At 69.5% G+C, this 57671-nt stretch carries 48 protein-coding genes and 6 pseudogenes; 24 read left to right on the plus strand and 30 right to left on the minus strand.

Annotated elements, in window-relative coordinates; all coding sequences use genetic code 11:
* The first annotated feature begins 639 nt into the window (after positions 1-639).
* From OG858_RS00005 to OG858_RS00020, 4 genes are all read left to right on the plus strand, one after another.
* The gene (locus tag OG858_RS00005; RefSeq protein WP_328543717.1) at positions 640-1113 is read left to right on the plus strand and encodes a hypothetical protein; all 474 of its coding nucleotides are present in this window, start codon (positions 640-642) and stop codon (positions 1111-1113) included.
* A 44-nt stretch (positions 1114-1157) separates the two neighbouring features.
* On the plus strand, positions 1158-4079 hold the full coding sequence (locus OG858_RS00010) for a DEAD/DEAH box helicase (protein WP_328543718.1): 2922 nt from the start codon (positions 1158-1160) through the stop codon (positions 4077-4079).
* A gap of 27 nt (positions 4080-4106) precedes the next feature.
* The gene (locus OG858_RS00015) at positions 4107-4304 is read left to right on the plus strand and encodes a hypothetical protein (protein ID WP_328543719.1); all 198 of its coding nucleotides are present in this window, start codon (positions 4107-4109) and stop codon (positions 4302-4304) included.
* A 180-nt stretch (positions 4305-4484) separates the two neighbouring features.
* The gene (locus OG858_RS00020) at positions 4485-5456 is read left to right on the plus strand and encodes a DUF4238 domain-containing protein (protein WP_328543720.1); all 972 of its coding nucleotides are present in this window, start codon (positions 4485-4487) and stop codon (positions 5454-5456) included.
* Between the two features lie 221 nt (positions 5457-5677).
* On the opposite strand, the gene OG858_RS00025 is transcribed toward OG858_RS00020, so the two are convergent.
* From OG858_RS00025 to OG858_RS00060, 8 genes are all read right to left on the minus strand, one after another.
* Positions 5678-6070: an AAA family ATPase gene (locus tag OG858_RS00025; protein WP_328543721.1), complete on the minus strand. Its 393-nt coding sequence runs from the start codon at positions 6068-6070 to the stop codon at positions 5678-5680.
* Positions 6071-6389: 319 nt separating this feature from the next.
* Positions 6390-7322 (minus strand): hypothetical protein, encoded by a 933-nt coding sequence (locus tag OG858_RS00030; RefSeq protein ID WP_328543722.1) that lies wholly within the window; start codon positions 7320-7322, stop codon positions 6390-6392.
* Positions 7323-7361: 39 nt separating this feature from the next.
* Entirely contained in the window at positions 7362-8246 is an 885-nt protein-coding gene (locus OG858_RS00035; protein WP_328543723.1) for a PIN domain-containing protein, read from the minus strand.
* Between the two features lie 247 nt (positions 8247-8493).
* A complete protein-coding gene (locus OG858_RS00040) occupies positions 8494-8919 on the minus strand; it encodes a hypothetical protein (RefSeq protein WP_086701007.1) in 426 nt (141 codons plus the stop codon).
* On the minus strand, positions 8916-11141 hold the full coding sequence (locus OG858_RS00045) for a hypothetical protein (RefSeq protein WP_328543724.1): 2226 nt from the start codon (positions 11139-11141) through the stop codon (positions 8916-8918). Before OG858_RS00045 ends, OG858_RS00040 begins: the two co-directional genes overlap by 4 nt.
* Positions 11142-11587: 446 nt before the next feature.
* Complete coding sequence (tpg, locus tag OG858_RS00050) at positions 11588-12145, minus strand: telomere-protecting terminal protein Tpg (RefSeq protein ID WP_328543725.1); 558 nt, start codon at positions 12143-12145, stop codon at positions 11588-11590.
* Positions 12146-12151: 6 nt separating this feature from the next.
* The gene (gene tap, locus OG858_RS00055; protein ID WP_328543726.1) at positions 12152-14374 is read right to left on the minus strand and encodes a telomere-associated protein Tap; all 2223 of its coding nucleotides are present in this window, start codon (positions 14372-14374) and stop codon (positions 12152-12154) included.
* A gap of 142 nt (positions 14375-14516) precedes the next feature.
* Positions 14517-14873: a hypothetical protein gene (locus OG858_RS00060; protein ID WP_328543727.1), complete on the minus strand. Its 357-nt coding sequence runs from the start codon at positions 14871-14873 to the stop codon at positions 14517-14519.
* A 273-nt stretch (positions 14874-15146) separates the two neighbouring features.
* Here OG858_RS00060 and tpg (OG858_RS00065) point away from each other — a divergent pair, with 273 nt between their 5' ends.
* Positions 15147-15701: a telomere-protecting terminal protein Tpg gene (gene tpg / locus OG858_RS00065; protein ID WP_328543728.1), complete on the plus strand. Its 555-nt coding sequence runs from the start codon at positions 15147-15149 to the stop codon at positions 15699-15701.
* 20 nt (positions 15702-15721) lie between these two features.
* Here the strand turns inward: tpg (OG858_RS00065) and OG858_RS00070 are convergent, their stop codons facing one another.
* From OG858_RS00070 to OG858_RS00100, 7 genes are all read right to left on the minus strand, one after another.
* Positions 15722-16822: a hypothetical protein gene (locus OG858_RS00070; protein ID WP_328543729.1), complete on the minus strand. Its 1101-nt coding sequence runs from the start codon at positions 16820-16822 to the stop codon at positions 15722-15724.
* Positions 16823-16839: 17 nt separating this feature from the next.
* On the minus strand, positions 16840-17583 hold the full coding sequence (locus OG858_RS00075; protein ID WP_328543730.1) for an ATP-binding protein: 744 nt from the start codon (positions 17581-17583) through the stop codon (positions 16840-16842).
* Entirely contained in the window at positions 17580-19190 is a 1611-nt protein-coding gene (locus tag OG858_RS00080) for a Mu transposase C-terminal domain-containing protein (RefSeq protein WP_408059463.1), read from the minus strand. Before OG858_RS00080 ends, OG858_RS00075 begins: the two co-directional genes overlap by 4 nt.
* A gap of 98 nt (positions 19191-19288) precedes the next feature.
* A complete protein-coding gene (locus tag OG858_RS00085) occupies positions 19289-20518 on the minus strand; it encodes an ATP-binding protein (protein ID WP_328543732.1) in 1230 nt (409 codons plus the stop codon).
* A 625-nt stretch (positions 20519-21143) separates the two neighbouring features.
* On the minus strand, positions 21144-22682 hold the full coding sequence (locus OG858_RS00090) for a gamma-glutamyltransferase (RefSeq protein ID WP_328543733.1): 1539 nt from the start codon (positions 22680-22682) through the stop codon (positions 21144-21146).
* Entirely contained in the window at positions 22679-23119 is a 441-nt protein-coding gene (locus tag OG858_RS00095; protein ID WP_328543734.1) for a hypothetical protein, read from the minus strand. The genes OG858_RS00090 and OG858_RS00095 overlap by 4 nt, the downstream gene beginning before the upstream one ends.
* A gap of 373 nt (positions 23120-23492) precedes the next feature.
* Positions 23493-24314, minus strand: coding sequence for an SDR family NAD(P)-dependent oxidoreductase (locus tag OG858_RS00100; RefSeq protein ID WP_086750862.1), 822 nt, complete (start codon positions 24312-24314; stop codon positions 23493-23495).
* 116 nt (positions 24315-24430) lie between these two features.
* Here OG858_RS00100 and OG858_RS00105 point away from each other — a divergent pair, with 116 nt between their 5' ends.
* The gene (locus OG858_RS00105; RefSeq protein ID WP_328543735.1) at positions 24431-25030 is read left to right on the plus strand and encodes a TetR/AcrR family transcriptional regulator; all 600 of its coding nucleotides are present in this window, start codon (positions 24431-24433) and stop codon (positions 25028-25030) included.
* Positions 25031-25166: 136 nt separating this feature from the next.
* Here the strand turns inward: OG858_RS00105 and OG858_RS48485 are convergent, their stop codons facing one another.
* On the minus strand, positions 25167-25736 hold the full coding sequence (locus OG858_RS48485; RefSeq protein ID WP_328543736.1) for a Tn3 family transposase: 570 nt from the start codon (positions 25734-25736) through the stop codon (positions 25167-25169).
* Positions 25737-25807: 71 nt separating this feature from the next.
* On the opposite strand from OG858_RS48485, the gene OG858_RS00115 reads away from it, so the two are divergent.
* From OG858_RS00115 to OG858_RS00130, 4 genes and pseudogenes are all read left to right on the plus strand, one after another.
* Positions 25808-26416, plus strand: a complete 609-nt coding sequence (locus tag OG858_RS00115) for a calcium-binding protein (protein ID WP_086750858.1) — start codon at positions 25808-25810, stop codon at positions 26414-26416.
* Positions 26417-26689: 273 nt separating this feature from the next.
* The gene (locus tag OG858_RS00120; RefSeq protein WP_328543737.1) at positions 26690-27409 is read left to right on the plus strand and encodes an IS6 family transposase; all 720 of its coding nucleotides are present in this window, start codon (positions 26690-26692) and stop codon (positions 27407-27409) included.
* Between the two features lie 323 nt (positions 27410-27732).
* A pseudogene (locus OG858_RS00125) lies at positions 27733-27894 on the plus strand (transposase); the annotation flags it as partial.
* Between the two features lie 616 nt (positions 27895-28510).
* The gene (locus OG858_RS00130; protein WP_086750865.1) at positions 28511-31438 is read left to right on the plus strand and encodes a glycosyl hydrolase 115 family protein; all 2928 of its coding nucleotides are present in this window, start codon (positions 28511-28513) and stop codon (positions 31436-31438) included.
* A 500-nt stretch (positions 31439-31938) separates the two neighbouring features.
* Here OG858_RS00130 and OG858_RS00135 read toward each other — a convergent pair whose 3' ends face one another.
* Positions 31939-32262, minus strand: coding sequence for an IS3 family transposase (locus OG858_RS00135; RefSeq protein ID WP_306300409.1), 324 nt, complete (start codon positions 32260-32262; stop codon positions 31939-31941).
* 481 nt (positions 32263-32743) lie between these two features.
* Positions 32744-32935 (minus strand): annotated as a pseudogene (locus tag OG858_RS00140) (phosphotyrosine protein phosphatase); the annotation flags it as partial.
* 1082 nt (positions 32936-34017) lie between these two features.
* Between OG858_RS00140 and OG858_RS48000 the strand changes: the two are divergent.
* Both OG858_RS48000 and OG858_RS48005 read left to right on the plus strand, forming a co-directional pair.
* Positions 34018-34944, plus strand: a complete 927-nt coding sequence (locus OG858_RS48000; RefSeq protein ID WP_408059365.1) for a transposase — start codon at positions 34018-34020, stop codon at positions 34942-34944.
* A gap of 29 nt (positions 34945-34973) precedes the next feature.
* A complete protein-coding gene (locus tag OG858_RS48005) occupies positions 34974-35048 on the plus strand; it encodes a hypothetical protein (RefSeq protein ID WP_406201535.1) in 75 nt (24 codons plus the stop codon).
* Positions 35049-35237: 189 nt separating this feature from the next.
* Here OG858_RS48005 and OG858_RS00155 read toward each other — a convergent pair whose 3' ends face one another.
* The 3 genes from OG858_RS00155 to OG858_RS00165 are packed head-to-tail and all read right to left on the minus strand — an operon-like array spanning position 35238 to position 37954.
* Positions 35238-36362 (minus strand): Gfo/Idh/MocA family protein, encoded by a 1125-nt coding sequence (locus tag OG858_RS00155; protein WP_328543738.1) that lies wholly within the window; start codon positions 36360-36362, stop codon positions 35238-35240.
* Positions 36332-37042, minus strand: coding sequence for a ThuA domain-containing protein (locus OG858_RS00160; protein WP_319269109.1), 711 nt, complete (start codon positions 37040-37042; stop codon positions 36332-36334). Before OG858_RS00160 ends, OG858_RS00155 begins: the two co-directional genes overlap by 31 nt.
* Positions 37043-37093: 51 nt before the next feature.
* The gene (locus OG858_RS00165; protein ID WP_328543739.1) at positions 37094-37954 is read right to left on the minus strand and encodes a class I SAM-dependent methyltransferase; all 861 of its coding nucleotides are present in this window, start codon (positions 37952-37954) and stop codon (positions 37094-37096) included.
* Between the two features lie 78 nt (positions 37955-38032).
* On the opposite strand from OG858_RS00165, the gene OG858_RS00170 reads away from it, so the two are divergent.
* The 4 genes and pseudogenes from OG858_RS00170 (at position 38033) to OG858_RS00185 (ending at position 40168) form a co-directional block, all read left to right on the plus strand.
* Positions 38033-38461, plus strand: a complete 429-nt coding sequence (locus OG858_RS00170; protein WP_107482310.1) for a helix-turn-helix domain-containing protein — start codon at positions 38033-38035, stop codon at positions 38459-38461.
* Between the two features lie 271 nt (positions 38462-38732).
* A complete protein-coding gene (locus tag OG858_RS00175; RefSeq protein WP_328543740.1) occupies positions 38733-39089 on the plus strand; it encodes a hypothetical protein in 357 nt (118 codons plus the stop codon).
* Between the two features lie 16 nt (positions 39090-39105).
* A pseudogene (locus OG858_RS00180) lies at positions 39106-39410 on the plus strand (4a-hydroxytetrahydrobiopterin dehydratase).
* Positions 39411-39640: 230 nt separating this feature from the next.
* Complete coding sequence (locus OG858_RS00185) at positions 39641-40168, plus strand: SMI1/KNR4 family protein (RefSeq protein WP_086748131.1); 528 nt, start codon at positions 39641-39643, stop codon at positions 40166-40168.
* Positions 40169-40306: 138 nt separating this feature from the next.
* Here the strand turns inward: OG858_RS00185 and OG858_RS00190 are convergent, their stop codons facing one another.
* Positions 40307-40699, minus strand: a complete 393-nt coding sequence (locus OG858_RS00190; RefSeq protein ID WP_327723081.1) for a nuclear transport factor 2 family protein — start codon at positions 40697-40699, stop codon at positions 40307-40309.
* A 122-nt stretch (positions 40700-40821) separates the two neighbouring features.
* Between OG858_RS00190 and OG858_RS00195 the strand changes: the two genes are divergently transcribed.
* Entirely contained in the window at positions 40822-41193 is a 372-nt protein-coding gene (locus OG858_RS00195) for a hypothetical protein (protein WP_327723082.1), read from the plus strand.
* A gap of 207 nt (positions 41194-41400) precedes the next feature.
* On the opposite strand, the gene OG858_RS00200 is transcribed toward OG858_RS00195, so the two are convergent.
* Complete coding sequence (locus OG858_RS00200; RefSeq protein ID WP_086748134.1) at positions 41401-41817, minus strand: DUF4259 domain-containing protein; 417 nt, start codon at positions 41815-41817, stop codon at positions 41401-41403.
* 433 nt (positions 41818-42250) lie between these two features.
* Here OG858_RS00200 and OG858_RS00205 point away from each other — a divergent pair.
* Positions 42251-42652 (plus strand): annotated as a pseudogene (locus OG858_RS00205) (transposase); the annotation flags it as partial.
* Here the strand turns inward: OG858_RS00205 and OG858_RS00210 are convergent.
* Entirely contained in the window at positions 42649-43080 is a 432-nt protein-coding gene (locus tag OG858_RS00210) for a hypothetical protein (protein WP_086748135.1), read from the minus strand. The pseudogene OG858_RS00205 and the gene OG858_RS00210 sit on opposite strands and share 4 nt — an antisense overlap.
* A 636-nt stretch (positions 43081-43716) precedes the next feature.
* On the opposite strand from OG858_RS00210, the gene OG858_RS00215 reads away from it, so the two are divergent.
* Genes OG858_RS00215 through OG858_RS00225 form a run of 3 tightly spaced genes read left to right on the plus strand, consistent with a single transcriptional unit; the run spans position 43717 to position 46376 of the window.
* The gene (locus OG858_RS00215) at positions 43717-44505 is read left to right on the plus strand and encodes a hypothetical protein (protein WP_327742865.1); all 789 of its coding nucleotides are present in this window, start codon (positions 43717-43719) and stop codon (positions 44503-44505) included.
* A gap of 27 nt (positions 44506-44532) precedes the next feature.
* Positions 44533-45687, plus strand: coding sequence for a sensor histidine kinase (locus OG858_RS00220; RefSeq protein ID WP_327742866.1), 1155 nt, complete (start codon positions 44533-44535; stop codon positions 45685-45687).
* Complete coding sequence (locus tag OG858_RS00225; protein WP_408059366.1) at positions 45684-46376, plus strand: response regulator; 693 nt, start codon at positions 45684-45686, stop codon at positions 46374-46376. The genes OG858_RS00220 and OG858_RS00225 overlap by 4 nt, the downstream gene beginning before the upstream one ends.
* An 80-nt stretch (positions 46377-46456) precedes the next feature.
* Here OG858_RS00225 and OG858_RS00230 read toward each other — a convergent pair.
* Together OG858_RS00230 and OG858_RS00235 are read right to left on the minus strand one after the other, a co-directional pair.
* Positions 46457-47077, minus strand: a pseudogene (locus tag OG858_RS00230) (helix-turn-helix domain-containing protein); the annotation flags it as partial.
* A gap of 80 nt (positions 47078-47157) precedes the next feature.
* Positions 47158-47430 (minus strand): hypothetical protein, encoded by a 273-nt coding sequence (locus tag OG858_RS00235; RefSeq protein WP_086748139.1) that lies wholly within the window; start codon positions 47428-47430, stop codon positions 47158-47160.
* A 233-nt stretch (positions 47431-47663) separates the two neighbouring features.
* Between OG858_RS00235 and OG858_RS00240 the strand changes: the two genes are divergently transcribed.
* A complete protein-coding gene (locus OG858_RS00240; RefSeq protein WP_319067600.1) occupies positions 47664-48854 on the plus strand; it encodes an FAD-dependent monooxygenase in 1191 nt (396 codons plus the stop codon).
* A gap of 376 nt (positions 48855-49230) precedes the next feature.
* On the opposite strand, the gene OG858_RS00245 is transcribed toward OG858_RS00240, so the two are convergent.
* Complete coding sequence (locus tag OG858_RS00245; protein WP_327742868.1) at positions 49231-49731, minus strand: hypothetical protein; 501 nt, start codon at positions 49729-49731, stop codon at positions 49231-49233.
* Between the two features lie 733 nt (positions 49732-50464).
* Between OG858_RS00245 and OG858_RS00250 the strand changes: the two genes are divergently transcribed.
* Complete coding sequence (locus tag OG858_RS00250) at positions 50465-51580, plus strand: TolB-like translocation protein (protein WP_327742869.1); 1116 nt, start codon at positions 50465-50467, stop codon at positions 51578-51580.
* 112 nt (positions 51581-51692) lie between these two features.
* Here OG858_RS00250 and OG858_RS00255 read toward each other — a convergent pair.
* The 3 genes and pseudogenes from OG858_RS00255 to OG858_RS00270 form a co-directional block, all read right to left on the minus strand.
* Positions 51693-51836 (minus strand): annotated as a pseudogene (locus tag OG858_RS00255) (transposase); the annotation flags it as partial.
* A 623-nt stretch (positions 51837-52459) separates the two neighbouring features.
* Positions 52460-54604 carry a HEAT repeat domain-containing protein gene (locus tag OG858_RS00260; RefSeq protein WP_328543741.1) on the minus strand — a complete coding sequence of 715 codons (2145 nt, stop codon included), beginning with the start codon at positions 54602-54604 and terminating at the stop codon, positions 52460-52462.
* 501 nt (positions 54605-55105) lie between these two features.
* Complete coding sequence (locus OG858_RS00270; RefSeq protein WP_319316862.1) at positions 55106-55306, minus strand: hypothetical protein; 201 nt, start codon at positions 55304-55306, stop codon at positions 55106-55108.
* 850 nt (positions 55307-56156) lie between these two features.
* Between OG858_RS00270 and OG858_RS00275 the strand changes: the two genes are divergently transcribed.
* The gene (locus OG858_RS00275; protein ID WP_319316858.1) at positions 56157-56930 is read left to right on the plus strand and encodes a maleylpyruvate isomerase family mycothiol-dependent enzyme; all 774 of its coding nucleotides are present in this window, start codon (positions 56157-56159) and stop codon (positions 56928-56930) included.
* Positions 56931-57671 lie beyond the last annotated feature (741 nt).

The raw sequence follows: 57671 nt of genomic DNA on the forward strand, positions 1-57671 counted from the left end.
TACCACATCGCTGCGCGATGTGCAAGCGAACACCCGTGCTGCGCACGGTGTTGCGCTTCGCTCCGCGGAAGCGCTGGCGATGGGCTGCGCCCATCGCAGCAACTCAATTGCTGCGCAATCGAGTTGGGTCACATCGCTGCGCGATGTGCAAGGAGGGCGGTCGCTGCGCTCCCGCTGCCCACGCGATGCGTGGGCGGATCCCTTCGCTGTGCTCCGGGATCGGGTGGGGCCGGCCGCTGCGCGGTCGGCACGGCGTGCGGTGCGCGCCCCTGGCTGAGGGCATGTCAGGTGCGGCTAGTCGGGTGTGTGGTTGGGGAGTTGGGGAGTCCTGCGGACTCCCGGGGCGGGTCCGCTACGCTCCCCCGCCTGACGGTTCTTCCGGCTGCGCCTCCAGAACCCTGGGGCCCGCTGACGCGGGCCAGGCTGGCTACGAGGGGTGGGGGTCGCTCGTTCGCGTGGGTTCCAGTGTGGTGGCTGCATCAGGTTGATGCAGCATGTACCGTTGGCGGAAACACAGGACACCCGCCAACCATCACACGGGCGGAATCCGATACTCGGCAAAAAGGAAAGGGAAACCGTATGTGGTGCGCTCAGGATGCGGCACGGGAACAAGTTAGGCGCCAGGCAAACGGTCTCGACATGGCCGCCGTTGCGGAGAAGGTCACGGAGGCTGCTGCCCGCGAGCGCGAGACAGCGGAGCAGTTGAGGCGGGGCGATTCCTTCTCCGAGTTCGAGATGGATCCGGAGCGACTGGCTTCCGTGTGGGCTGCCAAGCATGTGGAGTGGCGGCGCGTCAGGGACTTGATGGCTCAGGCCGGTTGGGGAGCGTACAAGGCGGAGCGGGACACTCCAGGCTCCAAATGGGCTCAGGAGCGCGAGGAGCAGCGCGACGGCGCTCTCGCTGCCCAGGCCGCCTTCGAGGCGCGGCGGCGGGAGGAGGCGGATGACCTGCGGGCGGAGCTGTGGCTGTCTGCCGCACCCGGCCGGCTGATCCGCGCGGCGGCCGATCGGGCCGGGCTCATGCCTGCCCAGGTCCTGGCGCAGCTCGCCGAGCGAGTCGTGGTCACCGAGGACGGTACGGTTTCAGTCCCGCCCTTCACGCCGTCCCGGTGATTTCCCGAAACGGTCAGAAAACGAGTCAGGGGGAGGATTGCTAAATGCCGGGTATTCAGCTTCGGGAACACCAGGTTGACCAGAGGTCTGCTTTCCGTAGGTGGGTGGGATTCCCTTCAAGGTCATCTGTGCCCCCGCAGGGCGCCCGGGGCACGATCGTGTCAGCGACCGGCTCGGGCAAGACGATCACGGCCGCAGCGTGCGCGCTGGAGTCGTTCGCGGACGGCCGGATCCTCGTCACCGTGCCCACCCTGGACCTGCTCGCGCAGACCGCCCAGGCGTGGAGTCTGGTCGGTCACCGGGCCCCGATGGTCGCGGTGTGCTCGCTGGAGAACGACCCGGTGCTGAAGGAGCTGGGCGTGCGGACCACCACCAACCCGATCCAGCTGGCCCTGTGGGCCGGGTCCGGGCCGGTGGTCGTGTTCGCCACGTACGCCTCGCTCGTGGACCGCGAGGACATCGACGCACCCGAGGGCCAGCGCAAGGTTCGCGGGCCGCTGGAGGCCGCTCTGACAGGCGGAGACCGCCTGTACGGCCAGCGCATGACCGGCTTCGACCTCGCCATCGTGGATGAGGCCCACGGCACCGCCGGTGATCTCGGGCGGCCTTGGGCTGCCATCCACGACAACGCCCGCATCCCCGCCGCCTTCCGGCTCTACCTGACCGCCACGCCGCGCATCCTCGCCGCCGCCCGCCCACAGAAGGGCGCGGACGGCCAGGAGGCGGAGATCGCGACCATGGCCGACGACCCGGACGGCACCTACGGCACGTGGCTCGCAGAGCTCGGACTCTCGGAGGCGATCGATCGCGAGATTCTCGCCGGGTTCGAGATCGACGTCCTGGAGATCCGCGACCCCTCCCCCGTCGTCGGGGAGTCCGAGGAAGCCCGGCGCGGCCGGCGCCTGGCGCTCCTGCAAACCGCGCTCCTGGAGCACGCGGCGAAGTGGAACCTCAAGACCGTCATGACGTTCCACCAGAAGGTGGAGGAGGCCGCCGCGTTCGCGGAGAAGCTGCCCGAGACGGCGGCCGAGCTGTACATGAACGACACCTCTGACGACGACCTGGCCGCCGCCGACCGGCTGCCGAAGTCCTCGATCGACGCGGAGTTCTACGAACTCGAGGCCAGCCGCCACGTACCCCCGGACCGCGTCTGGTCGGCGTGGCTGTGCGGCGACCACCTCGTAGCCGAACGCCGCGAGGTGCTGCGGCAGTTCGCCAACGGCATCGACGCCACCGGGCGCCGGGTCCACCGCGCCTTCCTCGCCAGCGTTCGCGTGCTCGGAGAAGGCGTCGACATCACCGGCGAACGGGGAGTCGAGGCCATCTGCTTCGCCGACACCCGCGGCTCGCAGGTGGAGATCGTGCAGAACATCGGCCGCGCGCTGAGGTTGAACCGCGACGGCAGCACGAAGATTGCCAGGATCATCGTGCCGATCTTCCTGGAGCCGAACGAGGACCCCACCGACATGGTCGCCAGCGCCAGTTTTCGCCCCCTTGTAGCCGTTTTGCAAGGGCTCCGCAGTCATGATGAACGACTTGTCGAGCAGCTCGCCTCCCGCGCCCTCAGCCGGGGCAAGCACGCCCGCAAGATCCACGTGCAGCGCGATGAGGAGGGCCGGATCGTCGGCGCGGACGGCGAGGGCGACGGCGAGGACCAGGAGCACGACGACACCCAGGCCGCCGCCGAATCCGCCCTGCTCCACTTCTCCACTCCCCGCGACGCGGCCACGATCGCCACTTTCCTGCGCACCCGCGTCTACCGGCCGGACTCGCTGGTGTGGCTCGAGGGATACCAAGCCCTCATCCGCTGGCGGAAGGAGAACCACATCACCGGCCTCTACGCCGTCCCCTACGACACCGAGACGACGGTGGGCGTCACGAAGGACTTTCCCCTGGGCAGGTGGGTGCACCACCAGCGAAAGGCACTACGGGCCGGGGAACTGGAACCGCGGCGCAAGGAGCTCCTGGACGCTCCCGAGGCCGGGATGGTGTGGGAGCCGGGCGAGGAAGCCTGGGAGACCAAGCTCGCCGCGCTGCGGTCGTACCGGCGGTCCACCGGGCACCTTGCTCCGCGTCAGGACCAGATGTGGGGCGAGGGCGAAGCGATGGTGCCGGTCGGGCAGCATGTCGCCAATCTCAGGCGGAAGGGCGGTCTCGGGAAGGACGCTGAGCGGGCGGCGGAGCGCGCCAAGCAGCTGGCGGCGGTCGACCCGGACTGGAACTGCCCCTGGCCGCTCGACTGGCAACGCCACTACCGCATCCTCGCCGACCTCGTCGACGCCGACGGCCACCTGCCCGACATCGCACCCGGCGTACTCATGGACGGCGACGACCTCGGACGGTGGCTCCAGCGGCAGACCCAGCCGGGCACCTGGGCGCAGCTGTCCACCGAGCAGCAGGAGCGGCTGTCCCAGCTGGGCGTACAGCCACTTGAAGCGCCGTCTCCCGCCCCGGCGGCCACGCGTACGGCGAAGGGTCCGAGCAAGGCGGAACAGGCGTTCCAGCGAGGGCTGGCGGCCCTCGCGCAGTGGGTCGAACGGGAAGGCGCGGACAAGCCCACGCCGCGCGGGCACAGCGAGCAGATCATGGTCGACGGCGAGACGGAACCGGTGATCGTGAAACTGGGCGTATGGAACTCGAACACCCGTGCCAGGTGGGACAAGCTCACCTCCGAACAGCAGGCCGCCCTCGCCGCCTTGGGCGTGCCCTGGGCGAAGGCAGCGGTGCCGGCCCCGTCCAGCCCGGCATCGGTCGACGACGGTCCCGTCCAGCCCACGCCGTCGGACGCGCAGGCGCAGAAGGAGCACGACCAGGGCGACACCGTGACGGAGGAAGAGCGCCAGGCGGCGCGGGGCAGGGCGCGGATGTCGCGCAAGAACAAGCTGATGCGCAAGCACACCAAAGCCGAACTGCTGCGCATGGCCTACGCGGGCGGTCTGGTGAACCACAACTCCCCCGAGAAGTGACGCAAGGACGAAATCGCCTCCGCTGTCGTGGACATCGAGTTCCGCACTGCCGACCAGACTGCCCCGGCCCGGCCCGCCGCAGTCAGCTCGCGGCCCGTTCCGGCGAAGCCGCTGCTGGAGCGGGACCACCATGACGAGTGCGACAAGATGCTGTACGCGGGCGGCACCTGCACCTGCGACCTCATCGAGCAGTACGGACCGCCCTCCGAACGGGACGACTACTGAGAAGGCTCTGCCTGCTCCCGCCCCACCACGCCAGACCCCGGACCCTCTCTTCGAGAGGCCTGGGGTCTCGTGCTGTCGGCTGGCAGATAGCCGCCGCACCTACGCGTCCCAGCCCGTGAGCGATCGGCGGACAGCGGAAAACCCAAGCGCGGTCCTTCCCGGTTCGCGACCATAGATCCCGTGAACGTCAAAATCACCGGGCCCGGAAGCAGAGATCCGGAACGGATCGCCGAACTCACTCCCCAGGCGAACGAGAACGTGACGGGCCAGCACGTCGTTTCGAAGGTGCTGTTGCGTGAATGGGCCGCCGCCGTGAAGCACACCACCGTTGAGCACGTGCAACCCTACGATCTGCAACACCCGGAGCGCCGACTCAACACCCGGCCGCCTCGGGGCATCGGAAAGGTCGAGAACTTCGTGCCGTGGGCTTCCACGTCGCTGGAGACCAAGTGGAACCTGGTCGAGCAAGAGCTACGCGACGCCCTCGCCTCGGTCAAAGCGGGGACCGCACTTGGAGAGCCGCGTACCGCCGGGATTCTGCGTGACCTGATCGCATTGCACTACATCCGGTCCCACCACTACCGCGAGGCCTTCAACCGCGTTTTCACCGACTTCTTGCCGCGGCAACGGGAGTGGCTCCTCACCGAGCGTGCTGGCCAACTGGAAGCTGCCTACTTGCAGCACACAGGGCGGCCCGCGGCCGGACCGGAGGACTTGGCTGCCATCGCCGACGAGATATTCAGCCCGATGCTTGACCAGTTCCACGACGGATCACTGCTTCGCGTGCGCATTGAGGCCTCCTTCGACCAAGCCCGCCAGCTCATGGCTCAGTATGCCCTGGCGATCCTGGAGCCCGAAGAGGGTGAATTCCTGATCGGCGACAACCCTGCTCTGACCGTACGCAAGGAAGGCGACAGCCTCTCCCACGGCATGGCCCTTCTCGACTCGCACATCACCGTCCTCCCTATCGGCCCCCACCACATGCTGGCTCTGAGGCCGACTCCCCTTTACGGCCGCCTCGCCAAGTCCGCGGTCGACAAGATGAACGTGCTGCAGATCAAAGCCGCCCGCGAATACGTGTACACCCGCCCGAACAGCTCCCTCGCCGCGCTAGTCCGAGAAGAAGCCACCTCAAGATCACCGAGGCTATAGATCAGGCACCTGTTACTCGAGCGGCTGCCGGTCGATGTCTGCGTACGCAGTGGCCTCCTGTGCGCCCTGTCGGCACGGTCGGTTGAGCCTCTGTGCGGCCGTAGTCGGCTGGTCACGTGCTGGGCGGGGAGATGACGGGCTGCCACCCTCGCCCGGTTGAACTGATCACTGCACGGCCGTGGCGCCGTACGCAGAAGTCCAGGGGTCGGGGTCTCGCGCCTTCAGGGTGGAGGCGTGAGTCGGTGCCAGATGAAGATGCAGCTCTCCAGGCTGGCGAGTGACGGCCGGCGCAGCACGGACCGGATCCGCTCGGGTCCCACCAGGACGACAGGCATGCGGCGTTCACGGTCCTGGAACAGGCTCCACAGCCCGTAGATGTACTGAAGGGCCTCGGTCCGCAGCAGATGGGCATCGCGTACAACCACCACCGGCCAGGAGCGGCGGCCGAGTTCGTTCTCGACAGCCCGCTGTGCGTCGGCCAGCCGTCGCGGCCGGACACCGAGGTGCAGGGCGGCGTGGAACGCGTCCAGGAGCGCCGCGAGGTTGCCCGGCGCGGCGGTCGTGACCACGACGGAGTCGGCCCCGTCGCAGCGGCTGAGGGAAGCCTCCACCACGGCCGCACCCTGGACGTCCTTCGGCGCGATGACGCACAGCAGCGCGCGGGTCTCAAAGGATGTGGCCCAGGTTCTCGGCAAGTGCGGAGAACGCTTCGTCGGACACGGCCGTGGCGGCCTCGCCCATGGTCCCTCCCCGGGGAGTTGCGTACGGGACGCCACCAGTCCAACACGTTCGTCGGCGAAGGCGGAGGCGTGGACGTCATCACGGCGCAGATTGACCGGGCACGTTCGGGGCGTGAGCGGCTGTGCGCCTCCACGATGAGTCACATCTGCTCGCGCGGGCGATCCGACACAGATGGAGCTCCGTCCTGGCGCGTCAGCCCCCTGTCGGCAGTCCAGGCAGCACGACTCCGAGGTAGGCGGCGAGAACGCTGCCCAGCGCACCACTGGCAACGGGCGACAGGACGGCCAGCGTCTGGGCACCCCACCGCTGGAGACGGCTTGGATCGGGGCTAACGCTGGTGGCTTCCTCTTCCATGCGCGTCGCCAGTTGGGTGATCTCAGCGGCATCGTCTTCGGGCAGCCCCAGAATCGGCACGGCCTGGCGGAGTGCGCGGGCGGCCATGACGACCTGGGCGAGGTCGACGCCGCTGTTCGTGGTCGCGTTCAGCGTGAAGTCGCGGCTGTTCGCGGCGATGTTGCCCGTGTTCTGCCCGATGTGGAAAGTGGTGTTCCCACTGGTGTTGCGGCGTTCGTACGCGCCGATGTCACCCTGGTAGTTGTCCACGCAGTCTTCTCCTTCGGCGGTGATCTCGGCTTGCACGGGCCCGTCCGAGCTCCCGTTCCGGTCCCCCTTGATCAGGCCCTTGGCGCTCAGGTAGGCGGAGGCCCGGTCGATGTCCCTGTCGGTGAGGCGTTCGCCCTCGAAGAGGGACAGCGGATCGTTCAGCACGTCCGCGACGGCAGGCAGCAGGATGTCGTCGTGTTTGCGATGCCACAGCCAGACCAGCAGGCCCTTGCGTGCGGCGGCGGCCCGCGCGGCCGGGTCGGCGCGCCGGCGCCTGCGCTCCTCCATCCATTCAAGGCCGCGCGGGGTCAGGTTGGCTTCCGGGCCGTCGTGGGTGGTGTCACGGTCGCCCAGGAGCCGTTGGACCTTGCAGAACTGCAGGAGCCGGTAGGTCTGGTTCTCGGTGAGGCCATGCGACTGCCCGAACTCGGTGATCGGCACTCCGCCCAGCGGATCAGTTCTCGTGCGGTCGTAGACCCACTCCACGAGCGGTTCGTGCAGGGTGGAGAAGTCGGCGGACACAGGGTGCTCCCTTGCTCGGTACGACGGGCTTGCTGGTGCTCATGGCTTTTTGATGAAGGGCAGTCCGACGGCGGCGAGTTTCGTCTGAAGGTTGATGTCCCTGGTGGCCACGTAGACGGCGGAGCCGGGGTGCCGGGACTGCAGCAGCAGGGTGGAGGCCACGAAGCGGTCGTCGGGCACGTCGAGGTCGAGCCAGTTGGGCAGTCCGTCGCCCTTGGGTTCGATGTGCTCGAAGAGGGCGTGCACATCGCCGGCCACTCGTACGCCGCGCAGAACGTCGCCGTTGGTCCGAAGCCCTTTCAGTCGGCGGTCGGCCTTCTTCGCCGCGTCGCGGATGTCGGGGTTGCGGCCGGCGAGCTTGTGGTCGTCCAACTCCCGCAGGACAACGGGCAGCAGGTGGACCATGTACCGATTCCCGAGCAGCGGCGTGTAGACCGCCACGTCGGGGTCATCGAGCAGCACGTTCGTGTCGACCGCTACACGCACCGCCCAGGCGTCATCCGGCAGGAGCTCGCCCAGCTTCCGGAGCGTGGCTGCGGCCGCATTGACCTTGTCGACGGCCTTGTCGATGCTGGCCGGCACGGTGGTGTCCCGGGGGCGTACAAGCCAGCGCTGCAACAGGCCGAGGGTCCCGTCGAGGCGCTTGGTGACCTCCGGGGTCGGGTGCGGGAACAGCAGCCGGAACAACGGCTCCCACTCCCGTACGCGCCCCAGCAGTTCCATCCTTCGCGTCTCGAGCTCGGGGCCACTGGGTACCCAGCCCCACTTCGCGGCACCGACGTACAAGATGCCGCCGGATGGGCGGTTCGGGTCGATGTTCCGGATCTGCGAGTCCGCGAGAGCCTTGAGGAAATCCGCTTCGATCAGGTCCAGGTCGGAGCGGAGGCGTTCCAGGTACGTCGGCGGGGCTTGTGTGGCGGCCATCTGCCGATGATGCCGCACACCTCTGACAACCCATTCCCGTTCCGCCTGGGACCTCTTCTCCGTTACCACTTCCCCCACGAGCCCACCGCTGTGTCGCGGGCTACCACAGGGCTCGCCGATGCACACGGTCGGGATGCCCCGAACTCCCGGCTGCGTCTGCATCACGCCCACGGCCGGGAGTCGGTGTGCACCGAGCACCAGGTAAGACGCCCCACAGCATCACTGGGGGCGTCTTACCGCACACGCGTCAGGAGGTGAGTACGAACCAGTCGTCGGCAGGCGGCCACCTCCGCGGCCGCATCACATCCCGGATCCGCAGGAGGTCAGCGCACCGGCCCTCGATCGCGTCCACGGCCTCCGGCGGCGTGTGATCGGTGAGCCTCAGGACGCGGATCCGGGCGAAGACCCTGCGTTTCGCCGGATTGTTGTCGTGCCTGTCCAGCCGTCCGAGCAGGCCGTCCGCACGGTTGGCCTGCCCCAGCCAGCGGAGACGGTGCTCCGTGTCTGAGATCAGGTAGATCGCGGTGGTGATGTCCAGTTCCTCGTACCGCCACCGCTCGGCCCAGCGCACGGGCCGGAAGAGAACCTCGTCGAGGTACCGGCCGGCTGCTCGGGGCAGGGCACCCAGGCGGCCGTCGGTCAGGACCGGGCCGGTCGGCAGGGCTCCGCTCACAGGGCGTCACCCTCCTCCGTGAACTCCTCCTCGAACTCCGCCAGGTCGTCGTCCTCGTCGGAGTCGCTGGCCTCCGTGAGGAACTTCTCCGACGCGGACTCCTCGATGGTCGGGTTGCCGTACTGCATGTCGATGATGGCCGACTTCAGCATGCCCACGTCGGAGTGCACCACGGACAGAGCGCGGAGAAGAGCGGCGATTTCCTGCTCCACGGCTCCGTGCAGAGGCCGCTGACCGGCCCCCTGCGCGTCGGACAGAAGGGACCGCGCTGTCTTGAGCACCTCGACCAGGGCCGCGGGCAGATCGCCGGTGACTGCGTCGTAGAAGCGGCCACGGGTGTCGTTAAAGATCTCCAGGGGGGTGGGGTCCGGAGGCTGCGGGGTCGTCCCATCGGTGCTGCTGCCCCGGGGCGTGAACGTCGGCGGGCGCTTGGTCTGGGCCTTCGGGAAGACCGTATCGAACCAGGACTTGTCCGCCTTGGTGTCTTCGATAGGAAGGCCTTCGGGGTCCACCTGCCGGGGCGTGGTGTTCTTGGCCGTTGCCCTGGCGAGCTCGTTCATCAGCCCGACCGTCCGGCGGGGCTGGCTGAGCATGGCCTTGCGGGCGTTGATCGTGCTCCGGCGGATCTTCTTGTCAGCGACGGTTTCGCCGTCCTCGAGCTCCCCGCTGCCGCTCTGTGCACCGATCGACCCACGGTCCGCCTCGATGATCTTGCACTCGGCGAGCCAGTGGATGCCGCGGGTCGTCAGGAAGCGGTCGAGCGCATCGAGATCGAGCGGCTGACCGGCCGTACTGACGGCGCCGATCACCTTGTCCCACGCGGGTTCCTCGGCGAGGTGCCCCTGGGACTTGATGAAGGTGCTGCTCAGCAGGCCGTCCAGGACGCGAGGATTCCAGCGGAAGCTGTATCCCTCGCCGATCACCGAGGAGACCATGCGCAGGCGGTGCCAGACGTGGTCCTTGCTCGTGGCGTAGCGGGCCGGCTCGCCCAGCACCCGGCGCAGGGCCCTGGCCCGGGCGGGGTCCTTGGGGAAGACGACGGCGTACAGGGCGCGGTCGCGCCGGTCGCGGGCAGTGACGATGCCTTCGCCGGGACGGTGCTCGGGATCGGGACCCTCCCCGGCGAGCCAGGCACGCTCCTCCTCGCTGATCCATCCGCGCTGCTTCGCATCCCGCAGAACGGCACGCAGGTCGGAGGCCGCCTTCTCGACCAGGGTGTAGCCCAGGGGCGGGCGCCGGTGGTCGGCCCGATTCGGGTCGAAGACGACGTTGTGGAAGTCCTCCGGGGCGGAGGTCCCCACGATGATCTGCATCCTGACCGTGGCGACCATGGCGGCCTGCTTCGCCTGGCCATGGAGGGAGTGCCGCTCGTCGTCGAAGGCGACGCGCAGCCTCTCCGCGAACGCCGGCACCCACACCGCGGGGTCGGCCACCTTCGCGGGAACGCCGTCGACACCGTCGAGTCCGAGGAGACCGCGATCGATGCCGAAGATGATGTCCTTCGGCACCAGGCCGTGAAGCGCGAGGCGGGCCCGGCTCCGGTTCGCGCCCTTGACGGCGGTCGCGTCGAGAACCCGGCGCACCTGGGCAGTGATGCCACCGTCCAGTTCCTTGACCGGTTCCCGGACCTGACGCAGCAGCAGGGCGTGCAGGGTGGTCTCGTTCTGCCCGTAGACCTGCATGTCGTCGATCAGCTTGTAGCCGCGGTCCCCATCAGCCTGGTCGAGGGCATCGGTCATGGTGCCGATCAGCCCGCTCAGCGTCTGGCTGTCCACCGGGGCCGCGGTCGTCAGGAATGCCGCCGGCAGCGCGCCCTCGTGTCGGCCGGTGACCAGACGCGGAAGCATGCGGGCCGGGTCAGGGTTGTGGCGCGCGGGAGAGTGGAAGAAGCGGCGGATGCGCTCGTTGTACTCGCCGGGAGTGCCGGCGAACCCATGGACGGTGACCTCCATGATGTCGAGGCCGGTGCTCGGGTCGCGGTTGATCACTCCGGGCTTGATCCGGTACTCGGCACCGTCTTCGCCGCGCTGCCTGAGGAGGTAGTCCTTGGGGTGGACGATGTAGGGGGCGAGACCGTCGGTGATTTCCAGGGGGAGCCCGGTGGTCTCGTGCAGCGCGACGGAGAAGGTGCGCGTCCACGTGACCTTGTCGGCGCCCGGGAACGGATTGCTCTGGGGGTGGTCCTCGTCGGACTCGTAGTCCTCGATGATGTCAGGATTCATGGCTGCCTCCCGAGATGGGGGTACGCGGCTGCCTGGGCCGGCTGGTCCGGGCAGAGCACGAAGGCGCCCGGACACCCGCACTTTCTCGGGGGTCATCAGTCTCAGCTGCCGCACGCATACGCGATATGAGCGCTGAACCCGTCCGCTCGTCGGCCCTCTGCCGCGACGCGGTGGTCGTCACGATCCGAAGATCGTGTCGCGATCCGGGGATCGCGTGACCAGACGGTCATTGCGGACGCCCCCGACCCGGATGGGCCACTGGGGGTTCAGGAAGACTCACGGCATGGAGCCGAATGCTGTCGTCCAGAGTACCGGGGCCCACCGACAACGCCGCCCTCTTTCGGTGACGCCGCTTTGTGAAGGCGCCGTAACTACTGCAGCAAGTCGCCGCTGCGTGAGCGAGCTACAGGCCGACGGCCCGGGGCTCGCCTCGTCACGGCCGTTCTCTACAGGTCGAACTCGAGGTGTTCAATGCCGGTGAGGCGGACCTCCTCCAGCTGGCCTGCGCGGCGGCCGCTGTCCTGGAAGTACACCTCCTTGAGGGCTTCGGCGGCGATCTGCTGGAGCTGCTGGTCGGTGGCGCCCTGCTCCTGGGCGTCGAAGAGGCGGGCGGCGTACTGGGGAGGCAGCGCGACCGTCAGGTGCCGCAGCCGGTCTTCGTCCGTCGTCCCGATCGGCGCGGTGTAGCCGATCCGGGCGCGGGTGTCGATGACGATGCCGCCGGTGGTCGCCGCCTTCTGCCGCGCCTGGGCACGGATCTGCGGCTGCCACCGCTTCTTCACCTCCCGCTCCAGGCGGGCTGCGAGGTCCGGGCGGGGCTTCTTGATCTGGTCCTTCACGTACCGCTCGACCGTGCGCTGCGAGATCCGCAGCATCTGGGCGACCGCCTTGGTGCCCTTGAGCTGTTTGACCAGGTACCGCATCTGCGCGGGCGCGCTCTTGGGCACCGGGCGGGTGAACGCCTTCTGCACCGCGGCGTCCAGGCCGTCCCCGAACATGCTCATCGCGGTCTACTCCCCGGTGTCCTGAACGGTAACGGTGCCGTCCTTGATGTACCGGGCGAGGTTGAGCTCCGGAGCGTTGAACTGCTCGCGCACCCCCTCGCCCCACAGCACGCTCTGGGTGCCCTCGTGCTTCACCAGCCCGGGGTTCACGCCGAGCTTGAAGCCGCCCGGCAGCGGCTTGCCGTCCCGGTAGGGCAGGAAGTCCAGCGGGGAGGGCCCGTCGGAGGCGTAGACGGCGCAGTCCGAGAGGACCGCGACCGGGTACTGCCCGGTGAAGGCGGCGTGCTTGACGATCTTGCGGTGCATGTTGATCCGCGTGCGGGAGATGACGGCGGCGCGGATGTCCGGGCGCCAGGTGGGCCGGGCAAGGGCCCGCCACGGCTGCCCGGGCTTCCAGCCCTCCCCGCGCGGGCGCTCGCGCAGCTTGCCGATGCCGCCCTTCACGGTCGCCTTGATCGCGGACACCACGATCGCCAGCTGAGGGTCACGCTGCCGGTAGCCGTCCATCGCCGCGAGGAAGTCGGCTGGCGGCATGTCCGCGTGCACGCCGAGGTCGGCCATCGTGGCGAGGTAGGCGTCACGCAGCCGGTTGTACCAGCCGTCCAGGTAGCGGCCGTTGTCGTGACGGACGTACGCCTCGACCGGCGCGACGTCGTAGCCGAGCTCCACCGCGTACGCCACGGTCGGCGTGGCGTACCAGGCCGGTCCTGCCGGGCGCTCGCCTTTCGGTGTGAACGGACTGGGCAGCAGCTCGCCGTCCAGGTCCGTCCACTCCTTGCCGAGCTTCACGCGGGACAGGTCGACGTGGCTCAGGTCGACCAGCCAGGAACCGGGCAGTTTCGCGTCGAAGACGGGGTTCTTGACGTGCGTCGGCGCGCCTAGGCCGACCGTGAGGCCGTTGGCGCCGGCGGCGAAGGCCATGTTCACGTCGATGCCCACCAGATGGGGGCGAAGGCATTCGGCGTCGGTGAGCGGGCGCGCCCAGTCGTACGCCTCCTCCACCAGGACCTCCGCCGGGGTGCGGTGGTGGAAGCGCGGAAGGTCTTTCAGCAGCGGGTGCCCGTCGGGGGCCTCGCCCGGCGCGCAGTCCACCGGACCCTTCCCCAGTGAGCCGGGGTTGTGTTCGGAGTGCCGCTTGCCGTCGGCATCGGGCTCGGATGCGCGGGTCGGCGGGTGCAGCGCGGTCATCAGCTCCAGGCCGGTCACGGCGGTCGATCCGCGCGGCGTCATCACCCGGGCCGCATACGTGCCCAGCAGCCGGGCCAGATCCGCCGGCGGCAGCTGCCCCGCGTTGGCCCAGTGCCGGATGTCGAGCGCGTCCCACGACGGAATGCACAGCTGCACGCAGGATCGCTCCGAACCCTGCGCGGGGCGGTAGATCCTCGCCCACGGCCCGAAGCCGCGCTTGGTCAGCTGCCAGTTGGCACGCGTCAGCTGCTTGATGACCTTGTGGCCCTCCGGGATCCGGCCGGCCAGACGCTCCTGCTGTGTCAGCGTGACGGGCAGGCCGTAGTGCTCGCACGCGGCCTCGGTCAGCACGATCAGCGGGTCGGCGTCCTTGCCCGGCCCGGACAACTTCGGCTGTCCGAGCCGCCCTTCGCGGAGCGTCCACTCCACCAGGGCCGGGATCGACTTGGCCGGTACGTCCAGGACCAGGCCGCCGACGCAGTACGCCAGCACCTGACCGTCGACGTCAACGTCGACGACCGCGAGCGGACCGTTCTCGAACCGCCGATCGGCGCCGCACGTCGGTGTGCCTGCGGGGGCGGCCTTCTTCGCGGCCGGACGGCGCGGCGTCGGCCTGGTCGTGGCCGTCGGGCCCGGTACGGCGGCAGGGGCAGCGGGGCGGAGTGCGGTGTTCGCAGGCTCAGCAGCCGGGTCTGTAGGTGCGGTGCGGGCTTGGGCCGGCTCAACTTCCGATGGCGCAGGAGCGGCCGCGACGGCAGGCGTCTTGGGAATCGCCGTGTCCACAGGGGGCACCGGACCGTTGGCGGGGTAGAGCTGGGCGAGCTGCTTGAGCATGCGGGCGTATGCGTCACGCTCCGGCGGCCGTGGCTCGGTCTTGCCGGCCTCCCAGCCGCTGACCGTCGCGCGCCGCACCTGCAGTGCGGCGGCCACCTCATCCAGCGTCAGGCCGTGCGCCTGGCGCAGCCGCTTGCGTTCCGCCGGGGGCGGCAACGGGGAGCGGGACGCGATGAGCGCGTCGACCGCGTCGAACAGCTCGGACATGCAGCACCTCCTGCCCGACCCTAGCGTGAAGCGCACATTTCGCGTACCAAATGCGTACGGGCTGCGTAAGATACGGTTGCGTCGCCCGGGCTGTCGCAGGTGCCCCATCTCACCGAACTATGGGCGCACCCCAGTGAAGCTGTCAGGCGTCGCGGTATTGGTTCCGTGCAACGCGGACGACGCGGCCAGCCTTAAGCAGACCGTCTATGTAGACAGAGACGCCGTTGCGGTTGGCCTGCTTGCCGGCGGCGGTCAAAGCGTCCGCAATATCACCGAGAGACATGGGCTGAGGCGACACCCTGAGGATCTTGACGATGGCATCCGCCTTGGTGAGGTCTTGGATCGCCGACCCCGGCTCGGATACCGCTGCGCTCAGCTTCTTGAAGGCGTCCAGCTTGGCCTTGAGCCCCTCGATATGAGCGCCGAGTCGGTCACGCTCGAGTTCGGCTTCATGGAGTTCACGCTCGACGCTGGCGAGGTCCTCGCTGTAGGAGTTCACGAGGAGAAGACTATAGAAACCTAGTAGAAGTTAGCTAGGTTTTCTTAAAGATGGACGCTGCTCGACCGGCTGCGTGGGCGCGCGAGCTACGGAGCGGCGATCAGGTTCAGTGAGACGAGCTCAGGCTCAGTGCGATAGGAGCAGGTCCTCTAGTCGAGGACCCGCAGGGATGTCTCACGTACGCCGGAACTAGCCAGAGACAGCGCGCGGGTGTGAAAGACCTGAGGGCGCAGACGCCCGCTGTGCGGCGGGCAGAGCGGCTCGGGGGCAGGCATGGAGGAGATCGTCAAGGGGCTTGAGCGAGCGCTGCTGACCCGTCCCGTGCCCACTGGTGACGCCGCTGTGCGTTTCCTGCTCAGGGCGGAGAAGGGCTCCACGAAGAACGTGGCTGCCCTCCTGGGAATCTCCCAGCGCACGGTACAGCGATGGGTCACCGCCCGGCCGGCAGTGCGCCGCCGCCCCAGCGTTGTACACGTGGGGTTGATCGAAGAGGCCGTCAGGGCACGGTGGCAGCCCCGGGTGCGGGCCCGCCAGCGGGCCCGGGCCGAGGCCGACGGCTTTGTCCTCCACACCAGGGCGCGGTTCGGATTCGCCGCTCCGGCAGGATCGTCCGACGATCCGCGGGTACGGCTGATCACCCAGTACCTGTCGGGAGAAGTGGCCCGCGAGCTGTTCGCCGCCCGGGACGCCGGCGGGGGTGAGCAGCAGCAGATGGTGATCCTCGCCCGAGCTTTGGGGCATGCCTACTTCCGTGATGGAGGCCTGCGTGCCCACGGTCTGGGGATCGCCTTCACCGATGTGGAGTTCGCCGAGTTCTCCATCGACTGACCGTGTACCAAGGTTCGGGCTCAGGGCGAGGGCGGGGTCTGGTGCCGTGTCAGCATCGCGTCGTAGTACTGGGCTTCCTTTCGTTCGCGCCAGTCCCACTGGATGCGGCCGACAGGGCCGGTGCGCTGACCGACGGGCGGCTGGGGCGGGCGCATCCTGGCCGCCTCGGCCACGAGCAGCAGGTGGGTGCGGTCGTGGGGGCCGGCCAGCAGGTGCTGGTCCTGGCCGGGCGCGAGCCGGGCGAAGCACACTGCGGCTTTCAGGAAGACGCGCGCCCACGGCGGCACCCGGTGGGTGGCGCAGCCGTCGGTGTAGCGAGCGCGGTCGTGCAGGGCCAGGGTAGCCGCGGCGTCGTCGTAGTCGCCGGGGCGGGCGGTGGCAAGCTGCTGGAAGGAGGCGCCGGTGAAGAGCGCGGCGGCGAGGGCGGTGGCCAGGCGGGGGTGGGCGGTCACGGTGGAGAGGCGCCGGGTGACTTCCCGGGTTGTCTGCCCGGTGAGGGGTGCGGGTGGCGGGCGGTGCCGGAAGGTGATCGGCGGCGGTGTGCACGGGGCGGTACAGGGGATGGGGCTGTCGTAGGAGACGAGGCGGTCCAGCACGGACAGGGTGAGCCACCGGTCTGGCGACCGGGCGGGCTCCTCTGCAGGCGGGGGTACGGGAGCAGTCGCGCCGTAGTAGTGGCGGCGGGCTGCCTGGAAGTCTGTGGTGACGGCGTAGTCGGCCGTCCGCAGCGCCTGGTGCAGGGCGGCGGGCAGATGGGGGCGGTGGCAGACCAGCGTCAGGCGGATGCCGGTGAGGGCGCGCAACTGCAGGAGGCGCATCGTGCGGCGGGCGGTGAGGCGGTGGGCGCGCAGGACGGTCAGCCGGGTGACGGGCAGGGCCGTGATCCAGGCGGTGGCGGCTTCCCAGGCGGGCTGACGGCCGGCGGGGAAACGCCCCGGGAGCAGGGGCGGTTTGCCCAGGGCGGCGAGAAGGTCGTGGGCGAGGCCGGTCTCGCTGGTGGTGCCCGGGCCGGGGTGCAGGGTGATCCGGCCGGACGGCGGATGGTGGGCGGCCAGGGCGGTGTGCGTGTGGACCGCGTCGTCGCCCGGGTCGATGACCACGGCAACGGGTGTCGGCGACACGGCAGGCGGCGTGGTGGTCAGGCGAGGCGGCTGAAGGCCCAGCGCAGCAGCTCCTGATCGACACGGGAGCGGCCGGTGCGGGTCAGGGCGGTGCGGGTGTGGGCGGTCAACTGGGCCCAAGCGCGGAAATTGCCGTGTGCGGCGTGCTGGTCGGCGAAGGCGATGTCGTCGGGATCGGCGTCGGCCCACACCGGATGGAACAAGGGGATGGCCTCCAGGACCTCGCCGGGGGTGAGACGGGTGAAGTGCTGCCAGATGAAGATGCGGGAGGACAGCATCGGTTCGCGGCGCAGCACGGTGTGGCAGCCCTCCCCACCGACGAAGATGATCGCGAGCTGGGTTGAGGGTTCGTCCCACAGGTAGCGGAAGTACTCGAACGCCTCCCCGTTGAGCCACTGGGCCTCGTCCACCAGGAAGGTGCGGGGGCGTTCGGCCAGGGCGGTTTTCAGCAGGCGGTCGAACTCGCTGGGGTGGCGCGGCGGTTCGCCGGCCAAGTCGAGCGCGGTGAACAGTTCGTAGCGCACCGCGCGAGCGGTGGGCCGGGCCCGGAAGGTGATCTTGCGGACGTCCTCACCGGGCTCGAGTGCGCGCAGGCAGGTGTTGACAGCGAGGGTCTTGCCGAAGCCGGCGCCGCCGTGGATGCACATCATGGCGCGGGCGGCGACCGTGTCGGAGATGTTCTCCCGGGCGGTGAGCAGGGCGCGGGTGGTGACCACGGACGCATCGGGCAGGTCGACGTACTGGTAGGTGGCCGCGGTCACGAGGCGTCTCCGTCTTCGTCGGTGGTGGGACGTGCGGCCCGCCCGTTGCGGCCGTACGGGGCGGAAGCGCCATCACGGCCGGGCGGGTGCGGGACGCGCGGGCCCGGCGTGGTCAGCGCGGCCAGGGAAGCAGGGGTGCGCCAGTCGGCCGGGGGCGCGGCGGGCGGGATGAGGTCCGGCATTGCGAGCTGCGCGAGGTCGGTGTCGGCAGTCTGGGCGAGTTCGGCCTCGGCCTGCGCGGTGGTCAGCGCGCCGAGCCGCTGAGGTGCCTCGGGCTGGATGGCGGCGGCGTAGCGCTCGCGCTGGGAAGCCTCCAGGTCCTTCTTCAGACGGCGCGCACGGGCGGCCCGTGCTCGCCGTACGGCGCTGACCTGTTCCTCGGTGGCATGGTCGGCCAGGTCCGCGGGACCCAGATAGCGGCCAGTGGCCGCGTGGTACACCTCGATGCGGTGGTCGTGGTGGGGCATGAAGCGGATGCGGACCTGGATCCCGGTCTGGCCGGTCATCCACGGCCCCACGTAGTCGCGTTTCCTGAAGCGGATGCCGCGGGTGGTCAGCGTGCGGGTGCCGGCGTCCTCCAGGGTGAACGTCCACAGATCCGTCGCGGGCACGTCCCGCAGCGGGGTGGGATCCCCCTGCCACGCCTCGAGCGGAGTCTTGCCCCGCAACGGCGCCGGGCGGTGCTCGGTGTTCCACCAGAGCGTCCAGGCCAGCAGCCGGGCGGTGAAGTCCTCGAAGCCGAGCAGTACTTCGTCCTTCGGGCGGGAAGCCCGTTTGCCGGGGCGCGGCTGGCGGGCATAGCCGGGCAGCGCGGCCAGGAACATACTCTCCACCGCACGGTTCAGGCCCTCCACGGTGCCCTTGAGGTGGGGGGTGTAGGCGGGCAGGTCCTCCACCGTCACGTCCAGGAGATCAAACGCTGCGGTCACCGTCCGGGACAGGAAGTCCTTACCGCGGTCGACCCGTACTTTCTCGGGCAGGCCGCCGATCGGGCCGTAGGGGTCCTCGCGCAAGACCGCGGAGCGCAGCGCGGCCAGTACCGACTCCCGCGACGGATCCCCCGGCGTGACCGCGACACCGGTGATCGCGTTCGTCGCGCAGTCGGTGAACCAGGTGATCCACGGCCTGCGGGCCTTGCCCTCGACGTCGACCAGCACCGCCGCTTGGACGTGGTCGGTCTCCCACACCTGGTTGCGCCAGCCGCGCGGCCGGGCCAGGAACACATCGTGCTTGCGTGCCGCACGTTCCCCTCCCGCAAGCCCCGCCCGCTCCCCCGGCGTCAGATCCCGCTGGATCGCCCGGTGCAGCGTCGGGATCGACGGAGGAGGCTCCCCCTCGCCCTTGGCCGCGCGAGCGATCAGCTCACGATGGACCGCCGCGACGTTGCCCTTCCACAAAGCCAACAGGCGGCGCACCTCCGGAGTGACGGAGAAGCGGTCTTTGCTCTGGGCCCGCGCCCCGGGCTCCGCAGCCGCGGACTCGTCACGCTCGGCAGCGGCAAGCCACCGCCACACCGTGCGCTCGGTCACCTCCAACGACTCCGCCATCAGCCGTACATGGCGGGACGTCAGTTTCTGGTCCTGTCGCAGGGCGAGCAGCCGGCGCACAGCAGGGCCGCGCAGCGCCGACAGGGAGGAAGAAGGCAGACCTCCCCGCGCGTGCCCGTCCTCGTGGCTGCCAGCCTCTCCCGTCCCGGAGGCGCCGGTCACAGCGGCCCCATGAGCCGTGCGCAGGCCCGCTCCAGCATCCGGCGGTCCACTACCGCACGGCTCTTGCCGTAGACCTCGGCGGTCAGGTGCGAGGTGAGCTTCGCCCAGGTCCGGAAATTGCCGTGGCCCACATGCTCGTCCACCCACGCGACATCGTCCTCGCTCACGTCCTCCCACAGCGGGTGGAAGGCCGCCATCACGGTGGCCACCTCGTCCGGGCGAAGACGAGGCACCAACTCCCAGGTCAGCACCCGAGAGGCCAGCGCGGGCACCCGGCGCAGCGCCCGTTCGCTGCCCGCGCCCGCCAGCACGAGTGCCGTGTCCGTGTCCGGGTGGTCCCACAGCCCGCGCAGAAACTCCAGCGCCGGCCCCGGAAGACGCTGTGCCTCGTCCAGCACCAGCACGCGCGGCTGCCGTAGCGCGTTCACCAGCATCAGGTCGGCCTCCCCCGCCCCGCGCGGCAGACGCCTGCCCAGCTCAAGGGCATCCGCGAGCACCCGGCGCAGTTCCGGCACCGTCGGATGCACACCGACATGGACCCGACGGACCCTGGCCGGGTGCGGCAACTGGGACAGGGCGTACTGCAGCGCGACGGTCTTGCCCTGGCCGGCGTCGCCGTACAAACACACCACCGCCCCCACCGCGGCCGCGTGCGCGACCGTCCGCAGCACCGACCGCACAGCAGACGTGTGCACCACCTGCGCGCCCGGCACCAGGACCGGAACCTGCGCCAGATGCTTCTGCTCCCGCAGGATCACCTGCCCGCCTGTGCCTTGGCCTGCCACGACGTTCAGGCCGAGCTCGCTGAGCGGATCAGGCCTGCGTGGCCCGGCCACCACGGGCTCCCGCTCGACCATCAACGCCCGGCCCGCCCGGCGGTCCCTGCGGATCACCCGGTGCAGTGTCGACGCCGACGGAACCGACGCCCCGCCAGCCGCGGCCAGCCGGCGTCTCAGCTCAGCGACATTCCCTCCCACCTCGCCCAGCAGCGCCCACACCTCGTCCGACACCGCATACCCCTGCCGGACCGGCGCCTCCACCTGCCCGGTCGTCTTGGCCTGCTCCAGCCAGCGCCACACCGTACGCTCCGAGACACCCACCGTCTCCGCGACCGCACGCACATGCCGCGTGGCCAGTTCCCCCGCCTGCTGCCGCTCCAGCAGACGACGCACCACCAACCCCCGGGGCAGCACGGGCCCACGACCGGCCCTTACCTCTTGGTCCACCCCACGATCACACCGACCGGGCCAACCTCAGCGCATAAGAACTCTCGAATCTGAGACAACATCAGCTGCCATGCGATAAAGCCCCACGACAGCGATCCCACCCATTAATCTCTCACCTCATGACAGCGGCCTGCCCACCCGTAAACAGCCGCTGACCAGCCCCGTAACACCCACCCCTGGACCAGCACGACCGACTCTCACCACCACCGACACCAACCCGAGAGATCGCAGCTACACCCAGGTCCGCCGCACGGCCTCGCCCTCCCGAAACGGGCGCACGGTGCAGTTCCTCCTGGAGGACCGGTACGAGCTCGGCACGCTCGCAGTTCAGTTGGCGGCAAAGGCTGGCGGTTCGAACTCAAGCAGGCGGATGTCTTCCACGTCATGGCCATAGAAAGACCACTCGTGGACATTTCGCGCCCTCGCGTACGCGGGGATGACCCCGGGTGACCTACGACGCGGTCATCGGCCGGACCAGGCATCAGCAAGTGCTGTGGTCGTCGGGAAGCGCGCGAGGGAAAGCCAACGGCCGCCACCCGCTACGACGTCGGCCAGACCGGCAAACGCCCCAAGCCCCCAGAGGCCATCGGCAGGCCTGACAGATCATGGTCGACGATGAACAAGCTCAGGCGGTGCGGCCCGCCGTGGAGAGGACGGGGTCGGTCGGCTCGAGGGCCAGGTAACTCTCTGCCGTGGCGGCTTCGAGGAGCAGGGGCTTGTCGGGGTCGTCCACGCGTACGGGAAGAAGTGGGCCCGTGAGCCAGCTGTCCTCCGGGTGTTCCTCAGCCAGCCGGAAGGCCGTGCTCACCGCCTCACGAACGCGCGTCCGATACCGCTGCTCCTGCTCGTGGTGGGCTTGGCGAGCCCGACGCGCGTACTGCTCACGGGCCTCGTCGTCGTCCTGGTCCTGACCGAAGCCGGGGTCGTTCAGACGGGGGCCGTCGGCGAAGGCCACGGTGTCGGGCATGTCGGTCTGCTGGAGGTACAGGGCCTCACACGCCGCGTAGAGGCGGCGGGAGAGACCAAGGTGGATGCCGGTGCCGGGGATGCGGGCGGCGATGAACGCGGTGGCGTCCGTGTGTGACGCCAGGCTCCCCTTGGTGTCCACCTGCTGTGCGCGCAGCCGACGGCGCAGGCCGGTGGTGGATTCGTCGTGTTCCAGCAGTGTCAGGGAACCGGTGCGGTGACGCCCGCGCTCCGTACGGTCGCGGCGCATCGGGACGACGCGCAACTGCTCCACGGCCCCGAAGGCCAAGGCCTGGTACGTCAGGAGCTGCTGCCGGGTGACGGCCATCAGGGCCTCGGAGTCATCGGCGACGTAATCCTCCGCGTCGCCTTGCGGACTGCCGGCCGGGGAGGCGCCGGTCTGCGGCCCGCCGTGGGGGTGGGCCGTATGCAGGGCCAGGAACAGGTGGTCCTGCTCCCACTGGCCGGGCTTATTGCCGGGCAGCGACGTGCCGCAGAGGACCTGCCGGTGTGCCATGCCGGGCATGAGGGCGCTACCACCGTCCAGCTGGATTCTCCCGTTCTTCAGCACGCCTGCGCCGAGTGCACGGGCTGCCTTCGCCTCGATCAGCCAGGGCAGGCCGGCGGCGTGGTGGTTGCCCCACAGGTCGGGCAGCTTGGCAGCCGGGTCGGTGAAGCCGGGCAGGCCGCCCGGACCTCGGGCTTCGAGATGCCAGGTGCTTCCCAGGCCGGCCATCCCGGCGCAGAGCCAGTGCGCCATCGTCATGCCCAAGTGGTAGCCGAAGGCCGAGTGGGCGCTGCGCTCACTGCCGTACTGGTAGAGGGCGTTCACGAAGAGCCTGCGGCCGGCCGCGGGCGCGGGTGCGGGCACGTCCTTGAGCTGGAGGTAGGCCTGGAGGGGGGCGATACGGGAGATGAGCTCGTTGACGGCGAGCCAGGGGGTGCGGCGCAGCCACGGGGTCAGGTCGCGCCCGACGCCCTTGGCCGCGAGGAGGACCTGCCGCCAGGTCGTGGTCGCCAGGTAGGTCCCGTACGAAGGCATGTCGGCCACCCCCGGCCACGGCTGTGTGGCACCCCTCCACAGAGGTTCGGAGGGCCGCCGCAGCGAGCTGAAGTCGCGTACGACGACGGGTATGTCCAGGGCGTCGGTCGGGCTGAAGGCGAAGTCGGCCGCGTCGTGAGGGGGCTGCATGATCACGCCGACAGCCTGACATGGGGCACGGACATCAGTCGCAGCTTTGGCCGAACGGTCGGTGAGGAGAGCGGGCACCGGGAGAATTTGGCCAAGGAGTGACGCATGCGGTGATCGTTGACTGTCTGTACGCCCTGACGTTGGAGTCCGCGGAAGAGCGCTGTCACGTTGGCTGAGCGGGTAGCAAGGTGCTCCAGCAGCAGGGCGGTGACCGGCGCGGGAACGGGCGACGCCGGCTCGCCGAGTCGTAGCAGCACGGCGTCGCCGTCGTGGACGACGTCGTCCGCGGTTAGCCGGACGACGCGGCTCAGAGGTTGCGCGTAGAGAAGAACGATGACGCCGACGGCGCGGAGCCGCATCGGTATCTCCGTATCAGTCAGCAGGCACCCAAGGGCGGCGAGACGTTCGTCCTCGCTCAGCGCGGGCCGGCGGGAGATCTTCATCGCGGGGACGTCCAGGGAACGTGGGCAGTGGCGGCCCTGCATGGCCCAGTTGAGGAAGCCTCTCAGGCGGGTGCGGGCAGGGGGCGTTGACCGCCCCGGCGCCGGGCCGGGCTGTCGTTGAACTCGGCGACGTCCCGTCGGTCGGCGTGGACCGAGCGCCGAGGCCTTGGTGACGCCCGGTCAGGCCAGCAAGACGCGTTTTACGTGGGCGTTCGAATCCTCCGCGGCCGAACGCACCTCCCAGACCGACGGGGCAGCCTGCCCTGCGGTCGACTCCAGCGGTTCCTGCCGGTACGGCGTGCTTCTCGGAACACGCCCGTCCCGGCGACTGCGCAGCGGGACGGGGACGGACACGTCGTGGTGCGGGACCCGTTCAGCCAGGGGCGATACGGCTGAGGTGCTCCCAGGACCGGTACAGATCCGCTTGAGCCTGGTCCATCTCCAAGACGTGATCAAAGGACTGGCTGCCGACTATCAGCCGTCGGGGCGGGTCCGGCAGTGCGGCCAGCTTCATGATGACCGGGGCAGCGGTGTCCGGCTCCGGGGCGACGGAGTCGCCCCACATCGCCTCCATCTCGGTGCGCAGGGACTGATACTGCGCCAGGGGTTCGGTGGTCGTGGTGCCAGCGGTGAACAGGCCGGTGTTGTAGCCGCCCATCTGCACGATGGTGACCTTGACGCCGAACCCTTCGACCTCCATCGCCAGTGCCTCGCTGACCGAGTCCAGCGCGGCCTTGCCTGCGCCGTAGAAGCCGACGGTGGCCATGCCGCCGCCGCTACCCATCGAGGTGACCTGGAGGAGCCGTCCCCCGCCTTGGGCGCGCAAGTGAGGAAGGACCGCCTGAGCCACCCACACGGCGCCGAAGAAGTTCACATCCATATGCGCCCGGATCTGTTCCTCCGTGGCTTCCTCCACCATGCCGTAGAGCATTCCGCCTGCGTTGTTGACGACCACGTCCAGTCTGCCGAACGCAGCTGCCGCCCGCTCCACCCCGTCGAACACGCTCTGACGGTCGGCGACGTCCAACGAAAGCGGGACCAGGTGGCCGGGATACCTCTCGGTCAGTTCCTCCAGGGGCCCGACGTTGCGGGCGGCAGCCACTACCCGGTCGCCGCACGCCAAGGCGGCCGCGGCGAAAGCCCTGCCCAGGCCGCGGGATGCACCGGTGATGAGCCAGACTCTTGGATTCGTCACGGCGCCTCACTATCAGTAAAGAAAACGGTTCGTCTCGATTCGTTTTGAGTCTAGGGCATCACATGAGTCACCACAATACGGATCGTCTCGTTTTATTGCGGAGGTAGGCTGGACGCATGTCCAACAAGAAGGGGCCGGACCACTCCCGGCGCAAGGAACGGTCCCGGCAGGCGATCCTCGCGGCGGCCCGCGCGCTGGTCGCAGAGGAGTCGTACGAGAAGGTCACTGTCGAAGCCATCGCTGCCCGTGCCGGCGTCGGCAAGCAGACAATCTATCGGCGGTGGCCGTCGAAGAGCGCGGTCGTCTTTGCCGCCATTCTGGCTTTGAGTGAGGATACGGACGGGCAGTCGGTCGCGCTGCCGAACACAGGCGACCTTGAGGCAGACCTCAAGTTCGTTATGCGTGCCACGGCGGAGGAGTTCGCCGATCCGTCCTTCGACAGGCTGATCCGGGCCCTCAACACCGAGATCGCCAGCGATGCCGCGCTGGCGGCCGAGTACCGCGAGAAGCTGGCCCAACCGCTGGAAGAAGCGAAGAAAGCACGGTTGCGCAGCGCCCAGGAAGTCGGCCAGCTCGACGCCGACGCCGACCTCGACCTGGTCCTCGAAGTGCTCTACGCCCCTCTCTTCCAGCGGTGGCTGCACCGCAGCGGTCCGCTGAACGCCGCATACGCCGACTCACTTGTCGACGCGACCCTCAGAGCTTTCGGCCCCTGAGCAGGAGTGAATCCACACCCGCAGAGCTCGGCCCGGTCGGCTCCTGACCCCTGAGCACCCGTCATTAAGCGTTCCAGCCCGGAGACGTAGGTGGTGACTGCGGGACCGGACCGCTTTTGATCGCACACGCCTGCGGCTATCCGTCCTCGGCGTCGTCCGTCCCGTCATCCGTGTGCGGGTCGCGCAGTGGCCGCAGGCCCGGCGCCGGCGGGCGGGTGAAGACGTACCGGCCGAGGAAGTCGATGTGGTCGTACTGGAGTGGGGAGAGCCGGGCGAGGAGGTCGTCGGTGACGGGGAAGCCGTCGGCCGCGAGCTGCTTGACGGCGGCGTCGATGTAAAGGCTGTTGAAGAGCACTACGGCGTTCAGGGCCAGGCCGAGCGCGCCGAGCTGGTCCTCCATGCCCTGATCCTTTGCTCCGTCTGCCGCCGACGGCAAGGGTGCGGGCCGGTGAGCAGGCGTGGACCCGATCGGCGTGCCTTGCACATTCTTCCTCGCATGATCACAACACAAGGGGGGTCGGTGCCCGCGGTGCAATTCACAGCCCGCCCCCGTACGCCGGTGCCGGGTAGTACGGTGCCGCTCACTGTCCGTGCTGCGCAGGTGGGGAATGGCATACGGTTGCCCCGTTTCTCGGGACCCCAGGGCGCCGGGCCCGACGGGCTCGTCCCATCCGTCTCGAACACTATCTGGGGGTTCTCTCCCCATGTGCGGCCCTCCTTCCCCGTCGATGCTTGATCGCAGGCACCGTACTGACTGGAGGAACAGTGGGAACCTCGATGCGCAAGGGTTTACAGGCCGTGGTGATGGCAGGCGCGATGGGCGCGGCGCTGGCTTTGTCGGCCGGGCAGGCCCACGCCGCCACCGGTGTGACCGCGAACTCGGCCTTCATCAATATCAACGCCGCGGCCGACAAGGCGAACCAGATCATCATCAACCCGTCCGGCAGCAACATCACCGTCATCGACAACGGTGACACCGTCACCGCGGGGGCGGGTTGTACCCAGCTCAGCGCCAACTCGGTGTCCTGCCCGGCGGGCACACGGACGATCCTCCTCAGCGCGGGCGACCGCAATGACACGGTCATCCTGCGGGCGAGCCTGCGGGCCACGCTCAACGGCGACGCGGGCGGCGACACTCTCCAGACGATCGACAGCACGCAACGCGCTGTCCTGGTCGGGGGCGACGGCAACGACATCCTGATCGGCGGTGCGGGCGACGACGAGATCGTCGGTGGGGCTGGCCGGGACATCATGGACGGCAACGCCGGAAACGACCGGCTGGGCGCCATCGACGGTGTGGGAGGCAACGACTCCTCCAACGGCGACACTGGCACGGACATCTGCCCGGGGGACGTGGGCGACCAGGAGTTCGACTGCGAGAGCTGAGCCGCTCATCCGCAGGGCCGGGACCTGGTATCGGGTGCCGGCCCTCTGCCGGTTCGGTTCTGCACCGAGCGCCGCCTCTTGCACCGGGTCGGCCACAGGATGGCCGCCGCGTCCGTAAACGCATTATCGGGAGTGCTGCCCACCCGCGTGATCACGCAGGCCGTCGCGGCCGTAGCCAGGTACGGCTCCTCCAGCAAGGCCTTCTGGGGCGCTGTCACGTTGGCTGAGCAGGTGGGATGATCTTCTGGTTGATCGTGCTGGAGGGGGCTGTCCGTGGGGGCCGTGTCGCCGTCGTACAAGGGGTACCGGTACCCGGTCGCGGTCATCTCCCACTGCGTGTGGCTGTATCACCGCTTCCCGCTGTCGTTCCGAGAGGTCGAGGAGCTGATGCTCGAGGGCGGGATCGTCCTCTCCTACGAAACGGTGCGCCGCTGGTGCGCCAAGTTCGGGCAGCGGTACGCCGATTCGCTGCGCCGCTGCCGGCCCCGGCCTGGTGACAAGTGGCACTTGGACGAGGTCTTCATCAAGATCAATGGGGAACAGAAGTATCTGTGTCGGGCGGTCGACCAGGACGGCAACGTCCTGGACATCGTGGTACAGAGCCGCCGGGACAAGGCTGCGGCCAGGCGCTTCTTGCGCAGGCTGATGAAGAAGACCCGCACGGTGCCGCGGGTGATCGTCACCGACAGGCTCCGCTCCTACGGCGCGGCCCACCGCGAGGTCATGCCCTCCGTCGAGCACCGCTCCCACAAGGGCCTGAACAACCGGGCGGAGAACAGCCACCAGCCAACACGGCAGCGCGAACGGGCGATGAAAGGCTTCCGCGGCACCGGCGCAGCCCAGCGGTTCTTGTCCGCGTTCAGCGGCATCTCACCCCACTTCCGACCCCGACGTCATCTGATCCCCGCATCCGACTACCGCACCGAGATGACCATCCGCTTCGCGATCTGGGAGCAGATCACCGGAGTTGCCGGCCTGCCCACCGCGCCGTAAGTACACAGCCGGAACCCGACTCCACCACCGCCCCGGCACACCGTCAGACAACCCCACACCCAACAACGTGACAACGGCACTGTCGGACTTCGCAGCCTGCTGCGGGGCAGGCGCGGCATTCTCCAGCGGCAAGGAACTCGGCACCGAGGATCACGCCCACCGCAGCCCAGCGGTTCCTGTCCGCCTTCTGTTCGCCGATGATCGTTGAAGGAGACGTCGTGGCGGGGCACCGCACCCGTCTTCTTGAGAAGGCGACGAAAGAAGCGCCTGGCCGCGGCAGCGCGTCCAGGCTCTCGGCCAACTCCCACAGCCGCCCGAACCGGCCCGTTCCCCGCGACTCCGGCAAGATCAGCGGCGACCTCCGCCGCCCACGACGCTACAACCGCCGACTCCAACGAGTCTTCTACATCACTGCGTTGTTCAGCATCCGACACTGCGAGGACTCCCGCCGGTTCTACGACCGCAAACGCTCCGAGGGCAAGCGCGAGCGTCACCCCCACAAGCCTCCAGCTGTGATGATCAGCCGTGTGCCCACCGGACGGCGGTGCGCTCAGCCGCCCTCACTCCATTCCTCCCTTTCCCGCGCCCACGCGATCGGTGACACCGGGTTCGCAGTCGAGGCGCCCCGTGGTGCGCCGGGCGGGATCGAGGCCGCGCGCGACGATCACGGTTTCCCGTGGCCGGCGCTGCAGCCGCATCGCCTCGCCGGCCCGCGTGCCGGCCACGCGAGTTCGGGCAAGTGCCGTGCGGCAAGCCCGAGATCGGCGAACAGAGGGTCCGCATGCTCGTCTCCCGTGACGGCGTACCACGGCGGCCGTGCGAGAAGGCTCCCCCGCGTCTGGACGCGTCCGCTTGCCTGACCTAGGGTACGCAGCAAGCGCTTTCTGGCCTGGTCATGCCAACCTGTGACCCGGGCCGTGCCCCACTCCCCGCGCCGACAGCACCGCTCCCCGCCTCCCGCCAGCGAGTCATGCGTCAGCCCTGCGCGACGGCCCGGACGTGGCGTCGGGCAGGGCTGACGCGGAAAGGCAGCGCCCCGTGCCGCACGACGAACCACAGAGCCCGTCGACCGCGTGGACCCGTAAGTCGTTCCTCCGGGGAATGACGGCAGTCGGTGTGGCCCCGCTGCTACCCGGGGTGCTGCCCTCGCCGGCCCGGGCCGTCTCGTCGGACGATGCCGCCGGCTTCCCTCTGCTGCGGGACGGCGTGGTCGTCGACCTGTTCGTCGACCCGGCCGCCGATCCCGCCGTGTCCCGCGCGGCCGGGGATCTCCAGGCGGACATGGAGCGGGTCGGCGGGGTGCGTCCGCGGCTGCTGCGCGCCCTGCCCCAGGAGGCCTCACTCCTTGTCCTGGTGGGCACCATCGGCGCGAGCCCGGCCATCGACCGGCTCATCGCGGACCGGCGGCTGGACGTCTCCCGGGTGAAGGGCCGTTGGGAGGCGTCCGTGACCCAGGTCGTGGACCGCCCGCTGCCCGGCGTGGAACGCGCCCTGGTGATCGCCGGCAGCGACCGGCGCGGCACCGTCTACGGCGTCTACGACACCTCGGAGCGCATCGGGGTGTCGCCGTGGCACTGGTGGGCCGACGTTCCGGTCGAACGCCGCGACACGGTGACGGTCCCGTCGGGCACGCAGAAGCGGTACGAGCCGTCCGTCCGCTACCGGGGCATCTTCATCAACGACGAGCAGAACCTCACCACCTGGTCCCACCGGATGCAGGAACCGGACAAGCACATCGGCCCCGAAACCTACCGACGCGTCTTCGAGCTGCTGCTCCGCCTCAAGGCCAACTACCTGTGGCCCGCCATGCATCCGTACTCCGACTTCTTCAACAAACACCGCGCGAACCCCGAACTGGCCGACCACTACGGCATCGTCGTCGGATCCAGCCACCCCGAGGCCATGCTGCGCAACGGCGTCCACGAATGGGACCCCTGGGCCAAGGATCACCCGGCCGCCGACGGCAGCCTGCCGGTGTACGACTACACGGTGAACCCCGCTGTCATCTCGGACTACTGGCGGGCGAGGGCGCGGCAGAACGCCGGCTACGAGAGCAGCTGGACCCTGGGGATGCGCGGTCTGCACGACAGCGCGCTGGAGACGAAGCACGCCACCACCCTCGCGGAGAAGGTCGTGGTGATGAACGACATCATCGCGGACCAGCGCCGCCTTCTGGCCGAGGAGGTGGGCACCGCGGCCGAACCGCAGATCTTCATCCCGTACAAGGAGGTCCTGGACCTGTACAACGCGGGTGTCCAGGTGCCCGACGACGTCACGCTGATCTGGCCGGACGACAACCACGGCAACATGCGCCAACTGCCCGACGAGGCCGAGCGGCGGCGACCGGGCGGCAACGGCATCTACTACCACCTCTCCTACTGGGGCCGCCCCAAGAGCTATCTGTGGCTGGACACCACCCAACTCGCCAAAATCTGGCAGGAGTTGCGTCGGGTGCACGAGCACGGCGCCGACCGTATGTGGATCTTCAACGTGGGAGACATCAAGTCGATCGAGACCGGGCTGTCCTTCTCCATGGACATGGCCTGGGACGTGGACCGGTGGAACGCCGACGAGGTGGAGGGCTTCCTCGTCGAATGGGCCGGGCGGCAGTTCGGGCACCGCCACGGCGCGGAGATCGCCGCGATCCGCACCGAGTACTACCGCCTCGCGGCGGAGCTGCGGCCGGAGTTCGTCGCCCGCGGTCTGCTCTCCGTGGTCCACCACGGCGACGAGGCGGGCCGCCGGATGTCCGCGTACGACCGCCTCCTGCAGCGGGTCCGCGCGCTCGGCGCCAAGCTGCCGGAGGCCTACCGTGACGCCTTCTACGAACTGGTCGAATACCCGGTCCACGGCGCCTACTTGATGAACCTGAAGTTCTACTGGGCGGAGCGCAACGCACTCGCGGTCCGTCAGGGGCGCGGGGCCGGCACGAACCGTTTCGCGGACCTGTCCGACGCCGCCCACGCCGAGGAGGCGGCGATCACCAGGCGCTACAACACCGAGGTGGCCGGCGGAAAGTGGAACGGGATCGTCAACCCCTACCCCTCGCAGATCCCCAAGGCGCCGGGCCGTCCGAGCGTCACCAGGGTCGCCCGGAAGGAGACCTCGGGTCTGGGCGTGGCGGCCGAGGGCAACGAGACCGGCACCGGGCGGCCGCTGTCCTTCTCCTCCTACACCCGTGACCGGCGCTTCGTCGACGTGTTCAACACCGGCTTCCTCCCCCTGGACTGGGCCGCGGAGGCGAGCCACCCCTGGGTACGGCTGAGCACCTCCGGCGGCACGATGACCGAACAGACCCGGGTGTCGGTGGAGATCGACTGGGAGCGGGTGCCCGAGGGCGCACACGAAGCCACGGTGACCGTCACCGGTGCAGGCAACAGGTTCGACGTACCCCTACGGGTGCTCAACGACGGGAGGCGGGCGCGCCGGCGGGCGCGCGGCTTCGTCGAGGCCCACGGGTATGTCTCGATAGACGCCGCGCACCACGACCACCGGGTGGCGCGCGGCGGGGCCCGTTGGCGGACGGTACGCGGGCTCGGCCGCCGTACGGCCGCCATGGAGGCGGCGCCTTCGACGGCAGCCCCGATCACCGAGGAGTTCACCACTCGGGCACCGGAGTTGAGCTACCGAGTCCGTTTCGCCGGCACCGGGGACTTCCGGGTCACCGTCTTCAGGCTCCCCTCCCTCGACGAACGCGGCCGTCGCCGGGTCGCCCTGGCCCTCGACGACCAGCCGGTCGCCGTCCTGGCGGGACAGGCCGTCGCCACGGGCAACCGCGGCGACGCGTGGGCCCGCAACGTCGAGGACGGCATCGAGAAACTGACCACCACCGTGACAGTCACCGAACCCGGCGAACACGTCCTGCGGCTCTTCATGGTCGATCCCGCGATCGCCGTGGACCAGATCGTCATCGACACCGGCGGGCTGCCCGTCACCTACCTCGCGCCGCCGGAGAGCTACCACCACTCCTTCAACGCCGATCCCGTGCCGGAGGACGCGCCGGGGCTGCCGGGCACGCCGGGCCGGTAGGTAGGCGTCACCAAGCGCACCCACAGCTAGGCCTGCGGCCCGGCCGGCCTGCCGCGAGCGACGCCGACAGAGGCGGTGCCTCAGCCGTTCCGCTACAGCGGCGCCCACCCGGACCCGACGGGCCTGTACAGGATGGGCGCCCGTTACTACGGCCCCACATCGGCAGCGAGAACGTGCCGCCTCCCAACGCCGCCCGCGACCAGGATGGATGGCTCACTCCGGGCGTCAAGGGCATCGGCTCCGCCAGCTTCCTTGCTGATGTCGGCCATGAAAGTCCTCCCGCACTGCTGCCCTCTTTGCTTACATCCCTCGGCGCTCCGGCGGCGGCTTTGGGCGTGATCGAAGGGGTCTCCGACGCCCTGGCCTGCGCGGCCAGGTTCGGTGGCGGCGTCCTGGCGGATGATTCGTCCCGGCGCCGCAAGGTCGCCGTGGGTGGCTATGCGGCCACTGCCGTTCTCGGCGCCGTGACTGAGCTTCCCCCGGTGTGCGGGAGGTGCTGATCAGCTGTTCAGGGCGGGTTGACGGGGTTTCAGGTTCGTTCGTTCGGTCGTTGCCTGGTCGGCGTAGTGCTTCTCCTCGAACTCGACCGGGCTGAGGTAGCCGAGCCGTTTCTGGATGCGCCGGGAGTCATAGAAGCCGTCGATGTACTCGAAGAGCGCGAGGTTCGCCTCGGCCCTGGTCGCGAAGGCGCGGTCGCGGATGCACTCCGTCTTGATCAGCATCCACACATGCTCCGCGAGAGCGTTATCGTACGAGTCCCCGACCGAGCCCATGGACGCGTGAACTCCCGCACGCACCAGGCGAGTTGTCAGTTCACTCCGCACGAGCGGCGGGACAGATGAACAGCGCGGTCAACCGCTGCAGCAATCTGGTGGACGAATCCAGAGCGCGGATATAACCGGCTATACCATCAGCATGCGCCCCACCGCGGCAATCCGCATCTCAGCGAGCAGGATGCTCAGCGCCTAGGTATCCCCGCACACAGACGGGGAGTTGAAAGTCGGAATACCGGCACAGCCGGCTGGTCATATCGGCTGCGCAGGCAGCGGAAACGTCCCTTGGCCCAGCGCGCATGACCGCCTGTCTGACGCCCCCAGGGCGAATCCCCGCCGGACGGCACCCGTTACAGAGTCGCGGCGCACCAGACGTACAGGACTCGATCAGACCGTTGCAGAATCGTGGTACCCAACTCCCCTCAATGCAGTGGGGGTTGTATGCCGATTTCCTGCATGGCGCAAAAGGCCAGACCGCCTTCAGTGCCGACGCATGATCGCGTGCAGCGGTCAGGCTGTGGCCGGGGGCACCCATCTCATCGAGCAGGCTCCGCACTCGTGCCTCGATCGCGTCACGGATGGGGCGTACGGCATCGACACCGTGACCGGCCGGGTCGTCAGGCTGCCAGTCGAGGTACCGCTTGCCGGGGAAGACGGGGCAGGTGCCGCCGCACCCCATGGTGATGACCACGTCGGATGCCTGGCCGGCCTCCACCGTGAGGACCATGGACAGGGAGGTGGTTCACCATGGGCAAGGCAAACGCAGGCGATCGGGTGCCGATACCGATGACACCGAAGGTGGCCTCGCGAGTGCAGCCCGCAGCCGCGAGGAACTCCTTTATCCACAGGCCCGAACGCGATCGGCGGTTCCTTCGTACGCTGCTGCCCGAGTCGATCACACGGGGGTGTGCGGAATGCGGTACGGGCGTGGTGGTGGAGGAACCCTCGGTGGAGGTCATGGCGCAGCTGCCGGACGACCGGGCCCGGAAGGAGGTGATGGCGCTGGTGGAGGCCCGCGGATGGATCCGCGGGCCTGGCGCGACGTCCGGGACCCTGGCTCCGTGGAGGAGATCCGGGAGGCGTTCGGGCGACGATGCTGGATCCAGTACATGCCGCACGCCTCAGTAGGTGATTTTCTTCCTGCGCTTGGGACATCTGCGGCCCGGCCGTGGGGGCGGCAAGACCGATGCGGCGCTGGAGTTCCCGCTTGGGGCCTGCCGGACGTTGGTGCGCTTCCGCAGGAGTCACAACTCCCGTACAACCAGGCCTCTGTTTCGTGCATCTGAATCAGTGACCGCTTGAAGCGGCACCGGATTCCGGCGATCAGGAGGAGAGAGTGCGTAGAGCCGTACTCGGTTTGTTCGTGGCACTGGCGGCGGTGCTTGCGGTGGTGCCGCTCGCCGGCGCCGACCAGAGCGAGACCGTCGCCTGCTGCGGCCATGCCCCGAAGTAATGGGTACTCACCGCTGGCGCGACCGGCCCGACGATGTGACGGGCACGGCCATCGCCAGCGGAAGTACTGGACACGTTCCCCTTCGACAAGGAGATGTGATGCGTAGAGCCGTACTCGGTTTGTTCGTGGCACTGGCGGCTGTGCTCGCCGTAGTGCCGCTCGCCGGCGCCGACCAGACCGAGACCGTCGCCTGCTGCGGCCAGACCCCGAAGTGATGGGTACTCACCGCTAGCCTCGCCGTTTCGCCCGAGTACGGCGGCAGCTGAGGCAGAAACACGAAAGTGCCTTCCTGACCTGGGAACGATGAACCTTGCTGAGGGGTTCTGTCGGTCCAGGCGGAGGGCACTTTCTACGTGCAGGGTATCGGGTTGCGTCCCAAGGTCCATGTCAGTGCCGATGGTTCGGGGGTGATCGGGCATGCCGGGGCGCGGCTGCTGGCGGATCTCGCTGATGCCACCGGTCTGAGCGCCGCGTACTCCGCCGTCCTCAGGCCGCTTCGGCCGCGCGGGACCGGACATGATCCGGGCCGGATCGCCACCGACCTTGCGGTGATGCTCGCCGACGGTGGTGAGGCCATCGCGGATCTGGCCGTACTGCGGGACCAGCCAGCAGTCTTGGGCCCTGCCGCCTCGACACCGACGGCCTGGCGGCTGCTCGCCTATGTTGACGACAGTGCCCTCGCCTCGCTGGCTTCCGCCCGTGCCCGGGCCCGGGAAGTCGCCTGGCTGCAGGCCGCCGAGCACGGTGAGGGCATACCCGCGGTTCGGGCCGCGGGACGCATGCTGCCCGGTCTGGTCCTGGACCTCGACGCCACGCTGGTCACCTGCCATTCCGAGAAAGAGCAGGCCGCTCCACCCTATAAGGGCGGCTTCGGGTTCCACCCGCTGCTGTGCTTCCTGGCGAGGGGCGGCGGCGCAAAGACATCGTCGCCCGCCATGCTCGCCCGGCTCGCGGGGCACGCGACTGGCTGGCACGACGGCACATCGCGCGGCGGGCTGTCGCTGCCAGGAGCCGGCCGCCGGGGCCCGCTCCGGCCCTCCCGCACACGGATGTTGGCGTTTTCCAGCCACGGTCTGTTGCTGTGGCTGATTTGGGTGCATGGTGTGAGGGCGGGTACCGAGCCACCTCCGGGTGAGGTGTCCCCTCTGCCGGGTCCTGCCGTCGCCGACGGCAGAACCCGCCGCGCCTCCCGGCTCTCCACGCGAGGGTCTGCGGCTGCCCGCACTCCGGCGGGCCTCACCACGCCCACAGCGCCCATGATGGATCCATGGCGATGGTGACGGCGTTACGCCGGTACCCGGTGAAGTCCATGCTCGGCGAGGCTCTGACAAGCGTGGCCATCACCGAACGCGGGCTGTGCGGAGACCGGGTGTCCGCCGTCTGACGGCGCTCCGGGTGGCCGGGGTCGACCGGCAGCGCACCGCCCCAGCCGTTGACGGCCCCCTGGATGCCGTCGAGGTACTGCGTCATCCGCTGCGATCCGTGGGCATCGGTGACCGCGGCCGCCAAGCCGTCGAGGTGGTCGACCAGCTCCCGCAAGTGCTCGTTCTGCTCAGGAACGGCGTCTTCCGAATCATGCGCATCGAGTGGCCTCTGACCTGCCACCCCAGTCCTCGGCGGCCGTCAGCGGTACGGGGGCGGGCGGCTGCGCCGACGTCGTCAGCTCGATGCGCCGTCCCTCGGCCGACGAACGCAGCAGCGCGGTCATCGTCTCCATTACGTGCAGGGCGAGTTCGCCGTTCGCGCGCGATGCCCGCTGCCCGTCGGCGGCGATGAAGTCGAGCAGCCCCACTCCCCGTGCGCCGTCGACGTAGCCCGCGGACGGAGGGAGCGTGCGCCACTGCGTGTCGCCGAGTCCGAAGAGCCGTACGTCGCCGTCGAAGCGGTTCGGATCCGGGACGGCGAGGGTTCCCACCTCGCCGTGGACCTCGATCGGGGACGCCGTGGTGGCCACCCCGTCGAAGCTCGTCGTGATCGTCGTCAGCGTTCCGGCCACGTGCTCCAGCACACCGGAGACATGACTGTCCACCTCCACCGGTATCCGCTCTCCCCTGCGCGGGCCCGAACCGATGACCCGCTCGGCGCGCAGCCGGCTGGACGCCCCCGTCACGGCCCGCACCGGGCCCAGCAGATGGACAAGGGAGGCGAGGTAGTACGGCCCCATGTCCAGCAGGGGGCCGCCGCCCTCGGTGTAGTAGAAGTCGGGGTGCGGGTGCCAGCGTTCGTGGCCCGGGGTGACCATCACGGCCGAGGCGAACAGCGGGCGTCCGATGCTCCCGGCGGCCAGGGCCGCCCGCGCCGTCTGCACTCCGGTGCCCAGCACGGTGTCCGGCGCGCACCCCACTCCGACTCCCGCCCGCGCGGCGGCCGCCATGACGGTGTGGGCGTCGGCGAGCGTGGCGGCGAGCGGCTTCTCCCCGTAGACGTTCTTGCCGTGGCCGATGGCCCCGAGGGCGATTTCGGCGTGCGCCCCGGGGGTGGTGAGGTTCAGTACCGTGTCCACGTTCGGGCTGCTCAGCAGCTCCTCGACGGTCAGCGCCCGGACGCCGGGCAGTCCGGCGGCGACCGCTGCCGACCGGGAGGCGTCAAGGTCGGCGACCGCGGTCACGCGCACGGCGGGATGACCGGCCAGCGTGTCCAGGTACGCGCGGGAGATGACTCCGAGCCCTACGACGCCGACGCGGTGCGCGTCGCCCACAGCATGCCCCTCTCGATGATGGTGCGGACGTTGGGGTTCTCCAGCACGTCGAGGCTGTGCCCCGGCGTCGTCACCACGATCCGCCCGGCCCCCCACCGACGGGTCCAGACCGCCGGTGAGGTGACCGGCCGGTGCCAGGGCTCCCACGGCCGGGTGGGATGCGTGGTGGTGGCCAGGACGTCGATGAGGTCGTCGTGGAGCACCCAGTACTGCTCGGTGTGCAGCTCGAAGTCCCCGATGCCCGCGGTGACGGGGTGCTCGCGGCCGGCTTCGGTGACGGCGATGGTATGCGGCAGGAAGTTGTCCTCCGGCCCGCCCCGGCGCTCGCACGGTTTCCTGCCCGGGTGCGTGGCGAACTGCCCACCCACCAGGTGGAGATAGTCGGAGGAGGCGCGGAACGAGTCGGCGATGCCGCCGTGCCAGCCGGTGAACCCGGTGCCGGCCACGACCGCGGAGGTCAGCCCCGTGAGCTGCTCGCCCGTGATCTCCGACATCGTGACGCACTGCACGATCAGGTCGGTGCCGGCCATCTCGGCGGTGTCGGCGTAGACGTCGGTCGAATCCTCAACCCGGACGGCGTATCCGTTGCTCCGCAGGAAGGGCAGGAACAGTTCCGTCGCCTCGACCGGCTGGTGCCCTTCCCAACCGCCGCGGACCACCAGGGCTTTCTTCAGCGTCATCGTGATCTCACCATGCGCCGGGCGCCCGCGCTCACGCAAGAGGGCCGGGCCTCAGCAAAATTCCGCTGACGAGGCTAGGGCGCCGACCGTCCAACAGGCCGCGGTGAAGCGGACTTCCGTGCCGTGCACGAAGGGCTCGAAGGCGGCACGGACCGTCTCGACGACCCGTCCGCAGGTCTGCTCGTCCACCTCGGGCAGGTACATGCCCACCGGACCGAGCCGGGTGAAGTAACGAACCAGCTCCTGCTCGGGCAGGGTGCAGACCACGTCGACCGGCCGGATGTCGATCCCGGCCCAGCCGCTCTCCGCCAGGATGCGCCGGACGTTGTCCGCGTCCGCGAAGGCGAACTGTCCCGGCTCGTCCGGCCGGCGGACGGGCAGGTCCGGGAGCAGCGGTGACGCGGCGCGCTGGGCCGTCGTCATGAACGGGTTCTCGGCCGGATCACGCCAGACGACGCACTGCAGCGCGCCCTCGTCCCTGACAGCGCGCCGGAGGTTGGCGAAGGCCCGGACGGGATCGAGGAAGAACATGACACCGAACCGCGAGATGACGGCGTCGAAGGCGCCGGGTTCAAAGGCGTGGTCCTGTGCGTCGGCGCAGACGAACGACGCCGGTACGTCCTCCTGTTCGGCGTCCTCCCGGGCCGTGCTGATCATCGGTTCGGAGATGTCGACGCCGACACAGCGGCCCCCCGGACCCAGCCGTCGCGCCACGGCCAGCGTGAGGCCGCCCGTACCGCAGCCGACATCGAGCACATGCCGAGCCTGTTCGGCGGCGACGGCATCGACGAGAAGCTCCTCGATGGGCCTGAACATCTCGTCCAGTACTCCCTTCAGCTCGCCCCACGCCTGACCGGCGGGCCCTTTCCAGCGGGCTGTCTGCTCGTCGTCGGCACTGCGCGCAGAGTCCATGACTTTCTCTCCTTCTGGTTGCCTTCGTCGTGCCGGGATGACAGCGTTCTACTTCAAGTCGACTTGAGGTCAAGCAGAATGGCAGAAGTGGACATCGCCGATGTGTCGCACCGCGCCGGGGTCCCAGCATCGACCCTGCGCTATTACGAGGAGAAAGGTCTGATCTCCTCGACGGGCCGACGGGGCCTGCGCCGCCAGTACGACGCGGGCGTACTGGAGCGGCTGGCGCTGATCGCGCTGGGGCGGACGGCCGGGTTCTCGCTCGACGAGATCGCGCTCATGTTCGCGCCGGACGGGCAGCCGCGTATCGACCGGCAGATGCTGGCGGCCAAGGTGGAGGAACTGGACCACAGGATCCGTGAACTGGGCGTACTGCGCGACTCCCTGCGCCATGCCGCCGCGTGCCCCGCGCCGAGCCACATGGAGTGCCCCACCTTCCGCTGCCTCCTCGACGCCGCGGCGTCCGGCGGTGTCGCGGTTCCGGGCAGGCGGGCTCCCGGCAGATAAGGGACGTCAGCGCTCTTGGTCCAATCGTGGTTCGTGCTTTGCCCGATTCCCGGTCCCGTGGCTTCGAACGAGTCCATTGGCCCCAGGGGAACGCTTGAGTTCTAGCGATCGTCGCAACACCCCAGCGCAAGGGTGCGATGTTCGAGATCCGCAAGACCCGGACGGGGCCCGGACCGGCCGCCCTAACGGGGGTGCCTGCGACTGGCCCGGGGGCTCTTACGGTGGCACGAGCAGCTGCACGTGAGCGTCTCCAGCGGCACCTCCCACGCGGGTGCGCCCTCACGCCGTACCTCGAGCGGCCCGGCGCAGCGCCACCTGCCACGGGCGTCTCGGCCTCGGCGTAGAGGCCGTCTCTCTGTGGGGCCAAGTCCTCGACGTCGTCCCCGAGACGGCGCGCCGTGACCGCGGCGTGTACCTCGCCCGGCACGCCACCGCGGCGGCCGGCGTGGGCGAGCCGGACCGGGCGTTGGAGATCGCCCGTGCGGTGGCGGACATCGCCGTCGAGACCCGGTCGGCCCGGATGGCGCGGGAGTTGGTCACCCTTCAGCGGGCGATGCGGCCGTGGCAGGATGCCCCGGTCGGCCGGGACCTGGCGGAGGTTCTGGCGCCTGTGACCGAGGGGAGCTGACGTGGCAGAGGCACCGGTGCCGCTGACCGAGGACGAGATCACGGCCGCCCTGGCGACGGTGCCGGGGTGGCGGCGCGAGGGGGATGAGATCACCCGCTCGTACGGGATCCGGTATCACGGTGGCGTGGCGATGATCGTGCACGTCGCGGACGTCGAGCGGCTGATCGGCCATCACGCGGACATCGATCTGCGGTGGGGAAGCTGCGGTTCGGGATCACCACGCACGACGTCGGCCACAAGCTGACGGAAGCGGACTTCGACCTCGCCCGACGGATCGACGTGGTCGCGCAGGCGCACCTCGCCGAGCCGCTCGACAAGTAGAGGGTCCTCACTGGTGTGGTGAGTACCCGGCGGTGACCAGCGGCCGGACCATCACACGATCAGGGTCACAACCCGGACACACATGTTCCAGATGGCCTTCACGCGGCGCATGATGCGGACGACAGGTCGGCCTGCCTGCCGGTCCGGGAGCAAGCGCGTTCGGCCTTGGGGATCAGTGGACATCTCCGTCGGCCAGGGCCGTTGTCAGTGGCGGCGGCTAGCCTGCGGGCATGATCGAGACGACCGGCGACGACCGCCGCTTCCCGCCCGCCCTGGCCGCCGTCGCCCAGGTGGAGTTTGACTACGACGACGGCGAGGGCGTGGACTTCGAGCCCTACGACGCCTTCGACTCCGCTGAGGAGACCACCGACTGGATCCGCAACTGGACCGGCAACCACGAACTGGACAACGACGCCTACCGGGTCTTCGGACAGGACGGCACCGGCGGCCTCGTCGCCCTGTGGCGTGTGCGCCCGGGCCGGCCCCTCGCCGAACAGCCCGTGGTGTTCCTGGGCTCGGAGGGCGGACGCGGCGTCGTGGCCGGAAACCTGTCCGACTTCCTGTGGCTGCTGGCCGACGGCCTCGGCCCGATGGAGGTCGTCGAGTACGAGCAGCGCGAAGCGCGACCGAACCCGGCACTGACCGAACTCGCCGAGCGCCACGCCACCACGGCGCGCCGACCCGCCCGGGACATCATCACCGAGGCACAGGCCGAGTTCCCGTCCTTCTCGGAGGACCTGGACAAGCTCTGCCGCTGACGCGGTCCCTCCAATCGGGTTGCGTGACTTCCTATCGACGCAGCAGAACGAAACACACATGACACGCGCGTGTCGCCGCCTATGGCGGTCGGCAGGCCATCCCCTGGGGAGGCCCGAAGGCCCTGACTGAAGGTGTGTTCAGCCCTCGGGGACGGGAGTGCCCTGGTGGTAGTAGAGCCGCCATCCGGTGTCGCCCTGGCCCTTGCGCCACAGGGAGCTGCGGCGCGCCCGGCGTCCGGCGATGACGCTCTTGTATGTCAGGTGCACGAGGTCCGCGGTGAGGAGCACCCCGCGCATCCCGGAGGCCTCGATGTGCGGGCTGTCCACTCCGCCGTGCAGGGTGGGCAGGGCCGCGACCATCTCCTCGTACGTCCAGCGCCGCCCGGAGGCGCCGATCTCGACGAACTCGGGGTCGAACAGCCGGACGCCGACGGCGGAGGCCCGGACGGCGGGGTCATGCAGGCGGAGTTCACCGTCCTTCGCCGCGGCGATCGCGGCCTGTTTCTCGGGTTTCTCATTCGTGTCGATCATGGACGCATCCTCTCCCGCCCCGGAGTCCCCGACAAAGGGTCTTCGGGGCCTCGTCCGTTGACCAAAGTGGAGACCATGCCGTTCCGGGCCGCGGCGCGCCAGGCCGCCTCTACAGTTGCGTCATGGAGTTCAACTGGGGTGACTCGATCAGGGAACTGATGCTGGTAGAGCATCCTTCCGACACACACCTCTCGCAGTCGAGCACTCCGGGCGGAAAGAGCCCGCTGGCGCGGAATGACGACAACACGCTCAACACGCACGCCGTGCTGTTCGACGGAACCAAGGCGGCTCTGGTGATCCTCGGCACGGGCGTCGCGCTGGGGGCCGTTGCGGTGAAGGCCGCGCCGCAAGTCAAGAGCGGGCTGATCAGCCTTAGGTCGAAGCTGCGCCGCCGGGCGGAGGAGACCACCGACACCGAGGCCCCCGTTCCCCTCACGGTTGTTGCGGAGGCCGAGCCGGAGCAGCCTGACCCCCCTCGACTGCGCGCCGTCTGACCGTCAGGCCAGGCGTCGGCGCGGATTCGGGTAGATCCGCATCACGGACTGTCCAGCACACTTGTGGTACCCGCATCATTGCAACTGGCGCGGTGCGGGCGGTAGGTCTCCGTACTCCCACGCCAGGGCATCGGCCCCAGCCCGTACGTCTTTGGCACGGTGGCTCTGTCCGCGAGAACGGGCTCTGGTCCACTTCGTGTGGCGCGGTTACTGCTCGTGACCGATCGGTCCCAGGGCCTCCGCGATCCGTTGGACTTCGTGGCGCCACTGAGCGGCGTCGGCACTGTCCACCCAGCCGGTCAGCAGTTCCGATCCGTCTTGGAGTACGCACTGCAGAGCGAGCACGGCTGACGTGCGGAGAGCCAACGGGAGCTGCGGCAGAGGTTCTCTGGGTCCGTCATCAGGGGCGATCACAATCCCGCTGCCCGGGATTGTGCTGGCAACGAGAGCCGCGGCGGCCACCGCATCGGTGCCGTCGCCGCCATCCACGCGTCCTCCGGGAGTGACTCGCTGGAATGCTCGCTCGAGCACTTCGATGACCTTCTGAGGAGTCAGTCCCTCGAGTTCATCGACGAAGTCGGCAGCGAGATCGCTGTCGAATGGGCCTGTTCCCCACGTTCCCATGCACGGCTCCTGGTATCGCTCTCGCGGACGAAGCCAGCATTCCAGCAGACACTGACAAACGCTCACGTGGCCAGGAGGACTCGTTTGCGAAGCAAGGCGAATCCCGCACGGCCGAACATCTGGCGCTTGAGCATTTTGATCCGGTTGACATGACCCTCCACGACGCCGGGGGTCGGTCCCGGAGGCATCGACGGACCGCTGATGAGGGGCTTGAGCACCGGCTTCACCCGGGCCCGAAGAGCTCTCCGTAACGTGGATGTGGCAGCTCGGTGCCGTGGCAGGCCGGACGAAAGCGTGATGGAGGGGCCTGCACGTGATCGACACCGGCGACATCGACGTCTTCCTCGGCCTGGACGCCGGCAAGGGCGAACACCATGCCACCGCCGTCACACCGGCCGGGAAGAAGGCGTTCGACAAGCGCCTGCCCAACACTCTTTCGAAGGTCCTGACGTCGATGCCGGGAGTCGGTGTCAGGACCGGAGCCCGGATCCTGATCGAGGCCGGTGACGGCAGCGCCTTCCCGACCTCCGGCCACCTCGCCGCCTACGCAGGACTTGCCCCGGCGACCCGGAGCTCGGGCTCATCGATCCGCGGCGAACAGCCCTCCAGGAGAGGAAACAAGCAGCTCAAACGGGCCTTCTTCCTCTCCGCGTTCGCCGCCCTGGGCGACCCGGCCTCCCGGGCCTACTACGACAGGAAGACCGCGCAGGGCAAGCATCACACCCAGGCCCTGCTCTGCCTCGCCAGGCGTCGGGCCGACGTCCTGTTCGCGATGCTCCGCGACGGAACCTTCTACGAACCCCAGCCTGTCCGGGCCGCCGCTCAGCAGATCTAGACCATGGTCAGGAGGTGATCCGTGGGTCCGTAGTCGATCTTCCAGTCGGCATAGACGCCGGAGAATCCGTCCTTGATGCACTGCAGGCCAAGGGTCACCCAACGGACGGATCCGTCGTCGGCGAGTGAGAACGCGACCGCGGCCTCGAACTCCTCGCTGCCGCACGGGCAGCCGGCCGCACCGGGCTCGTCGTCCTCCCAGGACTCCTCGTTCCAGTACTCCTCACTGTCCGCGATGAACGCACGGCTGCCGCAGCCGGAACACTCGCGTTCCGCTCCGGACGTGTTGACCAGCACGAAGAACACACGACCGCCGCACCCCTCGCAGATGGAAGGAGCGATCTTCACCGGGCGGCCGTCGACCGCACCCCGCAGGAATGCCGCGAGCTCCGCGGGGACACCCTCGCCAACCTGATCATCAGCATGCACGGACACATCGTTCCAGACGTCCCGAACCCACACCCGACCAGCTTGACCAAAGACATAGGGGCACCCCCCGGCGCCGTCGCCGAAGCGATGACTTCCCGCTCCGAAGACCCCGTCGCGGTCACCGTCCCCACCCTGCTGCCCGAGCAGCCCCGCCCGTTTCCCCTTCGGCAAGACCACCCGCGCGAGGATCTCCGGCTGGGCGCAGAAAGCTGTGGGTGACCGGAAGATCCGCGAGAAAAAGGGCCACCGCGGCGGCACTCGCCTCCTGGCCCTGTACGCCGCCGCCCGCACTCGCCCCGACGGGCGCCTCGGGCACGCCCAGGATGGCGGACTCCACTTGGACCAGGCCGCCACGTTCTGTGCCCTGACACCCGGCCAAGCAGCCGGTGGTCGTTCATCTATGCGGGCATCAGCCAGAAGCCGGCGCAAACTCCTGGATCAGGTCGAACCCGTACACCACTTCCCTGGACGCAACCACACTTGCTGTAGGACCTTTCGCCAAGACGTCGATTGCTCCTGCAGCGGGCTGGAGGCAGTGCTTGTTCAGGCAGCCCGATGGGTCATACCCAGGTCTGACCCTGGGGTTCAGCTCCTGGTCCGACGCCCCGCAGGGAAGACGCGGGCATCGTCATCGGTATGACGAACCCGACGACATCCATGTCCACCCCGGTGACAACGATCGGCGCCCGACTGCGGGGCGCGCTGCCTGTGGAACGGTTGGAGGCCACCGGCTTCCCCGGACGTTGGGTGGGCGGCACTGCCATGGTGCTCGGCCCACTCCTGATGCTGACCGGCGCGTTATTGCGGGCCCGCTTCCACTTCTTCTACCCCGATCAACTCACCGCGTACGAGCGGCACCCCACCCTGATGGCCACCGCATACGGCCTCTTTGGCGCGGGTAGCCTGCTGCTCTGGCCCGCCGTGGCCGTGGTGGCCGCACGGATCGGGGTACGCAGCGCCGGCTGGGGACTGTGGGGCGGGGTGCTGGTCATGTTCGGGCTGTTCGCCCGCACCTTCCACGCGGGGGTGGACCATCTGGCTTTTCAGCTGGTGCGTTCCGAGGGGGTCGGGCCCGCCACCGAAGCGGTCTCCGCCGGCTACGGCGCCCTTCACGTCTTCGCCACGCTGAACGTCGCCATCCTCGCCGGGTGGTTGGTCCTTGCCCTCGGTGCCTGGCGTACCCGGGTGCTCGGCCCGGTCCGCGCTGCCGCACTCGGCCTCACCGCGGCACTGCCTCTCGGGGTGCTCAAGGGGACCACTCCTCTGTCGCTGGTGGCCCTGGCCGGACTGTGCGTCGCGCTGGTGCCGCTGGGCCTGGCGCTGCTGTGTGAGGCGCCCCGTCCCAGCCGGGCAGCGGTGCTGCGCTGGGTGCCGCTGACACTGGTGACGCTCGGGCTGATGGTGCTGCTGGGACAGGCCGGTTGAGTGCCCGCCTACAGGTACGGTCGGGCCATGAAGTCCAAGGGGCAACGCCATCTGTACGCCCTCGACCTCAGCGCGGCCCTGGCTCTGACCGCCGTGTACGTCGGCTTCGCCCGGCTGACCGCCGACGACGGCCAACCCGCCTTCACAGGGCCGCCCTGGCTCGGCTGTCTGATCGCCGCCGCGGTCGGCCTGCCGATCGCCGTACGCCGCCGTTGGCCGCTCCCGGTTCTGATGGCCGTGCTGGCCGCCCTGGCCACGGCGTCGCTCCTCGACATCCCCCGTGAGCCGTACGCGGCCGCCGGGCTCGCGGCCTACCTCGTCGGACTGGCCGAGCCCGCCCGCCAGTCCGTGCTCGCACTCGCGGTGACGCTGCCGGTGGCGGGCGGTGCCGTCTACCTGAGCGAGGCGGTGGTCACTCCCGCCGAAGACCAGCAAGGCGCCGTCGGGATGGCCGGGCTTGTGCTCCTGGTCATCGGTGGGGCCTGGGCCGTGGGGTTCACTGTGCGCGGTCGCCGAGCCGAGGCGGCCCGTGAACTGCGGCGCCGGTCGAAGCGCGCACTGGACGAGGAGCGTCTGAGGATCGCCCGTGAACTGCATGACATCGTCTCGCACAACCTCAGCCTGATCGCCGTCAAGGCGGGCGTCGCCGGGCATGTGGCGGAGGCCGACCCGCGGGAGGCACGGGCCGCCCTCAAGGTCATCGAGGAGACAAGCCGTTCCGCACTGACCGAGATGAGGCGCACGCTCGGCGTGCTGCGTACCGAGGGCGCGCCTCTGGGACCCGTACCGGATCTCGACCGCCTCGACTCGCTCGCCGCGGAGGCACACCGGGCAGGGGTGGACGTCGACCTGACGGTGCATGCCACGGAAGGTCTGGCCGAGGGCACACAGCTGACCATCTACCGGATCGTCCAGGAGGCCCTCACCAACGCGGTCCGCCACGCAGCACCGACCCGCTGTCAGGTCACGGTCGAGGCCGATGCGCGAGAGGTCCGCATCGATGTCGCGGACGAGGGACCGCCGTCCGCACGCGGGCGGTCCGGCGGTGAACTGCCGGGCGGGCATGGACTCCTGGGGATGCGGGAGCGGGCGATGATGTACGGCGGCAGCTTCGAGGCGGGGCCCCGGCCGGAGGGCGGCTTCGCGGTGTCCGTCCGCCTGCCCGTCGAAGGGAACCAATGACCATGACCGACGTGACCCCGGTCCGGGTACTGATCGTCGACGACCAGGCGATGGTGCGCGGCAGTTTCCGGGTCCTCGTCGACCACACGCCCGGCATGACGGCCGTAGGCGAGGCCGCGAACGGAGCGGAGGCCGTCGAACTCGCCCGCCGCGAACGGCCGGACGTCGTGCTGATGGACATACGCATGCCGGACCTTGACGGCATTGAGGCGACCCGGCAGATCTGCGCAGACCCGGCCCTGTCCGGCGTCCGCGTCCTCATCCTCACCACCTTCGACCTGGACGAGTACGTCTACGCCGCCCTGCGCGCCGGCGCCGCGGGCTTTCTGCTCAAGGACACCCCGCCGTCCGAGGTCCTCACCGCCGTCGGCGTCGTTGCCGCGGGCGAGGCACTGCTCGCTCCCTCGGTGACCCGCCGCCTGATCGCGGAGTTCGCCCGCCGTCCGGAGCCTGCGCGCCCGCCCAGCCGCTCGCTGGACGGGGTCACCGACCGGGAGCTGGAGGTGCTCGGTCTGATCGCGCGAGGGTTGTCCAACACAGAGATGGCAGAGCACCTCCATCTGAGCCTGGCCACGGTCAAGACCCACATCGGACGCTTGCTCAGCAAGCTGCGTGCGCGCGACCGTGCCCAGCTCGTGATCGTCGCCTACGAGACCGGGCTCGTGGGCGAGCGTCGGCGTGGAGTGTGAGGTTCACAGAACGGGCTGCCCTCATCATCGAGCTCGCCACCTATCCCGAGACCATTACCCTGTCCAGCCTGTTCGCCTCACCTCACTGGCGCGGGCATCACGTTGAGGGGTCCGAACTCGTCCATGCAGAAGACGACTTCGGGTTCGCCGTCCTCGGGTATGACCTCGCCGTCGGCGATGGCGTAGAGGTGCTCGACGCGGGCCTTCTTGGCCGCGTAGTCCGGATCGCGGGAGGTCTTCCACGTCTTCAGGCGTTGAAAGGAGACGCCTTCCTCGCGGAGTAGGATGTGCAGGCCCTCGTGGCTGATGTCGTCGACCACCCCCTCGGCGACCAGGAAGTCCGCCAGCTTGGCCAGGCTCCAGGTGGAAAAGGGCAGGTCGTGTTCCGTCGGCCTGGACTTGGCGATCTTCTTGATCTCACGGCGCTCGGGCAGCGTGAACGTCCTGGGCCGCCCGCCCTTGTACTTCGGATACAGCGAGTCGAAGCCGTCGGTGTTGAAGTTGTGGATCACATCGCGGACCCGGTCGTCACTGGTGAACGACACCTCGGCGATCCTCGCCACCGGCATGCCCTGCGCGGAGAGCAGCACCATCTGGGCCCGCCGCCACGTCACCACCGACCCGGTCCCCCTGCGGATGATCCGCAGAAGCCGCCGGCCCTCGTCATCGTCGATCTCTCGGACTCGTACTCGCTCTGCCACTCGGACAGGCTGTCGGACACGCGCCGCCCTGCGGGACGGCGCGTCACATCACAACAGGGCCAACGTTGCTTGATGCGGCACTAGCAGGGGCCTTTGTCCTGGCCCGTGCCGCACACCGGGCCGGGGTCGTCAGCGATGTAGATGAGGAAGCAGAACCAGGCTATGAGGGCGACCGCGAAGCCGATGCGCCAGAGCGTTTCCGCACGACGCCTGGAGTGTTGGTCGTGGTCGTCCCGCTTGTCGCTGTCGCTGTCGCTGCTCATGACTTCCCCCGGATCGTAAGCCTGTTCAACACGGTAGCGGCGGTCATTGCTCTGCGCGACGTCGTCGAGGAGAGCGCGCGTCTGCGTCATGTCCGCTTCGCCCAGAAGGATCGCGCGACGGCTCCCGTCACACCTGCGGTTTGTCCACGCTGCGCTCGGCCTGGCGCCGAGCCGTGCAGCTCCGTCATGGTCGCCTACGGGTGGGACTACCGTGATCCCGGCGCGCAACGCGCAGCCCGTGCTGGCATGCCCTGACTCTACGATTGCAGAGGCAGGGCTCTGCGGCTGGAGAGGGTGCTCGAACCGAACGGAAGTGGTGCTCCATGCCGAAACGTCACGCGGTGGTGGCCGGGGCCGGAATCGGCGGCCTCACCGCCGCCGTAGCACTGCACCGCCGCGGCTGGCACGTCACCGTCTGCGAACGCGCCCCCGAACCCCCGGCCACCGGCGCCGGCATCGGCCTCGCCCCCAACGCCCTGCGCGCACTCGACACCATCGGCGTCGACGCCGCCCGCGCCGCCGGCAGCGCCGTACCCACGACGATGGGCGTACGCCGCTCCGACGGCCAGTGGCTCACCCGGACCGACACCGCCGACATGGCAGCCCGCTACGGCATGCCCCCGATCGCCGTCCCGCGCCCGGCCTTCACCGCCGCCCTGGCCGCCTCCCTGCCGCCGGAGGCCCTGCGCTACGGCACCGCCGTGACCGCCGTCGACGACGCCGCGGGCCGCCCGACCATCCGTACGGCAGTCGGCCCGGACCTTCCCGCCGATCTGGTCGTCGCCGCCGACGGCATCCACAGCCCGCTGCGCCGCGCGTACTTCCCCGCCCACCCCGGCCTGCACTACATCGGCGAGACCGCCTGGCGGACCATCGTGGACGCCCCGGACCTCCGGATACCGGCCATGAGCGAGACCTGGGGGCGGGGCGAGCGGTTCGGCGTCACCCCGCTCTCCGACGGCCGGTTCTACCTCTACGCCACCGCGGTCCTCCCGGCCGGCACCCGGTCGGCCGACCCCCGCGCCGAACTCCGGCGCCGCTTCGGCTCGTGGCACGACCCGATTCCAGCCCTGCTGGACCGCATCCGCCGCCTCGACCCTGCCGACGTCCTCCAGAACGACCTCTACGACCTGGCCGCCCCGCTCCCCACCCTGCACCACGGCCGGATCGCCTGGCTGGGCGACGCCGCCCACGCCATGGCCCCCAACCTGGGCCAGGGCGGCTGCCAGGCCATCGAGGACGCGGTGCTCCTCGCGCACCTGCTTCCCGCCGGAGACAGCGCAGACGGCACAGACAGCACAGACTCCGTCCCGGCCGCCCTCGCCGCGTACACCGCCGCCCGCCGCGGGCGTACCGACGCCGTGCGCGTCCGCGCCCGCCGGGTCGGCCGCCTGGGCGCCCTGCGTAACCCGCTCGTAGTGGCGGCCCGCGACCTCGCTGTCCGTGCCACCCCTGCCCGCCTGGCCCTGCACGCCATGGACGACCTCTTCAACGGCTTCCGCCTCCCCGGGTAGCAGGGACCGCGAGTCTCTGTCGTCAAGGTCCCGCTGGGCCGCGCGGCCCAGCACCGCTGCTCGCTTCGACGTCGGACCGCCCAACTGCGTCCAGTACTCGAGCAGATGAAACTGCGCGCCTCTTCGAGCAGGCCCTGGTGGAGACCGGCGCGTCGCTCGTAGCGGATGTGGAGCCGCTCGAACCACCTCCGCCGCAGTACGTGATGACCTCGACGTGCACGGCGCCGACGGCAGCACCTGTTGGACCAGCTGGACCGTAGGATCGGGCACCCTCTGTGAGAAGTGCCCGTGCCTGCTCTGATCACCCAAGCCGGCGATCATGTGCCTCTGCGTGACGTCGTTGCCGTCAGAGTCGCCGTCAATGGCCCTGCATGCGCTACTGGAGGGCGCCGCTGCGCCTGCCCTCGTCGAGCAGAGCCTGCACCAGGGCGGACTTCACTCCCGGCGCCATGAACCAGAGGGGCGTGGCGGAACGGCTTCTGAAGATTTCGATGCGGTGGCAGCCCAGGACGAGACCCACCAATGCCGTCTGCTGCACCCCGGTCACCTCGTCCCACGCCACGGAGTCGCGTAGCCGGCCGAACCGGTTGGTGACGGCGACGCCGTCCGCGCACAGGTAACACCTGTTCACACCAAGCCGGGCGGTCAGCCGACGCCATCCGAACTTCAGGGCGTAGACCGCGGCCACGACCGCTGTCGTGACAACGGCATTGTCGTCGACTGCGGACGGGTTGACGACAGTGGCGACGAGCAGGGCGATCCAAAGGAGCAGTAAGAATCCCCGCAGCACCTGCGCCATGGCGCCTGTCGCCGGGTTGATGATGGCGTAATCGCCGCGGATTTCACCGAGCCCCAGGCCAGCTGTTCCGTTTCGCACTGACGCCCCTCGGCCGAAGCTGGATCCGCGCTCGTGGCATGCGCGCGGCAGAACATGGCATACCCGTGCCGCCGATGCCCCGAACTACGACTTCGACGAGCACCGCCGCCTGCGCACCTCTCCTGGTGGACCGGCTACAAGATCCACATCAGTGAGTCCAGAGACCGGTGCCTGGCCGGTAGCTGAGTCCTGATCATCGGCATCGTCGCAGGAAGTCCGTGGCGGGCGTCGGTGTCGTACGGAGAGGCCAGCCTCATTCTGCCCGGGCGGGAGGTCTTTGCTCTCCCGCCGCTTCACCTCCGCTCCGGCCTCGGTTGCGGTGCGGTGGTAGTTCTGCACCCGCATCGTGCGCAGGACCTGCACCGCCGGGAGTTCGCGCAGCCAGGCCGGGGCATCAGGGGCATGTACCGCCTCCAGCAGCGTGAATGCGTCCCGGCCGTAGACCAGGGCCATCTCCTCGCGCTGGCTCGCAGAAGCCGGCGGATGCCGGGAGTGGGTCCGCGGGCCGTAGCGTTCGGCCCATTCCCGGACGGGCACCGCCCCGGTCAGCCAGTCCGGGGCCGCGCAGGCCAGCGCCTCCAGCGTGGCCCGCGGTGTTTCCCCCTCACATGGCCGAAACCACGCCTCTCAATACGTCATGTGACGCCTTGACCCCACAGCGCCATCACGGTTGCATGCTTGTGGGCCTCCGGTGGGGAACTGGAGGAGAGGCCGTGTCCTGCATGGGGGGAAGATGAGGGGAAACACGAACTGGAGCACCACCAGACGTGTGCGGGCCGCCCTGACCGCGGCGGTCGCGGTTTGCGCGGTCACGGCGGTGCCGCACGGAGCGGCCTCAGCCGAGTCCACGGGCATCGCGGGCGACGGCGGTGCCGGTGTCGAGAGGATCAGTGTCGCGGCCGACGGCACCCAGGCCGACGACAACTCCGTAGGCGCCTCGATCACGACCGACGGCCGCCGTATCGTCTTCACGTCGTCGGCAAAGAACCTGATACCCGGCGACACGACGGTAGGCGACAGGGTGTTCCTCCGCGACCAGCGGACGAGGCAGACCAATCGGATGGGGACCCAGAGCCCACTCCAGCCCCCGGTGATCAGCGGGGACGGGGAATATCTCGCCTATCCGCACGTGTGGTTCAACAACAATCGGATTCGCCAGGTTCAGGTGAGGACGACATCCGAGATCTCCGCCAACTGCTGGTACAACTGCAACCAGCCGTCGCTGAGCGCGGACGGCCGCTACATCGCCCTCGTCGAACGCCGCTACAAGCCACAGTCGTCCAGTCAGAGCATCGAGATTCTGGACTATGACGACTACAACACCAAGAAGTCCATCGCCAACTTCGACCACACTCTCCCGTCCTGGCCGTCCATCAGCGGTGACGGCCGCCATCTCGCCTACCAGGACGGCAAGGCGGAGGACGTCTTCGTGTGGGACCGGACCGACGGCACCACATCCGACCCGATCGAGGGCCCGTCCAAGGCGGCGGCTCTCGTCCAGCTCAGCGAGGACGGCAGCAAGGTCGTCTACCTCTCGGGCTCCGACACCTACGTCCACGACGTGAGCTCGGGCACCGACCAACTGGTGCCGAACGTGCGGGGCGTGGCCATTGATCCCACCGGCCGCTATCTGCTGTACGCCCCTCACGACACGAACGGACCGTCGCTCACGCTGCGCGACCTGGAGACGGGCACCGACGAGATCGTCTCGAACCAGCCCGCCTCGGCCGGGACCGACGCGGTCAGCGCTGGTGGGCGCGACGTGGTGTTCCAGTCCACGGCCGACGACATCGTGCCCGGCGACACCAACGGCAAGTCGGACGTCTTCGTTCGCCGCTTCTACCTCTGATCTTGCGCAGTGCTCCGTCCTTCAGGGCGGAGGTGTAGCGCATCCTTGGCCCGGAGGCCCGGAGGCCCGGAGGCCCGGAGCGCCGGAGTTCACTGCGCCTTGGGTCACCGGCTCACACGGGCCGCTGCTGGTTCTCGATGTACTGGCGGACGACGGTCAGGGGTGCGCCGCCGCAGGAGCCTGCGAAGTAGGAGCCGGACCAGAAGTGTCCGCCCCATAGGTAGCGGCGGACGTGGGTATCGTACTCCTGGCGGAGGTCCTTCATGCACGCAGCCGCCCGTCAGCTGGCCTCCACCGGCGCCTGGCCGCCTGGTGCAGCCCCCGACCTGCTCGAATGCGCGCTGTTCAGCGCCGGATGGGAGTGATCCCCCTCTCCCCTGCTGGCTGGGGTGTTGCCCAGCCGCCGGTCATCCGCTTCAGGGGACGCGCGCAAGGACGAGTCCGCGGACGTCGGCGGCGCCGGATGCCCGGAGCCGGAGTGCGACCTGCTGAAGCTGCGACCCGCTGGTGAAGATGTCGTCGACGAGCAGGATCGTGGCTGCCTTGATGTCGCCCGTTTCGCCGGTCCATGTGAGGGCAGCAGCATGTGCGGCCGCGGCCGCCCGTTTGTCGTCCAGGCTCCGGTTTCGGATCGGGGCGTCTCGCTCCCTTTGACGAGGCGGGGCGCGCCCGGGGGGCTGAGCGGGAAGGAGCGGGTGATGTCCTCGGTGTAGGCGGCGTCCGTGATCGCCTCGATGTGCTGGTAGCCGCAGGCGGACCGTGCCGACGCGAGCTGTGAGGGCGGCCGGTGCGGGCGCGTTACGGTCGCCCAGGTGCGCGGCCGCGCGTTCGGCGGTGGTGCCCGGGGCGCGCGGTGGGGTGTGCTCGGCGCCGGCCGGGTCAGGGGCAGCCGGAGCGCGTCGTCGGGGGCGAGGTGGGCGGACCAGCCGGCGCTTGGGGATCGAGCCGGGCGATGAGGGTACGACTGACCTGCTGGAGTTCCTCGTCGTGGTCGATGCTCTGGAACCTGCCGCCGCGCCGGGGCTGGGCCAGTTGCTCGCGGAGCAGGGGCAGGGCCGGTGCCGCGAGGGGGCCCATGCGGTCCAGGCAGTTCACGACGTGGTTGGCCGTTGCGGGGTTCTTGGCCATGGCCTGCAGCAGGGTGTCCAGGACGGGCGGTGCCTCGGCCTCGCCGGCGATCTCCCAGAGCGCGGCCGCGCAGTGCACCCTGACCCATTCGTTGTCGTGTGTCAGGAGGCCTCGCAGGCGCGGAAGTGCGGTGGAGGCGGGCGGGCCTATCTGTCCGAGCAGATCAGCCGCGTCGCTGATCCGGAAGGTGATCGGGTCGTCGAGGAGGCCGAGCAGGAGCGGCATGACCTCGGCCAGGTCGCCGCCGGTGGCCCACAGCGCGGCGACAGCGGCGGGCCGTACGTGTGTGTCGGTGGCGGTGGTCAGCGACCGGATCGTGGCCCGTGCTCCGGTTGCCGCCGGGCCGAACGCCCTCAGTGCCTTCAGGGCTGATCGCGTGACGCCGTGCTGCTCATGGCGCGCCGCAGCGCCGAGCGTGTCCACCAGCACAGGAACCGAGGCCGGATCGTCGAGGGCGGCCAGGGCGGTCAGGATCGCGGCGGCGCTCATCTCGTTCCGCTGCTGGGAGAGGTCGAGCCGGTGCAGGTGGTCGCGGAGCCGGGGCGCCAACTGGTTCGCCGCCTGCGGCAGATGCCCTGCGCACTGGATCGCGCGCCAGGCGTCGACGTCGCTGTCCAGTGCGGCCAGCAGACTCGGAAGCGCGCGTGCGTCGCCGAGTCGCGCCAGGGCCCGGACGGCCTCCTGGTGGCTTCTGCGCAGCAGTACGTCGGGGGTCGCCCATACGTGGGGTCCGTACGCGGCGCGTTGGGCGTCGATGTGCGCGGCGAGTGCCTCCCGGGCCGGGGCTGCGATCGCGTGGCATGCCTCCAGGACGGCCGTAGCCTCGGCGGCGACCTCGTGGTCAGCCGTGGTGAGCTGGCCGGCGACCAGCAGGAGGAGCCTGGTGTGACCCCCGCGCCAGGTGCGCATCAGCTCGCCGCTCATCCGGACTGCGTCCAGGCGTGAGCCGGGGTCGGGGCTGCTCAGTTGCTCGGCCAGCACTGCGGTGCGCTCGGGGACCCGGGCTCCCAGGGCTTCGTGAAACGTACGCAGCAGGGCTGTGGTCGGTGCGTACACGCGCGTGTGCCGGTCGAGATCTTCGAAGGCGGCGATGATCTGGGGCGCGACTGTGTCCGTGGGTGCCGCCGGGCGGCTCGGGGCCGGTGCGATCGGCTGCACGGGTAGGGCGTGGGCGGTCTCGCGCAGCAGGCCGACGGCGACCGGCACGGCATCCTCACCGATCTCATCCGGGGCGCAGCGGGCTCGCTGGACCACGGCCGCGAGCCGGGTCACCGGGCCATGGGCCGGGTCGGCGGCGAGCCCGGAGAGCCAGCCCGTCACCTGTTGCGTGGCCGCCGGCAGGCGCAGTGCCAGGGTGGCCGCCGCCTGAACGATCCACAGCCGCGCCGCGATATCTTGCTCGGCGGCCAGCCGCTCGCGCAGCACGGCGGCGGCCCGGTCGGTGTCGTCGAGGAAGAGTCCGAGCCCGCCGATCGCGGCCAGGCGCACGTCCGGGTCGGGGTCGCGGGCGAGTTCGGCGAACTGCGCACCCCGCTCGCGCAGGAAGGCGACGGCCTGCCCGCAGCCCATCGGTGGGTAGTACTCGATCTCGGTGCCGTCGTCCTCGAAGCCCAGGTCGAGGGACTCCCGGCCGATGCTGACCAGCAGCGCGACGACGGCGGCCCGCTCAGACGTGGTGCCGTCGGCGGCCAGCTCGAACAGGAAGGGCAGGCTGGCCGCCGTCGACGGGTACACGCTGCCCTGATGATGGACCGCGCCGTAGAAGCGGTCGAGGGCCGTGCGGCGTTCCTCGGTGTGCGGGGAACGCAGCGCCCACAGCAGTGCCGGTACCTCCTCGGCGGTGCCGTACGCGTGCTCCATCGATGCCCAGTCGATGTCATCAAGTCCCTCGAACATGATCCGAACCATGCCATGCGGCACTGACAACGAGGGCCGTTCCAGGCGCAGGGCCGCAGGACGCCATCAGTGCGGCCAGGACCGAAGGGGTGAGACGTGCTGCGCCAGATCACGGCAAGCGGCCGGCCCCTCGCACCTTTACAAGACGGTGGAGGGAGCCGTCGGGCTTGGGGCGTTGCGCGGTGTGCTCAGGGAGGATGCGGGCGCCTGGCGCAGAACGCGGGCCAAGTCGTGTCGTATGCGTTCGGCCTCGCCCCGTACCTGGGCGGGGACGTCGCCGCGCTCGTCGACTAGGCGGCTGAAGATGGGGGTCTCCTGGAACACGGCGGGATCTGCTCTCTGTCGGGCTTTCCGGACAGCGGTGCGGGCCGGGGGTGGTGACAACTGCGGGTCGAGGCCGATGACGTGCCACGCCCGGCACCTTACGGCGGGGCACTGACAGCGCGCTGTCCTCGGCCGTCCAGTCGCCGTCGAAGAGCACGGCGGCCAGGCGGTTAGTGCTCATGTCCCTCGGGGAGCGGTCGGCTCTTCGATCTCCTCGTCGCCCGGCCCCTGGTGTTCCTGCACCAACTGCTCGATCTCCCCGGGCACCTCGTACAGCGCCGCGGTCGGAGCACCGTCATCGATCGGCGGAAGTTTCACCCTTTCCTTCTCGGCTTTCTCCTTGCCGAGCACGTACAGGGTCGCCCAGGTGTCTCCCAACTGCCCTGGGCACTCTTCGGGCGTTTCCTCCAGACCCGGACTCCAGTGCCTGGGGTGGGCGAGGACGGCCTTGGCCCACGCGTCAATGCATGCCTTGCGCCCGGCTGTTTCGCTCGGATCAGGCGCGGACGTGACGATGTCGGTGGGCTGCGCGGTCCCACCGTCCGTTGCCCTGCTGCATCCGGCTGTTGCGGCGGCAAGGGCAAGCAGTGCCGTACAGACGGCACTTCGGGCGTACCTGCCCCCTCCAATGATCATCCGGATACTTTATGCGTGCCTCGCCCCGGCGTCGCAGGCCGGGAAGCCCGGCTGGTCGAGCAGTGTGCTGAAGAGGTCTTCTGCGAAGGTCTCGTGTGAGCACAGCAGTTCTTCGATCCTGGCTGACTTCGGCGTGACGGGGATGCCGGCGGATGCAGCCCAGGCAACGGCACCCTCGGCGCCCTGGCACTCCTCGCCGATCCGGCTCACGTGATGCGTCGCAGGATGCGGTCCTTGCCGCGGGTGTAGGTACGCAGCCGGCCACGACTGACCCACCATCGCCCAACTTCCTTTCTGCAGAGCGGACTTGAACCCGGTGGAAGGTGTCCGGCCCCTGTTACGGTGCGGGTGGACGGCCAGCACCGCATTCAGCGATCCCGAGCACCTCACCCGCACCCTCCGCCGAGGCCTCGCCCACATCCAGTGCCATCCCGAACCCATCAACGGCTGCCTCACCGAAACCGGTCCGACCCTTGCCCCCGGCGCCCGAGGACAATCCGAAAGGAGGTCAGTAGTGGTTCTTCAGGTACAGGCGGGAGCGGGACCGACAGGGCACTGGACAGGACGTCCGACTGCGTACACGATCGTGCCCATGACACTCGAGGGGGCCATTGTCGCCACTGCCGACCGGATCGCGGTGCTGCTCGAGGCGGGAGCCGACCCGCGGACGCCGTTGCCCGGCGCGGAGTGGACGGTGGGGGAGGCGGCGGCGCACCTCGCGCTGGCAGGGAAGCTGATGGGGGACATCGGGGCGGGCGAGGACCGTCCCTACGGCGATGGGACGCCGAGCGGTCTCGCGGCGGCCAACCGTGCGGCTCTGGCCGTCTTCCCGCAGCGGGATCCGGCGGTCCTCGGCGCGGAGATCGCGGACAGGGCCCGGGCCTTCGTTGCGGCCGCGGCCGGTTGCAGTCCGCGGGAGGCGGTGCTGACGCCGATGGGGCCGATGGATAGGGCCACCCTGGGCTCGTACCTGCTCACGCACCTGCTCGGGCACGGATACGACATCGCGGTCGCGCTGCGCGGGCCGCACATGGTCGACCGAGAAGTGGTCGCGTTCACGCTGCCCTTCATACGACTGGCCATGCCGCGTGTAGTGAACCCCGGCGCGGCCGGCCACCATGCGTGCTATCTGTTGCGGATCGGCCGCGACCGCTTCGCCGTCACCTTCGCGGACGGCGTGCCCACGGTCACCGACACCCCGCCCAGGCGCCCCGATTGCACGATAGCCATCGACCCCGTGGCCTTCCTCCTCCTCGCCCTGGGCCGCTGGACCGTCCCCACCGTCATGGCCCGCGCCAAGGTTGTCGTCTGGGGCCGCAAACCGTGGCTGGGCCTGCGCTTCCCGCTGCTCTTCACAGCACCATAGCTATAACGGCTCCGCGTCACGAGTGCCTCGACCACGTCGAGCACCTTCTCCAAGCAGTCGACGACCTTCACGACGGGGGCAGGTGTGACGGCCGCCCGCATCTACTGCCACCTCGTCCCCGGAACGGGCGACGGCTACTGCGACGAGGTCACCCTGACCGAGCAGTGATCGACTGCGCCGACGGCAGGTGCCGCCGTCCAGGGCCAACCGGTGAGTGTGGGCGTGCCCGGCTGAACACGGACCGAGTCCGTGTCGGGGGCCCACGCTCTCCGCCTGCTCCCCCACGCCAGTCCTCGCACGCGACTCACTCCGGGGAGGGCTGTACTGATCCCCGGCGTGGAATCCTCAGGACGGCGGCGGTATCGGTGGGGGGGGGCCGCCTCGGCTGGGCCTCGTGGGTTCGGCAGGGGCCCACGCGGCCGACGCCGCCATGACCGCCACCTCACCGGACGGCGCACAACAGGATCACTCGAAGGGGCGATCTTCGCCGCCGCACTGGCGCGGAGCACGGAGCGCGGAAGACACGTGCCTGCTTCGAGAGGGCGGCCAACGGGATGGAGAGGGGAGCGCCGGCCCTTCGGGCAATGGCGAACGCTCACACGCGGGTGGTCTCGACACGCCCCGAAACGTTTCTGATGCACATGCAGATGCAGGGATGTGCCGCCGTGGCGGCCGCCGGGACACAGGCCGGCGGCCTGATCGGCGAGGTCGTCCGGGCGGGCCCGACGAGGATCCGGGAAA

Source organism: Streptomyces europaeiscabiei, from assembly GCF_036346855.1.
GTDB lineage: Bacteria > Actinomycetota > Actinomycetes > Streptomycetales > Streptomycetaceae > Streptomyces > Streptomyces europaeiscabiei.

Bases quoted from the DNA above. Each gene is read 5' to 3' on its own strand.
- OG858_RS00005 (WP_328543717.1), top strand. From the start codon at position 640: ATGGCCGCCGTTGCGGAGAAGGTCACGGAGGCTGCTGCCCGCGAGCGC.
- OG858_RS00010 (WP_328543718.1), top strand. From the start codon at position 1,158: ATGCCGGGTATTCAGCTTCGGGAACACCAGGTTGACCAGAGGTCTGCT.
- OG858_RS00035 (WP_328543723.1), bottom strand. From the start codon at position 8,246: ATGGCCGCCACACAAGCCCCGCCGACGTACCTGGAACGCCTCCGCTCC.
- OG858_RS00045 (WP_328543724.1), bottom strand. From the start codon at position 11,141: ATGAATCCTGACATCATCGAGGACTACGAGTCCGACGAGGACCACCCC.
- tpg (WP_328543725.1), bottom strand. From the start codon at position 12,145: ATGAGCATGTTCGGGGACGGCCTGGACGCCGCGGTGCAGAAGGCGTTC.
- tap (WP_328543726.1), bottom strand. From the start codon at position 14,374: ATGTCCGAGCTGTTCGACGCGGTCGACGCGCTCATCGCGTCCCGCTCC.
- tpg (WP_328543728.1), top strand. From the start codon at position 15,147: ATGGAGGAGATCGTCAAGGGGCTTGAGCGAGCGCTGCTGACCCGTCCC.
- OG858_RS00095 (WP_328543734.1), bottom strand. From the start codon at position 23,119: ATGAAGATCTCCCGCCGGCCCGCGCTGAGCGAGGACGAACGTCTCGCC.
- OG858_RS00105 (WP_328543735.1), top strand. From the start codon at position 24,431: ATGTCCAACAAGAAGGGGCCGGACCACTCCCGGCGCAAGGAACGGTCC.
- OG858_RS48485 (WP_328543736.1), bottom strand. From the start codon at position 25,736: ATGGGGAGAGAACCCCCAGATAGTGTTCGAGACGGATGGGACGAGCCC.
- OG858_RS00115 (WP_086750858.1), top strand. From the start codon at position 25,808: ATGCGCAAGGGTTTACAGGCCGTGGTGATGGCAGGCGCGATGGGCGCG.
- OG858_RS00130 (WP_086750865.1), top strand. From the start codon at position 28,511: ATGACGGCAGTCGGTGTGGCCCCGCTGCTACCCGGGGTGCTGCCCTCG.
- OG858_RS00160 (WP_319269109.1), bottom strand. From the start codon at position 37,042: ATGACGCTGAAGAAAGCCCTGGTGGTCCGCGGCGGTTGGGAAGGGCAC.
- OG858_RS00165 (WP_328543739.1), bottom strand. From the start codon at position 37,954: ATGGACTCTGCGCGCAGTGCCGACGACGAGCAGACAGCCCGCTGGAAA.
- OG858_RS00170 (WP_107482310.1), top strand. From the start codon at position 38,033: ATGGCAGAAGTGGACATCGCCGATGTGTCGCACCGCGCCGGGGTCCCA.
- OG858_RS00185 (WP_086748131.1), top strand. From the start codon at position 39,641: ATGATCGAGACGACCGGCGACGACCGCCGCTTCCCGCCCGCCCTGGCC.
- OG858_RS00190 (WP_327723081.1), bottom strand. From the start codon at position 40,699: ATGATCGACACGAATGAGAAACCCGAGAAACAGGCCGCGATCGCCGCG.
- OG858_RS00195 (WP_327723082.1), top strand. From the start codon at position 40,822: ATGGAGTTCAACTGGGGTGACTCGATCAGGGAACTGATGCTGGTAGAG.
- OG858_RS00200 (WP_086748134.1), bottom strand. From the start codon at position 41,817: ATGGGAACGTGGGGAACAGGCCCATTCGACAGCGATCTCGCTGCCGAC.
- OG858_RS00215 (WP_327742865.1), top strand. From the start codon at position 43,717: ATGACGAACCCGACGACATCCATGTCCACCCCGGTGACAACGATCGGC.
- OG858_RS00220 (WP_327742866.1), top strand. From the start codon at position 44,533: ATGAAGTCCAAGGGGCAACGCCATCTGTACGCCCTCGACCTCAGCGCG.
- OG858_RS00225 (WP_408059366.1), top strand. From the start codon at position 45,684: ATGACCATGACCGACGTGACCCCGGTCCGGGTACTGATCGTCGACGAC.
- OG858_RS00235 (WP_086748139.1), bottom strand. From the start codon at position 47,430: ATGACGCAGACGCGCGCTCTCCTCGACGACGTCGCGCAGAGCAATGAC.
- OG858_RS00240 (WP_319067600.1), top strand. From the start codon at position 47,664: ATGCCGAAACGTCACGCGGTGGTGGCCGGGGCCGGAATCGGCGGCCTC.
- OG858_RS00250 (WP_327742869.1), top strand. From the start codon at position 50,465: ATGAGGGGAAACACGAACTGGAGCACCACCAGACGTGTGCGGGCCGCC.
- OG858_RS00260 (WP_328543741.1), bottom strand. From the start codon at position 54,604: ATGTTCGAGGGACTTGATGACATCGACTGGGCATCGATGGAGCACGCG.
- OG858_RS00275 (WP_319316858.1), top strand. From the start codon at position 56,157: ATGACACTCGAGGGGGCCATTGTCGCCACTGCCGACCGGATCGCGGTG.